Annotated in this window: 57 protein-coding genes (2 of these 57 cut by a window edge); 33 read left to right on the plus strand and 24 right to left on the minus strand. The window is 49.3% G+C overall.

What is annotated here, in order from left to right:
- From IPJ88_07335 to IPJ88_07355, 5 genes are all read left to right on the plus strand, one after another.
- Positions 1-63 carry the end of a hypothetical protein gene (locus IPJ88_07335; GenBank protein QQR91524.1) on the plus strand. The gene continues 294 nt to the left of window position 1, outside the view, so the window shows 63 of its 357 coding nt (coding positions 295-357); its start codon lies beyond the left edge, outside the window; its stop codon occupies positions 61-63.
- Between the two features lie 17 nt (positions 64-80).
- Entirely contained in the window at positions 81-479 is a 399-nt protein-coding gene (locus tag IPJ88_07340) for a hypothetical protein (GenBank protein QQR91525.1), read from the plus strand.
- Between the two features lie 29 nt (positions 480-508).
- The gene (locus IPJ88_07345) at positions 509-742 is read left to right on the plus strand and encodes a glutaredoxin family protein (protein ID QQR91526.1); all 234 of its coding nucleotides are present in this window, start codon (positions 509-511) and stop codon (positions 740-742) included.
- A 248-nt stretch (positions 743-990) separates the two neighbouring features.
- Entirely contained in the window at positions 991-1,611 is a 621-nt protein-coding gene (locus IPJ88_07350; protein ID QQR91527.1) for a hypothetical protein, read from the plus strand.
- 88 nt (positions 1,612-1,699) lie between these two features.
- Positions 1,700-2,662, plus strand: a complete 963-nt coding sequence (locus IPJ88_07355; protein QQR91528.1) for a matrixin family metalloprotease — start codon at positions 1,700-1,702, stop codon at positions 2,660-2,662.
- On the opposite strand, the gene der is transcribed toward IPJ88_07355, so the two are convergent.
- Entirely contained in the window at positions 2,641-4,002 is a 1,362-nt protein-coding gene (der, locus tag IPJ88_07360) for a ribosome biogenesis GTPase Der (protein QQR91529.1), read from the minus strand. The two genes, IPJ88_07355 and der, sit on opposite strands and share 22 nt — an antisense overlap.
- Before the next feature lie 3 nt (positions 4,003-4,005).
- Positions 4,006-4,935: a GTPase Era gene (gene era / locus IPJ88_07365; protein ID QQR91530.1), complete on the minus strand. Its 930-nt coding sequence runs from the start codon at positions 4,933-4,935 to the stop codon at positions 4,006-4,008.
- A 61-nt stretch (positions 4,936-4,996) separates the two neighbouring features.
- On the opposite strand from era, the gene IPJ88_07370 reads away from it, so the two are divergent.
- From IPJ88_07370 to IPJ88_07390, 5 genes are read left to right on the plus strand one after another with little or no spacing between them, the layout of a single operon-like run.
- A complete protein-coding gene (locus IPJ88_07370; GenBank protein ID QQR91531.1) occupies positions 4,997-5,263 on the plus strand; it encodes a hypothetical protein in 267 nt (88 codons plus the stop codon).
- On the plus strand, positions 5,256-6,188 hold the full coding sequence (locus IPJ88_07375; GenBank protein QQR91532.1) for a PEGA domain-containing protein: 933 nt from the start codon (positions 5,256-5,258) through the stop codon (positions 6,186-6,188). Before IPJ88_07370 ends, IPJ88_07375 begins: the two co-directional genes overlap by 8 nt.
- A 9-nt stretch (positions 6,189-6,197) precedes the next feature.
- Positions 6,198-6,845, plus strand: coding sequence for a fructose-6-phosphate aldolase (gene fsa / locus IPJ88_07380; GenBank protein ID QQR91533.1), 648 nt, complete (start codon positions 6,198-6,200; stop codon positions 6,843-6,845).
- A 17-nt stretch (positions 6,846-6,862) separates the two neighbouring features.
- On the plus strand, positions 6,863-7,825 hold the full coding sequence (locus IPJ88_07385; protein ID QQR91534.1) for a two-component sensor histidine kinase: 963 nt from the start codon (positions 6,863-6,865) through the stop codon (positions 7,823-7,825).
- Complete coding sequence (locus IPJ88_07390) at positions 7,822-8,511, plus strand: response regulator transcription factor (protein QQR91535.1); 690 nt, start codon at positions 7,822-7,824, stop codon at positions 8,509-8,511. Before IPJ88_07385 ends, IPJ88_07390 begins: the two co-directional genes overlap by 4 nt.
- Before the next feature lie 30 nt (positions 8,512-8,541).
- Here IPJ88_07390 and IPJ88_07395 read toward each other — a convergent pair whose 3' ends face one another.
- Positions 8,542-9,342, minus strand: coding sequence for an acyl-CoA desaturase (locus tag IPJ88_07395; protein ID QQR91536.1), 801 nt, complete (start codon positions 9,340-9,342; stop codon positions 8,542-8,544).
- A 141-nt stretch (positions 9,343-9,483) separates the two neighbouring features.
- Here IPJ88_07395 and IPJ88_07400 point away from each other — a divergent pair, with 141 nt between their 5' ends.
- Together IPJ88_07400 and IPJ88_07405 are read left to right on the plus strand one after the other, a co-directional pair.
- Positions 9,484-10,419, plus strand: coding sequence for an NAD(+)/NADH kinase (locus IPJ88_07400; protein QQR91537.1), 936 nt, complete (start codon positions 9,484-9,486; stop codon positions 10,417-10,419).
- Positions 10,420-11,145, plus strand: a complete 726-nt coding sequence (locus tag IPJ88_07405) for a hypothetical protein (protein ID QQR91538.1) — start codon at positions 10,420-10,422, stop codon at positions 11,143-11,145. It abuts the gene before it with no gap.
- Here the strand turns inward: IPJ88_07405 and IPJ88_07410 are convergent.
- Genes IPJ88_07410 through IPJ88_07420 form a run of 3 tightly spaced genes read right to left on the minus strand, consistent with a single transcriptional unit; the run spans position 11,135 to position 15,573 of the window.
- The gene (locus IPJ88_07410; GenBank protein QQR91539.1) at positions 11,135-12,301 is read right to left on the minus strand and encodes a pyridoxal phosphate-dependent aminotransferase; all 1,167 of its coding nucleotides are present in this window, start codon (positions 12,299-12,301) and stop codon (positions 11,135-11,137) included. The two genes, IPJ88_07405 and IPJ88_07410, sit on opposite strands and share 11 nt — an antisense overlap.
- 6 nt (positions 12,302-12,307) lie before the next feature.
- Positions 12,308-14,077, minus strand: a complete 1,770-nt coding sequence (locus IPJ88_07415; protein QQR91540.1) for an anion permease — start codon at positions 14,075-14,077, stop codon at positions 12,308-12,310.
- Complete coding sequence (locus IPJ88_07420) at positions 14,074-15,573, minus strand: acetyl-CoA carboxylase biotin carboxylase subunit (protein ID QQR91541.1); 1,500 nt, start codon at positions 15,571-15,573, stop codon at positions 14,074-14,076. The genes IPJ88_07415 and IPJ88_07420 overlap by 4 nt, the downstream gene beginning before the upstream one ends.
- A 471-nt stretch (positions 15,574-16,044) precedes the next feature.
- On the opposite strand from IPJ88_07420, the gene xseB reads away from it, so the two are divergent.
- From xseB to IPJ88_07435, 3 genes are read left to right on the plus strand one after another with little or no spacing between them, the layout of a single operon-like run.
- Entirely contained in the window at positions 16,045-16,314 is a 270-nt protein-coding gene (gene xseB, locus IPJ88_07425; GenBank protein ID QQR91542.1) for an exodeoxyribonuclease VII small subunit, read from the plus strand.
- Positions 16,311-17,075, plus strand: coding sequence for a hypothetical protein (locus IPJ88_07430; GenBank protein ID QQR91543.1), 765 nt, complete (start codon positions 16,311-16,313; stop codon positions 17,073-17,075). The genes xseB and IPJ88_07430 overlap by 4 nt, the downstream gene beginning before the upstream one ends.
- A complete protein-coding gene (locus IPJ88_07435; GenBank protein ID QQR91544.1) occupies positions 17,072-19,147 on the plus strand; it encodes a DUF2012 domain-containing protein in 2,076 nt (691 codons plus the stop codon). Before IPJ88_07430 ends, IPJ88_07435 begins: the two co-directional genes overlap by 4 nt.
- A gap of 529 nt (positions 19,148-19,676) precedes the next feature.
- Here IPJ88_07435 and IPJ88_07440 read toward each other — a convergent pair.
- From IPJ88_07440 to IPJ88_07465, 6 genes are all read right to left on the minus strand, one after another.
- Positions 19,677-20,444, minus strand: coding sequence for a hypothetical protein (locus tag IPJ88_07440; protein QQR91545.1), 768 nt, complete (start codon positions 20,442-20,444; stop codon positions 19,677-19,679).
- Positions 20,434-21,054: a matrixin family metalloprotease gene (locus IPJ88_07445; protein ID QQR91546.1), complete on the minus strand. Its 621-nt coding sequence runs from the start codon at positions 21,052-21,054 to the stop codon at positions 20,434-20,436. The genes IPJ88_07440 and IPJ88_07445 overlap by 11 nt, the downstream gene beginning before the upstream one ends.
- Entirely contained in the window at positions 21,020-21,379 is a 360-nt protein-coding gene (locus IPJ88_07450) for a hypothetical protein (protein QQR91547.1), read from the minus strand. The genes IPJ88_07445 and IPJ88_07450 overlap by 35 nt, the downstream gene beginning before the upstream one ends.
- 152 nt (positions 21,380-21,531) lie before the next feature.
- Complete coding sequence (locus IPJ88_07455) at positions 21,532-22,113, minus strand: hypothetical protein (GenBank protein ID QQR91548.1); 582 nt, start codon at positions 22,111-22,113, stop codon at positions 21,532-21,534.
- Positions 22,110-22,553 carry a DoxX family membrane protein gene (locus IPJ88_07460; protein QQR91549.1) on the minus strand — a complete coding sequence of 148 codons (444 nt, stop codon included), beginning with the start codon at positions 22,551-22,553 and terminating at the stop codon, positions 22,110-22,112. Before IPJ88_07460 ends, IPJ88_07455 begins: the two co-directional genes overlap by 4 nt.
- A gap of 57 nt (positions 22,554-22,610) precedes the next feature.
- Positions 22,611-23,102 carry a rhodanese-like domain-containing protein gene (locus IPJ88_07465; protein ID QQR91550.1) on the minus strand — a complete coding sequence of 164 codons (492 nt, stop codon included), beginning with the start codon at positions 23,100-23,102 and terminating at the stop codon, positions 22,611-22,613.
- Between the two features lie 497 nt (positions 23,103-23,599).
- On the opposite strand from IPJ88_07465, the gene IPJ88_07470 reads away from it, so the two are divergent.
- The 7 genes from IPJ88_07470 (at position 23,600) to IPJ88_07500 (ending at position 32,475) form a co-directional block, all read left to right on the plus strand.
- Positions 23,600-24,865, plus strand: coding sequence for an MATE family efflux transporter (locus tag IPJ88_07470; GenBank protein ID QQR91551.1), 1,266 nt, complete (start codon positions 23,600-23,602; stop codon positions 24,863-24,865).
- A 180-nt stretch (positions 24,866-25,045) separates the two neighbouring features.
- The gene (locus IPJ88_07475; protein QQR91552.1) at positions 25,046-26,821 is read left to right on the plus strand and encodes a hypothetical protein; all 1,776 of its coding nucleotides are present in this window, start codon (positions 25,046-25,048) and stop codon (positions 26,819-26,821) included.
- Positions 26,821-27,423, plus strand: a complete 603-nt coding sequence (locus IPJ88_07480) for a hypothetical protein (protein QQR91553.1) — start codon at positions 26,821-26,823, stop codon at positions 27,421-27,423. The genes IPJ88_07475 and IPJ88_07480 overlap by 1 nt, the downstream gene beginning before the upstream one ends.
- Positions 27,424-27,425: 2 nt before the next feature.
- Positions 27,426-27,740, plus strand: a complete 315-nt coding sequence (locus IPJ88_07485; protein QQR91554.1) for a hypothetical protein — start codon at positions 27,426-27,428, stop codon at positions 27,738-27,740.
- 32 nt (positions 27,741-27,772) lie between these two features.
- Positions 27,773-28,894, plus strand: a complete 1,122-nt coding sequence (locus IPJ88_07490) for a hypothetical protein (GenBank protein ID QQR91555.1) — start codon at positions 27,773-27,775, stop codon at positions 28,892-28,894.
- Between the two features lie 84 nt (positions 28,895-28,978).
- Positions 28,979-29,938, plus strand: coding sequence for a hypothetical protein (locus IPJ88_07495; protein ID QQR91556.1), 960 nt, complete (start codon positions 28,979-28,981; stop codon positions 29,936-29,938).
- A 314-nt stretch (positions 29,939-30,252) separates the two neighbouring features.
- Positions 30,253-32,475 (plus strand): serine/threonine protein kinase, encoded by a 2,223-nt coding sequence (locus IPJ88_07500; protein QQR91557.1) that lies wholly within the window; start codon positions 30,253-30,255, stop codon positions 32,473-32,475.
- 63 nt (positions 32,476-32,538) lie between these two features.
- On the opposite strand, the gene IPJ88_07505 is transcribed toward IPJ88_07500, so the two are convergent.
- Positions 32,539-33,534, minus strand: a complete 996-nt coding sequence (locus IPJ88_07505) for a TIGR04552 family protein (GenBank protein QQR91988.1) — start codon at positions 33,532-33,534, stop codon at positions 32,539-32,541.
- A gap of 352 nt (positions 33,535-33,886) precedes the next feature.
- Between IPJ88_07505 and lon the strand changes: the two genes are divergently transcribed.
- From lon to IPJ88_07520, 3 genes are read left to right on the plus strand one after another with little or no spacing between them, the layout of a single operon-like run.
- Complete coding sequence (gene lon / locus IPJ88_07510; protein ID QQR91558.1) at positions 33,887-36,214, plus strand: endopeptidase La; 2,328 nt, start codon at positions 33,887-33,889, stop codon at positions 36,212-36,214.
- Positions 36,211-38,286 carry a hypothetical protein gene (locus IPJ88_07515; GenBank protein QQR91559.1) on the plus strand — a complete coding sequence of 692 codons (2,076 nt, stop codon included), beginning with the start codon at positions 36,211-36,213 and terminating at the stop codon, positions 38,284-38,286. The genes lon and IPJ88_07515 overlap by 4 nt, the downstream gene beginning before the upstream one ends.
- Positions 38,268-38,495 (plus strand): hypothetical protein, encoded by a 228-nt coding sequence (locus tag IPJ88_07520; protein ID QQR91560.1) that lies wholly within the window; start codon positions 38,268-38,270, stop codon positions 38,493-38,495. The genes IPJ88_07515 and IPJ88_07520 overlap by 19 nt, the downstream gene beginning before the upstream one ends.
- Before the next feature lie 3 nt (positions 38,496-38,498).
- On the opposite strand, the gene IPJ88_07525 is transcribed toward IPJ88_07520, so the two are convergent.
- From IPJ88_07525 to IPJ88_07535, 3 genes are read right to left on the minus strand one after another with little or no spacing between them, the layout of a single operon-like run.
- Positions 38,499-39,041, minus strand: coding sequence for a biopolymer transporter ExbD (locus IPJ88_07525; GenBank protein QQR91561.1), 543 nt, complete (start codon positions 39,039-39,041; stop codon positions 38,499-38,501).
- Between the two features lie 19 nt (positions 39,042-39,060).
- On the minus strand, positions 39,061-39,621 hold the full coding sequence (locus IPJ88_07530; protein QQR91562.1) for a biopolymer transporter ExbD: 561 nt from the start codon (positions 39,619-39,621) through the stop codon (positions 39,061-39,063).
- Positions 39,622-39,636: 15 nt separating this feature from the next.
- A complete protein-coding gene (locus IPJ88_07535; GenBank protein QQR91563.1) occupies positions 39,637-40,269 on the minus strand; it encodes a MotA/TolQ/ExbB proton channel family protein in 633 nt (210 codons plus the stop codon).
- Positions 40,270-40,762: 493 nt separating this feature from the next.
- On the opposite strand from IPJ88_07535, the gene IPJ88_07540 reads away from it, so the two are divergent.
- The 4 genes from IPJ88_07540 (at position 40,763) to IPJ88_07555 (ending at position 43,473) form a co-directional block, all read left to right on the plus strand.
- Positions 40,763-41,404: a MotA/TolQ/ExbB proton channel family protein gene (locus tag IPJ88_07540; protein ID QQR91564.1), complete on the plus strand. Its 642-nt coding sequence runs from the start codon at positions 40,763-40,765 to the stop codon at positions 41,402-41,404.
- A gap of 41 nt (positions 41,405-41,445) precedes the next feature.
- Positions 41,446-41,901, plus strand: coding sequence for a biopolymer transporter ExbD (locus tag IPJ88_07545; protein ID QQR91565.1), 456 nt, complete (start codon positions 41,446-41,448; stop codon positions 41,899-41,901).
- A 34-nt stretch (positions 41,902-41,935) separates the two neighbouring features.
- Positions 41,936-42,490, plus strand: coding sequence for a biopolymer transporter ExbD (locus tag IPJ88_07550; protein ID QQR91566.1), 555 nt, complete (start codon positions 41,936-41,938; stop codon positions 42,488-42,490).
- Between the two features lie 137 nt (positions 42,491-42,627).
- Positions 42,628-43,473 carry a hypothetical protein gene (locus IPJ88_07555; GenBank protein ID QQR91567.1) on the plus strand — a complete coding sequence of 282 codons (846 nt, stop codon included), beginning with the start codon at positions 42,628-42,630 and terminating at the stop codon, positions 43,471-43,473.
- A 497-nt stretch (positions 43,474-43,970) separates the two neighbouring features.
- Here the strand turns inward: IPJ88_07555 and fadJ are convergent, their stop codons facing one another.
- From fadJ to IPJ88_07570, 3 genes are all read right to left on the minus strand, one after another.
- Positions 43,971-46,184 carry a fatty acid oxidation complex subunit alpha FadJ gene (fadJ, locus tag IPJ88_07560; protein ID QQR91568.1) on the minus strand — a complete coding sequence of 738 codons (2,214 nt, stop codon included), beginning with the start codon at positions 46,182-46,184 and terminating at the stop codon, positions 43,971-43,973.
- The gene (gene fadI / locus IPJ88_07565) at positions 46,181-47,476 is read right to left on the minus strand and encodes an acetyl-CoA C-acyltransferase FadI (GenBank protein QQR91569.1); all 1,296 of its coding nucleotides are present in this window, start codon (positions 47,474-47,476) and stop codon (positions 46,181-46,183) included. The genes fadJ and fadI overlap by 4 nt, the downstream gene beginning before the upstream one ends.
- A 104-nt stretch (positions 47,477-47,580) precedes the next feature.
- Positions 47,581-48,513 carry an ROK family protein gene (locus IPJ88_07570; GenBank protein QQR91570.1) on the minus strand — a complete coding sequence of 311 codons (933 nt, stop codon included), beginning with the start codon at positions 48,511-48,513 and terminating at the stop codon, positions 47,581-47,583.
- 220 nt (positions 48,514-48,733) lie between these two features.
- On the opposite strand from IPJ88_07570, the gene IPJ88_07575 reads away from it, so the two are divergent.
- The 4 genes from IPJ88_07575 to IPJ88_07590 are packed head-to-tail and all read left to right on the plus strand — an operon-like array spanning position 48,734 to position 52,919.
- The gene (locus tag IPJ88_07575) at positions 48,734-49,240 is read left to right on the plus strand and encodes a DUF2505 domain-containing protein (protein QQR91571.1); all 507 of its coding nucleotides are present in this window, start codon (positions 48,734-48,736) and stop codon (positions 49,238-49,240) included.
- Position 49,241: 1 nt separating this feature from the next.
- Positions 49,242-50,825: a hypothetical protein gene (locus tag IPJ88_07580; GenBank protein ID QQR91572.1), complete on the plus strand. Its 1,584-nt coding sequence runs from the start codon at positions 49,242-49,244 to the stop codon at positions 50,823-50,825.
- Between the two features lie 59 nt (positions 50,826-50,884).
- Positions 50,885-51,586 (plus strand): transglycosylase domain-containing protein, encoded by a 702-nt coding sequence (locus IPJ88_07585; protein ID QQR91573.1) that lies wholly within the window; start codon positions 50,885-50,887, stop codon positions 51,584-51,586.
- Positions 51,558-52,919, plus strand: a complete 1,362-nt coding sequence (locus tag IPJ88_07590; GenBank protein QQR91574.1) for a hypothetical protein — start codon at positions 51,558-51,560, stop codon at positions 52,917-52,919. The genes IPJ88_07585 and IPJ88_07590 overlap by 29 nt, the downstream gene beginning before the upstream one ends.
- A 22-nt stretch (positions 52,920-52,941) precedes the next feature.
- On the opposite strand, the gene IPJ88_07595 is transcribed toward IPJ88_07590, so the two are convergent.
- The 5 genes in view from IPJ88_07595 to cyoE are tightly spaced (at most 9 nt apart) and all read right to left on the minus strand, a layout consistent with a single transcriptional unit that may run on beyond the window.
- Positions 52,942-53,361 (minus strand): DUF420 domain-containing protein, encoded by a 420-nt coding sequence (locus IPJ88_07595; protein ID QQR91575.1) that lies wholly within the window; start codon positions 53,359-53,361, stop codon positions 52,942-52,944.
- A gap of 2 nt (positions 53,362-53,363) precedes the next feature.
- On the minus strand, positions 53,364-53,975 hold the full coding sequence (locus IPJ88_07600) for an SCO family protein (GenBank protein QQR91576.1): 612 nt from the start codon (positions 53,973-53,975) through the stop codon (positions 53,364-53,366).
- 1 nt (position 53,976) lies between these two features.
- Positions 53,977-54,756, minus strand: a complete 780-nt coding sequence (locus IPJ88_07605; protein QQR91577.1) for an ABC transporter permease — start codon at positions 54,754-54,756, stop codon at positions 53,977-53,979.
- A complete protein-coding gene (locus IPJ88_07610; protein QQR91578.1) occupies positions 54,753-55,691 on the minus strand; it encodes an ABC transporter ATP-binding protein in 939 nt (312 codons plus the stop codon). Before IPJ88_07610 ends, IPJ88_07605 begins: the two co-directional genes overlap by 4 nt.
- Before the next feature lie 9 nt (positions 55,692-55,700).
- Positions 55,701-56,421, minus strand: the 3' portion of a protein-coding gene (cyoE, locus tag IPJ88_07615) for a protoheme IX farnesyltransferase (GenBank protein QQR91579.1). The gene runs 164 nt beyond the window's last position; only the last 721 of its 885 coding nucleotides appear in the window; its start codon lies beyond the right edge, outside the window — the gene reads right to left on this strand; its stop codon occupies positions 55,701-55,703.

Genomic DNA, 56,421 nt, shown 5'->3' on the forward strand with positions numbered 1-56,421 from the left:
TTTCCAAAATGTGAACGTGCTGTGCGAAAACTTGCTCTGAGTTTTGCCAAAAAGGGCGGTTAGGTTTAGTTAATCAGCGTATGCGTTTTACTACTTCTCTTGTTCTCTTAGTGTTTTGTTCGATGGCGTTACTTGGCTGTAAACGAAGCAATGACACTTCGAAAGAACAGAAACACTCAGATAGCAAACAAGGTAGCGACGATGGCCAAGTGCTGGAGCCGCCCTTTGACGTGAAGGGTGAGGCCGAAGGCTTGCTCATGGTGTGGTTCGATCACGAAGGCCCCCACGTCGCTGAGAAGCGCTCGCAAATTCCGCAGACTGCACGCGCTCGCGTAAGAGTCGATTCCGATGCACTTTCGCCCAAAGAGCGCCTCGATCCTGAATGGGTCTATGTGGCGGACATGCGCAAAGCCAAGAAGGGTGGATCTTATCCATCTGGAAAGTCTCGCGTGAGAATTTTGAAAAATGGATTGATTTAGCTCAAGCGCACAAGCTCGCGGAGCACGATGTGATTTTATATCGAACGTCATGGTGCGGTGTATGCAAGCAAGCTGCTGCTTTCTTTAAAAAGCAAGGAATTGCTTTCGTCGAGAAAGATATCGAAAAAGAAGCGGGTGCGGCATCGGAAATGCGCAGCAAGTGTGAACGCGCCAAGCTTCAATGCAGTGGAGTTCCCGTGATTGATGTCGATGGCAGGTTGATTGAAGGGTTCAATCAATCGGCCATAAAAGAACTGCTCTAGTGTTCGTTTAAGAAAGTTGTGAGCCATTTCGCTGCAGTGAAGGGGCAAACTGCCGCGTCAGAAAACCTTGAAATACCAGTGGTATTCCAGCGCTTTTCGTTCCTTGCATTTTGCCCCTTCACTTTTCAATCTTGGCTCACAATTTTCCTAAACGAACACTAGTTCTTTTTTTGTTCAATTGCCCGAGCTCTATTAGAGTGGGCCGAGCCGTTTTTTGGCGATCTTTGTTGGGAATGAAAGGGATAACTATGAATAAGACAACTCAGAATCTCGTGCTGATTGCTGTGCTGAACGCTTTTCTATTCGCAGGGTGCAGTAGCGACGATTCGAACGATAGCAACGGTGGCGGAACAACTATTAACTCTTCGATCAGCAGCTCTAAGCAGATATCTGATCTTACAGACACCGAAGCGAGCACGCTTTGTCAAGAAGGCGAAGCCGCATCTAACAATGTCGAAAATGTGGGTATTTCAATAGGCTGCTACATGGAAACACTTTCTGATTCAGCTGTAACGAACACGACTGAATGCGAAACTTCTCTTGATAGCTGCGTCAATAATCCCAACAACATGTCAGACAGTACTGGGGCGTGTGATTTTGAAGATGCGGCTTTCCGAGAAAATTGTACGACAACGGTTGGTGAACTTGAAGACTGTATGAACGCACTCAGTGCTCTCGCTACGGATGTTCTTGGGGTTCTGAGCTGTGCTCCAGCGGGAGATGAAGCAGCGATTCAGACGATGATCGATGACCTCATGCAGGTTTTCGGTCTTTCGGATCCGCAAGAATTTGATAACTACGATCCTTTTGTGGAGACAACCGAGTGCGCTCCGGTCGTGGAAAAATGTCCGGGCATGATGGGCGACTAAGCTAGTTAAGTAGGAGTGAAAAAAAGACGGTTTCGACCGTCTTTTTTTTTTGACTCACGTTTCTTTCAGCTCATGTCACAATAGGGGTATGCACTTTGGCGTTAAGTTGCTTCCCGTTTTGTTTTTATTCTCTTTTTTCGTGAATGTCAGTGAGGCACTGGACGGTTCCATGTTCGACCCAGAGGGTGGCAGCGGTTTTGTGCGCAGAAAGAGCAAAGAGGGTAAGGCGCTTTATTGGCGTAATCGTCGTATCGCAATGGAGATAAACTATCTGAGCGCTCCAGCCGGGATTTCAGAAGAGCTCTTGCGAGAAATTGTGGGTGATGCTCAAAGCAAATGGGAAAAGCCCGGATGCACGGATATAGATTTTGAAGAACCGGCCACTGCGCCCAGTTCTGAGACCAACCTATCCGACGACTATTTCCGCCGGACTAAATGTGGCGATCGTTTTAATATTCCAACAAATGAAACGGATTGTATCAACCGAATCGTGTTTCGTACGAGTACGGATCCAAGTGATCTTTACTATTGGCCACAAGACAAAAATGAGGATCTATGGACCAGCAACGCCGAACGCGGTGCTTCAGAAGAAGAAGCCGACCCTCGTGATGTGTTGGCCTTGACCACGACTTTTTTTGTTCCCAAAACAGGGCAAATCATTGATGCAGACATGGACATCAATGCTTCCAATTTTGATTGGGTTTCCGATGACGGTGTGATGAGTGAGGATGACGTTGCTGAGCTCTCGAGTGTGGTTACCCACGAACTTGGCCATGTATTGGGCTTTGGGCATATGCCAGGTGAAACAAGCTCGATCATGTATTGGCAGCGCATTCCAGGAGTGAATGATCTCAATGAAGCAAATGATCGTGAAGCGGTATGTACCACATACCCTTTTAAGGACATTACGCCAGGCGTTGGCAAATACACGGTTGCTGGTATTGATGGTGGTTGCAGCATACACAACACGGATTCGTGTTCCGTTGCTGTTTTCGTAGTTGCTCTTTTGCTATGGACGCGACGTAAAGGCTATTTCTTCTTAGGTCGATAGTAGACGCGAATGGGTGTGCCTTCAAAGCCGAAGTGTTTTCGGATTTGGTTTTTGACATAGCGTTGATAACTAAAGTGAACGTCTTTGGGTCGGTTGGTGATGGCGACAAAGGCGGGCGGGCGTGTTTGCGCCTGAGTGACATAATACAAGCGTACGGCGCGACTACCTGTGGTGGGCGGCGGATGGTGCGCAAGAACCTTCTCGAAGAAACGGTTAAGTTCGGCTGTGCCAACGCGCTTGTTGTGCTCGAGGTAGGCGTGCCTAGCAGTATCCAATAGTTTGTTTGTGCCGCGGCCTTCTTTTGCGCTCAGCTCGACGATGGGCGCCCAGGCAAGAAAAGCAAGGGCATCGCGGATGTCACGGATCGCTTTTTTTCGCTCTTCGCGGCCCAACAAATCGACTTTATTTAGGCCAATCACAAGCGCACAACCGCGATCCTCAATCAAACTCGCGATTTTTGAATCTTGCTCAACCACGCCAAGGGTTGCGTCGATAAGCAGGACCGCAACGTCGCTTCGCTCTAAGGTGCGAATGGCTTGAAATACGCTAGCCGATTCGATGGTGTCTTTTTTGCTGCTTTTTTTGCGAAGACCTGCGGTGTCAATAAAGACATACTGCTGTCCGCGTTTTTCAATGAGCGTATCGATGGCATCGACTGTCGTTCCTGGTCTTGAATCAACAAGTTGTTGTTCATGTCCCAATAGACGGTTGAGCAATGACGATTTGCCAGCGTTGGGTTTACCCAGCAGAGAAACGTAGGGCACGTCTTCAAGTTTCGGAAAGGCTTCTGTTTCCCTCTTTGGAATAATCTTGCCAAGCGCTACTTCTAAATCGCTCATGCCATGGCCGTGCAAGGCGGACACTGGATAGATTTTATCGATTCCAAGGGAGTAAAGATCGGAAAACCCAAGTGCCTGCTTGGGCGAATCGATCTTGTTTGCAACGTAAAGCACGGGTTTGGTTTGCTCACGAAGTAGTTGGATGGCTTCGTAGTCAGCGGGGAGCGGTGGTGTAATCCCATCGAGCAGACATACGATGACAGAGGCTTCTTCAAGGGCGAGTCGGACTTGCTGGGCAATACCCATCTGCATCGGATCTTCGCTTTGTGGATCAAAACCTCCGGTGTCCACCACAATAACTTCATGGCCTGCAATGTGGCTACTGCCGTAGTGGCGATCGCGAGTCACGCCAGGCTGATCTTGAACAATCGCAAGGTTTGCACCAACCAGACGATTAAATAGGGAGCTCTTACCAACGTTAGGTCGACCTACGATGGCGATGAGCGGCCGGTGCATCGACAGACCTGCTGGTAATCTTGCTTTGTTATGATGCCGCTTCATGGATCAAGATTGCGCGAGCACAAGCTCCTGAATGTAGCGTGGGTTTTGTGTCCAATCCGGAATAACCTTCACCCACAGCTCCAAAAAGACTTGGCCACCAACCAGTTCTTCGATTTCTTTTCGGGCCTCGCTGCCGATTTTTTTAATCATGGAACCACGGGTTCCGATCAAGATTTTTTTGTGTGACTCGCGTTCAACCACAAGTGTCATCGCGATGTGTATGGGTTTTTGCGATTCCTCAAAGGTATCGACGACGATTGCAACACCGTAGGGAACTTCTTGATGGGTGTTGCGGATGGCAGCTTCTCGCACAAGTTCGGCTGCAAAAAAACGAGTGGGCCGGTCGGTTAAAAACTGCTCGTCGTAGTGGGGCCCTTCAGGTAGGTGTTTGCAAATGGCAGAAATTAGTACGTTGATTTGCTTCTTTCTAAGAGCGCTTATGGGAACGATTTCTGCAAAGGGATATAGCTTTGCATAAGCTTCGATGATCGGTAGCAGTGCATCTTTATTGGGAAGCTGATCGATTTTGTTTAGCGCTAGAAGGGTCGGGCCTTTTACATCGGCTAGGAGCTCGATGACGTTGCGATCGCGCTCGGCAAAATGCTCGGCGCCTTTTTGAGCGGCTGGTGCTTCAGTAATGAGCAAACGTACGTCACATTGATGCAGGGAAGATTTGGCGGCTTCTACCAGGGCGCGTCCCAGCGGACCGTGGGGTTTATGAAGACCCGGTGTGTCAACCAGCGCAATCTGAGCGGGTGGCTCTTTTTGCGTGTAGACGCCTAGGATCTGAGCGCGGGTGGTTTGAGGTTTACTGGCCGTAATAGCTAGCTTTTGGCCCAAAATTGCGTTCAAAAGGGTGGATTTTCCAACGTTAGGTCGCCCTAGTAGGGCACAGGTGCCTGCTGGATAAGATATGTCTGTTGCGCTTTTCATTTGAGACTTGGGTTCAAAGCTATTCACTAAGCCTTGGCAAATATGGTACGCCTGGCTCACTATGCAATGGCTATTTGCGCTTCTTTTTCCTTTTTTTCTAGTTAATTTCGCTTGTGAATCCGGCTCGGGTGAGCCTTGCCAGGTCAAAAGCGACTGTAAATCCGGGCTTCTGTGCTGCAAAGCGAGTGGCGCAAGTGTTTCAAGTCGGGGCTTGTGCCAGCAGGTTTGCGACCTTGGAGACGCCGGTTCGGACGCCTCAGACGCATCCTCAGGTGATGCTGATCTGAGCGACGTGATGAGCTCGGATAGCGGAGGTGGCGATGTTTAGAGCATTTTGTATGCTGATGGTGTGCTCGTTCTGTGTTTTGAGCGTAGCTCATGCGCAGAATCCGGATGCCAAGAGCGAGCTTGCCAAAAGAGCTTACACCAAAGGCGAGACACTTTTTAAAGCAGGTCACTACGAAGCTGCACAGGTTCAGTTTGAAGCAGCCTATGCTGCATCGCCCAATCCGGTGGTGCTACTTAGTGTAGCGAAAACCCAGGAGAAGCTAGAGAACTACAGTGGTGTGGTGCAGAGTTTGGAGCGCTATCTTAAAGAGCGAGCCGATGCGCCCGATGCCGAACAAGTCCAAAAGAGGATTAATAAGATTAAAAGCCGTCCGGCTCTTTATCGTATCAATTCTCAGCCCGATGGCGCTCGTATTTTTGTAGACGGCCAAGCTCAGTCTCACGTCACTCCCGCAGAGGTGCAGCTTACGCCTGGAGAGCATGAAATTGAATTGCGAGCCGATGGCTACGAAGCAAAGCACATGGCCGTATCAGCAAATTTTGCAGAACGTAGGCCAATTGCTGTTGCTTTGAAAAAGGAAGCAGCTCCTGTTGTGGAAACAAATGAAGTGAAAATGGATGAGGAGCCAGTGGATTTGATGCCAGCGGTTTGGGTCGCGGCAGGCGTTTCAGGTGCCGCCCTTATTGCAGGCACGGTGCTCGGCATTTTAGCACTCAAAGAGCAAAGTGATTTCAATGACAATCCAAGCACCTCAAGTGCTGATCGTGGCGAGAATTTTGCATTGTTTGCGGATCTGTCTTTTGGCCTTGCCGCGGCGGCAGGAATTACTGCATTTGTGCTTTTTTTGGATCACAACGAGCGACATTCGCGCAAAGAAAAAGCTGACAAACAAACTGCGAAGCTTGAGCTGCGTCCTGAACTCTCAACACAGCGTGCCGGACTTTCTGCTAAGTTTAACTTTTAAGGATGATGTATGAAGATTTTTATCGACACCGCTGATGTTAGCGAGATTCGCGAAGCAGCTGCGATGGGCGTCATTGACGGCGTCACAACCAATCCCAGTCTTGTTGCAAAATCAGGCCGCTCCATGAGTGCAGTTATCGAAGAGATATGCAGCATTATCGATGGTCCGATTAGCGCTGAAGTCTTGGCCGTTGATGCTGAGGGCATCTACAAAGAAGGCTTAGCTCTTTCAAAAGTTCATAAAAACATCGTCGTTAAAGTTCCGTTGATTGCCGAGGGTCTCAAAGCTGTAAAGAAGTTGAGCTCCGAAGGCATTCCTTGCAACGTGACGCTGTGCTTTAGTGCCAACCAAGCCTTGCTTGCCGCAAAAGCCGGAGCGGCTTACATCAGTCCTTTCATTGGTCGGTTGGATGATGTGAGTACGGATGGCATGGAGCTCATCGAGCAGATCGTGGGCATTTATCGCAACTACGATTTTCAAACCGAGGTGCTTGCAGCGAGTATTCGCCATCCCGTGCATGTCCTTCAATGCGCGATGATTGGCGCCGATGTCGCGACCTTGCCTTTTAAGGTGATAAGTCAGCTCGTGAAGCATCCGCTTACGGATAAGGGGCTTGAGACCTTTTTAGCGGATGCAAAGAAAATCCCCGCGGCTTAGAACACTGGGGTTTGTTTATGGCCCAAATTGGACTGGTAGCAGGATCGGAAGACCACAAGCGCGGATTTAGACGGATCGTCGCGTTGCTCGTTTGGCTCGTCATTGTGCCAACGGCGTTGTTGCTACTTTTGGGCGTCATGATGTTGGTCTTTTGGCAGGCCCAACTTAATGTGTTGTTTGGAATCATGGTGGTCACTCTAGTGGGCTGCCTTGTCACCGGAACCGTGCTGTCCTTAGTGTTTTTGCGCAAAGAGGCCAACCTTTCCAAACTGCAGCTTGATTTTGTATCCAAGGTGAGCCACGAGCTGCGCACACCGCTTACCGCCATTCGCATGTTCGTCGACATGCTTCAGGAGGACAAAGGCAGTGACCCAGAGAAAATGCAGAAGTGCCTTGATGTCCTTCAAAAAGAAACCGTGCGCCTTAGCGAGCGAATCGAGCGCTTGGTTGATTGGGGCCGTATGGAGGCCGGCAGACGCATCTATCATCCGAAGCGAGAAAAGATAGAACCCATCATAAACGATGCGCTCGCTGCCTTTGGCGGCATTACCTTGGGTCAAGGTCCACATCCGGAAGTTATGATGCAACCTGATCTTCCTGACATCTTGGTCGATCGATCGGCTCTTGTTGATGCCTTGGTGAACCTGCTATCCAATGCTTACAAGTACACAGGAGACGATAAACAAATCGCACTTCAGGTTATTACCGACACCCAGCACGTCCGTTTTTCGGTAAGCGATAACGGAGTGGGTATTCCAGGACGAGAGCATCATCGAATTTTTCAAAAATTTTATCGTGTGGACGAGAGGCTTTCCCGCACCGTAGAAGGCTCAGGCCTTGGGCTTGCGATTGTTAGGCACGTCGCAGATGCTCATCGTGGCTCTGTTGAAGTGGACAGTGAGCTAGGAGAGGGCAGCACATTTACGATGATTTTCCCAAGGCAGCAATGGGATGATGTCCCACAATCGGAGGATTCATGACAAAAGCCCGAGTGCTTGTGGTTGAAGACGATGAATCCATCGTGCTCGGCCTTCAGATGAACTTGGAGTCCGAAGGCTATATCGTTGAAAAAGCCACGGATGGAATGACCGGTCTAGACAAAGCAAGTTCTGAAGAATGGGACCTGGTTATTCTCGATATCATGCTGCCTAAGCTTAATGGCTATGAACTGCTCTCAAGGCTCAGAGAACGGAAGAAAGTCCCACCTGTTTTGATGTTGAGTGCACGATCCGGAGATATCGACAAAGTCATGGGCTTGGATCTTGGGGCCGAAGATTACATGACCAAGCCTTTTTCCATTGCTGAGCTATTGGCGCGTGTGCGGGTTATTCTTCGGCGCTCCAAAGTGGCAGTATCAGAAGCTACAATTTGTTTTGGCGACATTGTTATTGATGTCGATACACGTGAAGTGCGTAAGAGTGGTGAGTTGGTTGAGCTTACAGCCACGGAATTTGATGTGCTGATGCTGCTATGGAATGTTAAAGGCCGTATACTCTCGCGCCAACAAATTCTTGATCAGCTGCATGGCGGCAGTCACCACGGTACGCATCGAACTGTTGATAATTTCGTTGCGCAACTTCGCGCCAAACTCGAAGGCGATCCTTCCAAACCAAAGCACTTACTCACCATAAGAGGCGTGGGGTATCGACTTCAATTTGAAAAATAGATTAGAAGTCGCATTTACGAGATCGTTTTTCTATTCAGCGGGCGCTAGTGCAGGCGGTTGAGCTCCGCTCAGTTTGCGTTTTTTGTGCAGTGGGTATTGGATGACTTTGAGCCAGCCAAGCACAACGATCACGGGATAGGTTGGATCAAATTCAAACCAGCGTTGGGCGAATTTGGCAGAGCTTGCGTGTTTATGGTGATTGTTTTGATAAAGTTCGCCAAAAGTAAGTAGATCCCAAACCAGGGTGTTTTTGGATTTGTCTGCCGTATCAAAGTTGCGATAGCCGTACTTGTGTCCAGCCCAGTTAACGATGGCGCCGTGCACCGGTCCCATGAGGAAGTGAATAGGAAGAAGTAAGAAAAAGAGCCAGTGAGGGGCAAAGGCAATGTAAAAGAGGGTGTAGAATGTGCCCCATGCAAGGCGCGTTAGCCATAAATCGCCTAGTCTATCGACTGCGTTCCAGACAGGATAGTCACCTTCAAAACGAGCCTCGGGTTGAATACGATGGCGAACAAAGCCGGTGTAACGCTCTTTCGTAGCCCACATCATGGTGCTTAGGTTTTTGTAGATGTGTGGAGAGTGCGGGTCACGCTCCGTATCTGAAAAGGCGTGGTGCTCTCGATGTAAAATCGCATAGGCGCGAGGCACAAGGTAGGAGCTTCCTTGGGTTACAAAAGTGAATAGATGAAAAAAACGTTCCCAGAACTTATTCATCTTGAACATGCCGTGAGCGGCATAGCGGTGCAAAAAGAAAGTTTGGGAAAAAACACTGCTTGCCCAATGTAAGAGAAAAAAAGTTAGAATGATGGCTGCGCCTGTATGAAAACTCATGGTAGTTAAGCTAGCTTAGTGAGGTCTGTTGCTTATCCTACTCGTGTCACAGTTCTGTCATATACGCTCCGATTTGGATTGATAGCTTTGGCATTAATTGGGTTGAAAAACTGACAATTTTGGCATGAATTGTGAGAAAAAATGACAAAGTTGGCATCTCGGCACGGAAAAAAGCATCGAAATGAGAGTCGGCCTAAGGTGCTTGCCATCTACAAGAAGTCAGCTTTTCAGCTCTATGTGCAGGAACGTAAGCTGCCTGAAATGAAGCGTTTGCTTCAGAAGCGTGATCGCAGTGTGGAGCGGCTGCGTGAGTCGCACGATGCCCATGTTAAAGGGGTGAGTGAAGCGACTCGGATTCTACGATCGCTCGGTGCAAAAGTTGTGCTCCGTTACCGAGGGGATGCTGGAAATGCCGATGACTTTGACTTTGTGGTGACTCTAGGTGGTGATGGGACCTTGCTATGGGCTTCTCATTTTGTCCCGGCAGATATTCCCATTATGGGTATCAATACCGCTCCGAAAGATAGCGTGGGTCACTTTTGTGCTGGTCACGTCAAGGATTTGAAGGGCTTGTTTCAGCAAGCGCTGGATCAGGAACTTGCGATGATGCGCCTCTCTCGGATGCGAGTCGAAGTGGATGAAGTACTTGTGAGCAATCGCATTCTCAACGATGTGCTTTTTGCGCACGAATGTCCCGCAGCAACCTCGCGTTATCTCATTGAGCACAATGGCAAGGTCGAAGATCAGAAATCAAGCGGTATCTGGGTTGGACCTGCTGCAGGCTCAACAGCGGCGCGTCGTTCGGCGGGCGGCCATGTGATGAGAATCCAATCCAAACGTTTGGAATATGTTGTTCGGGAACCTTATTTTGAACCCACTCAGGATTACAAAATGACACGTGGCTACATTGAAGACGGAAGTGAACTTGAGATACAGAGCAAAATGAGGCCGGGTAAGCTTTATCTTGATGGCTCACGCTTGCAGTTTGCGGTGCCTTTTGGCTCGACCATACGAATGACCCGTTCCGATGAACCACTGCTTCTTTTTGGATATCGGCGCATGAAAAATAAAAGTTAGATGGATCTGGAACACCTGGCGAATCGTTTAGCGGCTTTTCCAGAGCTCGAGATGCGTATCAAAGAGCTCGCTGCGTACATGTCTGGCTTGGACGATGCTGCCTTTCTTCTAGCCTTGGAACAGATATTTGAGCGGGCCTTCGAGGAAGCTGTGTTTCGAGACTTACTTTTAGTTTGGTCTTTGGTGATGCAAGGTGAGGAGATTGATGCGCGGCATTTTTATTTGAAAGTTGCGGCAGTTGAACACGATATTTTGCTTTGTCAGTATCTGATGGAAACGAGAATCTATGAGTTCGGGCATTCGGATAAAAAAGTAGAGAAAAGTATTGATTACGGTGTGGGTCGGCCATTGAGTTTGGGAGAGCGAAAGACTTTAGCTCGCACTGTCGACCGGAAACTTATGGCCAGAGCTTTGCATGATCCCGATCCGAGCGTGATTGAGCTTTTACTCGGAAATCCAAAAGTCACTGAAAGCGACGTGGTGCGTCTTTGTGCCCGACGTCCCGCTTCGTATGAGGTGCTTCAACGTGTCTATTGTCATCCGCGATGGATTACCAAGGCAGCTATTAAACGGGCACTTGCTCTAAATCCTGCCTTGCCTTTGGGTTACTGCCTATTGCTTTTACCTCAGCTTCTCTCACAAGACAGACCGTTGGTCTTAGAGCAACGTGAGCTTCCAGACGAGCTGCTCAATTACCTGCAAAGGTTCACGAAACCTAGCAGTTAAACGCAGAGCGAAGTTGTCTAAGAGCTGTTTCGAGTTCTTCGGGTGGAAGGACGGTAAAGCATAGTCTTACCCAACTCTGATAGTCTTTTCCGCAAGCGCTGCCTGGTGTGAGCAGAACACCGTGCCTAAGACATCGCCGCAAAAAGGAGTGCATATCTTGCCCTTCGGAGAAGTAAGGCGAGACATCAAAAAAGGCAAAGGTTCCTGCCGGAATGCGCTCGATGCCCAAGATGCTACTGCAGAGATTGGCTGCATGGGCATAACGTGCTCGAGCGTCCTGCTGCCATGCATCACCTTTTTCGAGCGCTGCTGCGGCGGCGTATTGCATGGGTTTTGATGCGCAATAGCTATGAAAGGTTTGCACGCTTCGGATGGCGGCCATCGCTTGCTCCGGTCCGTGAATGTATCCAATGCGTGCGCCTGCTAAGCCATAGCTTTTTGAGATGGTGTGAGCGACGATACTTCGTTCATGAAGATCGGGGTGCAGCCAACAGGCTTGCTGAGCTTTATCAAAGAAGAGATCTTCATACGCTTCATCGCAAAGGATCCACCAATCGTTTTGTTTTGCCAGCTCGGCAATCACATCAAGCTCTGCGCGCGCAATGCTTTTGCCTGTTGGGTTGTTGGGGCTGTTAAGATAGATGGCGGCTGTTCTAGGACTTACAAGTTGCTGCAAGGCTTGTTTGAAATCAAAACCAGCGTAATCGCGCTCGGTGAAAAAAGGAAGCTCGATGACCTTGACCCCGGATTTTTGTAAAATGCCTCGGATCAACGGCCAGAAGGGCGACAAAACAATCACTTCATCGCCAGCTTCAAAAAGCGACTCGCAAATCACACTCAGACCTGCAGTTGCGCCATTGACGACTTGAATGTTGTCAATACTTGGGGCTTGGTTTGCGGCTTGCCGGCGTAGTTTACTTGCAATTTGTTCAAGCAAAACGGGCTCCCCGCGAACCGGAGAGTAGCAATGAAGACTCTGTATTTCCGCGCTCCGTTGACTTTCCGCCATGGCCTCTTTGATGGGCTCAAGGTAAGTATCTCCAACGTGCAGAGGGTAGACGGGCTTATCCAGCGTTTTTGCTTCGTGCATCAGCGCACTAAAGACTCCATCGCTTAGGGCGGCTGTACGTGTTGAAAGCTTAGGAAATCTAGGCATGCAGTATTAGACCCAAAATAGATAGCAAAGTGAGATTGTAATTACGGCTGTGATAATTTGAAGAGGGATACCAAAGCGAAGAAAATCGGTAAACCGGTAACCACCCGGGCCATAAACCATCAGGTTGGTTTGATAGGCAATGGGACTCACAAAGTTTCCTGCACTTGCGAAGATCACCACAAAAATAAATGGACGGACGCCGAGCCCAGCATGTTCGGCCAAGGCAGTCGCAATGGGAAAGACAAGTACTGCAGCAGCTTTGGTGGTGACGACAGCCCCGAGCAAGGCGACCGCAATGTAAATAGCTGTCAGTAAGCCCACCGGTCCAAGTGGTTCAGCGATGAGCATAATTCCGTTGCTCAGATACTCGGCCAAGCCGCTTTGCGAGACGGCTGCGCCCAAGCCAAACGCCGCAGCAATCGTGAGCACAACGGTCAAATCAATAGCGTTGCGTGCTTGCGTTGCACTAATGCATCCTGTGATGATCAGTGCTGCGCTGGCAATGAGCGCTGCGTGGATAAGAGGCATCCAGCCTGAAGCGTTTAGCAAGACCATAAGAGCGATAATGCACATCGCGATCCAGCCTTTTTCAAAATAAATCGGCTGACTGTCTTGTACTTCGCCCACGAGAGCGAATGCGTCATTGTTGCGATGGGTGTTTAGAAACGAAGGGTGAGCTTCGAGCAACAAAGTGTCTCCTGCTTTGAGCACAATATCGCCAACTTTCGCATGGATTCGTTCGCCTGCACGATGTACTGCGATAATGGCCGCGTTGAAGCTGGTGCGAAATTGAGACTCCCGAATGCTTTTCCCGATAAGAGGTGAGTGCGTTGAGATGACGGCTTCGAGCAAACGACGATTGGGTCGTGGCTCAGACAGTTTGTCGATTTGTGAGGTGGCAGGAATCAAGCCACGAATCTTTTGCAGATCGACGACGCTCTCTACAACACCTGCAAACAACAGTTCATCTCCGGCATGGAGCTGACGGTTTGGGGCCGGAGCTGGAATAACCTCACCATGGCGTTCGATTTCGACAAGAAACAGTCCGGGGAGTTTACGAAGACCGGCTGCCTCGATTGTTTTGTTAACCACGATGGAGTCGGATGCGACACGCATGGCCACAGTGTATTGGCGAGAGCTTTGAGCTGCACTGCCTTTGGAATCACGGTCGGGAAGCAAAAAGGGTGAAGCCAGAACAAGATATAAAGTGCCAGCAATCACCAGGGGAAGACCCACCCACAACTGATCAAACATGCCTATTTCAAGCGCCGGATCGTATGCACGGGCCATGGCAGCCACAACAAGATTCGTGCTGTGTCCGATCAGCGTGCAGGTGCCGCCTAAAATAGCCGCGTAGCTAAGGGGCATAAGGAGTCGTGAGCGCGGAACGCCGATTCGACGCGCCCAGTCGTTGACGACCGGTAGCATCATAGCAACAACGGGCGTGTTGTTTAAAAATGCTGAGATGCCAGCAACCGGAAGACTAAGACGCAGCAATGCATGCCTTTGCTTTGTCGGATAGCCTAATAAGGTGTGTGCGACACCATGCACGGCTCCAGTGTCGCGAATGGCAGCCCCAAGAACAAAAAGCAAAGCAACGGTAAGCGTGCCTTCGTTGGAGAAACCCGAAAATGCTTTGTCGGGTGAAACCACCCCTGTAACAAGTACAACACTAAGCCCACCGAGCATGACTGTGTCGGTGCCTGCAATGTTTTTTACAAGCGCGACGATGACAGCAAGTACGGTGAAAAGGGTGATCCAAGCTTCTAAGGTCATAAATTTCCGTGGTTCATGGCGCGGCGCCATGGCGAGATAGGTACTGCTTGAAGTTTTTGTGCTTCTTTGCCGGGATCCAACTGCCACTGCCGGTACGCGGCTGCTGCGGCGAGAGTGCTTTCTTCATTGGGATCGTGTGCCGCATTGTTAAGTTCGGTCAGGTGATTGGGTATAAAAGCTGTTGTGTACTTTCCTTCGACGAATTCTGGGTGATCCATGGTCTTCCTTAGAAAAGAAAGATTGTGCCGAATCCCAGTAATTTGTGTTTCATAAAGGGCGCGTTTCATGCGGGCGATGGCTTCACTTCGTGTGGCTGCCCAGCATGATAATTTAGCGATCATGGGGTCATAGCAATCGGGCACACTGCTTCCTTGATAGTAACCCGCGTCTAGGCGAACTCCGGGTCCGCTGGGAAAAGTTAGCAGTTCAAGCTTGCCCGGGGAGGGCATAAAATTGGATTCTGGATCTTCTGCGTAGATACGGCATTCGATGGCGTGCCCTGTGGCTGTGAGTTGATCCTGCGTGAGCTCAAGAGCTTCATGCGCAGCAACTTTGAGTTGCTGCTTAACCAAATCAACACCGGTAATGAGTTCGGTGACTGGATGTTCGACCTGAAGGCGTGTGTTCATTTCCAGAAAGAAAAAATCGTTCTCGTTTGGGTCGAGTAGAAATTCAAGGGTTCCTGCTCCAAGGTAGCCGAGATCCTGAACAGCGCTTCGTGCCGCCGATCGCATCCTTTCGATGACTTCCGGGTGAAGGTCATTGTAAGGACTAAGGCTTTCTTCAATGACTTTCTGATGGCGGCGTTGGATGGAGCAGTCTCGTTCAAAAAGATGAATCGCGTTTCCGTGCGCATCTCCCAATACCTGTATTTCGATATGTTTTGCCTGAAGGATTGCTTTTTCAAGGTAGACGCGATCGTCACCAAAGGAACGTTTCGCTTCACTACGCGCGCGGACAAGTTCCGATGCGAGATCTCTTTTGTGCTGCACAAGACGCATGCCTTTGCCGCCGCCACCGGAGGCCGCTTTGATCATGACGGGATAGCCGATGTTCTCTGCTGTTTTAATTAGGGCTTCATCCGACTCGACGTCACTTCCCGGAACGAGATTGAGGCCTGCTTGTTTCATCCGTGTCCGGGCATGTGTTTTCGAGCCCATGATATTGATGTGCTCAGCGCTCGGGCCGATAAAAACAATTCCTGCGTTGCTACATGCTTTTGCAAATTCTGCGTTTTCGCTGAGAAAGCCGTAGCCTGGGTGAATAGCATCTGCGTTTGCTTCTTTTGCTATTTTCACTATTTTTGTAATGTTTAAGTAGTCTAGGAAATTATTGTTGCCCCCAAAGGCATAGGCTTCGTCGGCCATGCGAAGATGTAAGCCGTCTCGATCGATATCGCTGAAGACTGCAACCGAAGGGATGGCCATTTCTCGTAAGGTGCGTGCAATTCGCACTGCAATTTCGCCGCGATTTGCAATTAAGACTTTTTTGAACATGCAGGCCTCTTTCGATGTCGTTTTTACGTAACCGTCAGTCCGTGGCGTCTGCAAGGACTTTTTCCGAGGTTTCCGTACCTTCGGCTTACGTCCTCGGGGCTCGTCCTCATATACTGGAGTATAATCGTCCTCGCCCCTGTGGGCGCGCTCGAATCTACGAAAACCTCGAAAAAAGACTTGTCTTCCAGCTTTGTCCCCGTGTTCGTACACTTTTGTTAACTGCTAACTTTTATCATCGACTGACCGGTTACGTTTTGTACTAGCAGGCCTTACAATTAGAAAGCAATTGATGTTTTCTACCTCATCAATGCGTTACTAAGTTAAAAAGTCAGCTTTTTAACCGTGCTTATGCGTCAGTGATTTGACCACAGGTAGTAGAATACGGCATCGTTAAAGGGACTGTTGCAGAATGGCGAACTGACGACGGCAGCTATTCTGTAGCATTCCCTAGCCCTTGAGTTGTAGAGGAAAATGGCAACAAAACGTATTCAAAAAGAAGCCCTTGTCGGGCCTAACGCGTCGTTTGAAGAGATTCTGAAGCGTTTAGAGTTGCTCGTTGAGAAACTTGAAGACGGTGACTTGCCTTTGGAAAGTGCGATCGGTTTGTTTGAGGAAGGCGTGCAACTTTCAAAACTGGGCTCAAAAAGGCTCGATGAAGCCGAGCTTAAGGTTGAGCAGTTGCTTTCCGATCCAGAGAACAACAAAAACAAAGGTCACAAGAAGGCGGTTAGCAAATTATGACCCAAGCCATCGTTATAAACACAGGTTTTTCCGATTCGGCAGATTTTATCGAGGGCTTTATGGCGCATGTGGATGAGGAGAACGTCGTTCTGCCTTCTGCAACTGCGGTTGAACAAGGAGACTGGGTCCAGTTTCATATTTGTCTTGTTGATCAAAGCCCTATCTTCGAAGGAATGGGTCGGTGCATTGGTGCCGTTGACAATGGTGACGATCGTCCAGCAGAGCAACGCTTTGATTTGGTCTTGGATTCTTTGCAGTTTGAAGGCGCTTCACAAGTTATTTATGAGCAAATCATCGATGCACGGCAGTCAACCTCACTTCCAAGTGAAGAGCCTGTGAGTCTTGATGATCAGGAGCAAGACGATTTTACGGCGTTGGATGATGCTATTGATGTCGAGGTGCAAAGCGATGCGCCGCCCGATTCAACGGGTGGATACCTCAGTCGTCCTCCGATGGCAGGATCATGGCATCCAGAGGAGCCGGTGCAGACGGTTTCAAGCCCACCTCCTTCTGGCTTGTTCGGTTACACTGAAGGTTTAGATTTTCCTCCGAAGCCTCCGCGTCCTGAGCCTGGCACCTATCGCGATGTTTTTGCTGCTCCTGCTCCACAGGCTTCCGAAGCACAAGCGCAAAGCACAGCCGATCCCGATCCCGAATTTGCGGCAAGCGATGATACGTTATTACAGGCGGAGGTGGACGTGGAAACCTCCATGTACGAGGAAAGTTTTGGTGATGAGGAGAGCGTTGAGGGACAGAAATGAAACCAACATCGTTTTTGGTGTGGACCCTTGGGGTGTGGTTTGTTGCATTGCCCACCTTTGCTCAAGAATTTAGAGCCTTTTCTGATAGCGAAGCGGCTGAGCACTCCGAGCAGGATGACCGCGAGCGCGCTTTCCGCTTGCACAACAGCTGGCTTGGCTCGGTCGGTGGCGTGCACGTACTTGATGCACGCTCTGGTCCCAAAGGGAGTTTTCGTGTGCAGCTTGGTGGTGACTTTTTTTTCACCAACAACTTTTTGTTATCAGGCGATCAGCATGACTACGTAGGTGGTGTGCTTTCCTTTAGCTGGACCCCTCTTAGTTTTCTCGAACTGTTCGGTGCCGTTCTTGGCTACAGTAATTCCAATCCCTTGGAAGACCCTTCTTTGTTTCAAGTTGTTGGCGACACTCATCTTGGTGTTAAGGCTTTCTATCATCTTAATCCATGGCTTAGTGTTGGCGGTGATGCGCGCGCGATTTTGCTTAACAGTGTAGGCGATGTTGGGCTTTCGCTTGAAAGTACCAGCATGCAACTGGGAGCCAATCTATCTGCAGATTTTCGTGGACTAAGAACACCTATTCCCTTGATTTCGCGCTTAAACCTTCGCTATTTTTGGGACAATTCAAGCGAGCTTATTAGTGACGTTGAACGCGCGCGCTACAATGCTCTGCCGGATCCGGCTGCTAGTCCTACAAACGAGTATCGGCATTTGATTTCTCGTGTTGAACGTTTTGCATTGAACATCAATCGCGTTGATCGACTCGATATATCGCTTGGTGCCGAAGCCCCTTTGAAAATCGCGGAAGATTTTTATATCAATCCCATTGCTGAATGGCAGCTCGGTATCCCGATCAACCGTCAAAACTACAATTGCTTGTTTGTGGCGCGGACTGCCGACAGCAATGAACCCATCGGGGAAGAAGACGGCTGTCTTCAGAAAAGCGGTTTCAAGGCCTTTCCGATGGTCCTGACTTTAGGCATGCGTCTGTTGCCACCAGTTCGTGGTTTGGCTGCGATGGCTGCGGTTGATATTGGACTGCAAGGTGCTTCCGAATTTGTTCGCGAGCTTGTTCCTGTAGCTCCGTATAAAGTGCTTCTATCGCTTTCCTATGCTTATGACACTGTCCAACCTGCATCAAAGGCCGTTGAGCAGCAGGCTGAGGTCATCAAACGACCCATGCCAACTGGGAATATTCACGGGCAAGTGCTTGAAGCTGGGACAGGAAGGGCGATCGCAAACGCGACCATTCGCTTTTTGGACAAAGGCCTCAATCCCCTCCTGAGTGAGGCCGACGGTACATTCTTGTCTTATGATTTTGATGGCGGCGAACAGATTAGCATACAGGTTGGAGCGGAAGGCTACAGCAATGGCACTTGTGCTACTACGATTCCCGTTCAAGGTGGCATGAGTGATTTGCTTTGTGAGCTAGTGGCGGAGCAGATCAAGCCAGAGCTTTCAGGGCAAATCAAAGATGAAAAGCAAGTGCCAATTAGTAGAGCAAAAATAGATCTAACTGGCCCTGTGACTCAATCGGCGCAAAGCACCGATTCTGGAGCCTTTAGTTTTGCAGATCTTGAACCGGGTGAATATCTACTTCGAGTTGAGGCTCCTGGATATCTGATTAAGCAGGAGCGCATCACCGTCAAAGCGGAAGAGATGCCTTCGATCGAGCTTGTATTGGTCGCTGAGCCAAAACGCTCCTTGGTACAGATGACTGGCAAGCAGCTCAAGTTGCTACGCCAGGTTCATTTTGATTCGGGGAGCACAAACATTGCTCTCGATAGCACGGCACTTATGGAGCAGCTGGCTGATATGCTTTTGCGACATCCCGAGATCAAGCGTGTTGAGATTCAAGGTCACACCGACAACGTTGGTGGGGCCGAGCTGAACAAGCGTCTTTCTCAGGAACGCGCTGATGCCGTTAGGCAATGGCTTATAGCTGAAGGCGGTATTGATCCTTCGCGGCTTGAAGCTAAAGGTTACGGTATGGAGCGGCCCTTGCTTCCAAATATCACCCGTCAAAACCGAGCCCGAAACCGACGCGTCCAGTTCAACATCCTCGAACGCGAATAAAATAGAAATAGCTTGATAGCTGGTGCAAGGATGGCCGGGGCTACGCCAGAGCCCTCAAGACCAGCAACTGCGGATGCCTTTCGCCCGATTTTCTCCCCTTTGATCTTTTGTGCGCCACATGCAGACGCTCTGGCGTAGCTCCGGTCATCCTTGCACACAAGACTACTGGCTCCGCTCCAGGCGTCCAGTCTGAAGGCTGGAGATTTCGGCTTACTTCATAGCACCACATGCAGGCGCTGTGACACAGCACCGACCTACCTCGCACAGAAGACTGCTTGCTTTGCTTTCGATACTCAGCGGTGTAGCTGTTCTTTGAATGGCTAATTGATAGGCGCTCGCTTAGCTAAGAGAGGGACAGCAGTGATAAGCCTCCCACGAGGGGTTTTGCTCCGGAGCGTCTGCACGTGGCGCTTATAGCTTCATTGCGGGAAAAATTGAAGGCATAGTCCTTCCGCAGTTTGTGGTCTTGAAGGCTCCGGAGCAAAACCCCTCGTGGGAGGCCTCAAGCTGTGTAATTGACTAGAGCTTTCTATTCGGTTGCGAGGGTGAGGGTTGCTGTGGCGGTGTTTAATTGGTAGCTGCGCTTGCCATCTAGAACGATGCTTGCGTTGCCATCACTTTGGAAAGTGATCACGGCCATAACGTTAAACTCGGCCTCAACATCACTAAACGCGTTAGAACGCGTGCGCTCTGCCCGAATATCGAATGTAGCCGTGCCATCAACAAACAAGCCACTACTACGCTCGTAGCTCACGTTCTCGTAGGTTGCGAGATAATCGAAAATAAAGGTACGGGTAGTCTGCAAAAAGAGACCCGTAAAGCTGCTTTCAAGATAAAAACTTCCTTCTCCGTTAAATAACACCGTATCGCCCTGCAAATTAGAGAGTGTCCAATTGCCATCACGTGATACGGTGGCATCGTAACGTTCGGTGTTGATGTTTCCATCCCAATTGACGCTAATTTCCGCGAAGTCAGTGATTTCAGCATCGCAGATGTCGAGAAGATTGCCTTGAAAGTCTGTGCAATGCACTTCGTAGCTGTAATTTAAACTTCCACGTGTACCCGCGGAGCTGCCTTGAAGATTAGCAGTGCTTAGCCCTTCGGGGGTTTCACCATCGCTAAGAAGCACCGCATCTTGCATCGACTCGGTGTCGCTGCCCTGATCTCCAGCAACAATAGCTGCTACGCCAGCTGCAATATCATCGTAGTCATCCGAGGTTGGCTCCTCGCTCGTCTTACAGCTTGCGTAGAACAGTCCCATTGAAAGCGCTGCAATTATCGATAGTCTAAGTTTCATAAGCATCTCCTTTTTTGTAGTGTGAGTGCGGAATTGCTGCTTTGCAACTCTTGGCTAGCCGTTTTTTACGGGTGAACAAAAGAGCCAGGAACATACCCCACAGAATAAAATAGTTTTGCGGGAAAGTAGAGGTGGAGCAAGCGCATCCCTCCGAGCTGCCTCCGCAGTTGAGGTTTTGGCCTCCGTAGGGCGTAAAATCACAGCTTCCGACAAGTGTTTCTGCTGGATATATGGCTTGGAGGCCAGCAATATCGTCTTCTTTTAGCACGCGTTTGCACACTTCGCCTGCGGGTGATTTTGCCCACATCGTCGCTAAGCTTTCATCGTCCGGATCACTTGGGTCCAGAGCGGGATGATCCAATCCAAAGAAATGGCCTGCCTCGTGGGTGAGTACGTTTTTTAAATCGACAACTTGTCGGCCCTGTGAGTCTTTTTCGCCAACGCAGCCTCCTTGTGTGCAACTAAGTTGGCAGTCGATGTACGGACCACGTAGCTCGTTAATCTCAATGTCCGCATCCAAAATCACTCCCGTTTGATCGTTGTGCCATGCAGTGGTGACCGCAAAGGCTGACGGATCATAGGGAATAAATGCCGTCAATTGAATAGCCACGCTCAGGCCAGTCGTTTGCAAAAACAATGGTATTCATATTGCCACCACTGCTGTTAAACTCTGCGAGGTCACAGTTTGAAGCTTGATCAAGCAATTTGACCTCAATACCGGCACCCACGCTAGCTGCCTCCCAAACAGCAAAGGAATCGTTGACGATGCGCATGACCTCTGCCGCGCTCAACTGAATATCGTCTCGCGGTAAGTCGCTCAGGCCCGAGACTTCAATGGCGACTTCGGAGCATCTTCGCTGCCAACGCAAAGGTTGTCCTTGGTTGCTGCATTCGGTTGGAATAACGCTTGCGCTCACGTTTCCCACCGTAGTCATCTGACACCATGCGGCGGCATTCTGGGCGGTACAAAGAAGCCATCCTACTAGAGCTAAAGTTCCAATCTGTCTTATCGGGTTTCTAAGCACGGTAAGGCGTACTCTGCCACAGTTTGTGGGCAAGCTGGGCGGAAAAACGGAAGCAACGCTTTTCAACGGTTTGAAGAGATATAGCTCTGCACTCGTCCCATGAATTGGTCTAAGGCTACGGGTTTAACGAGCGCTCGTTTGCTGTGAGTGAATTTTCCGCGGCCATTATTTTTAAGCGTGTTTACGGATGCTGAAGGAAGTACCGAGCGTTTGCCGTGTTTGTCTTTGCGAATACGCATCGCGCCTTGCGACATGCCGACGGTACTGAGCAATATACCGGGCGCGTCTTGGCGTGCCGTACTTCGTGCAAAAAGCAGATACTCTTCTCCAAGTATAAAACTCGTTGTGCCAGCCACATGCATACCGATGCCATCGATAACGCCACCGGGTTGAATGACGGTCACGATTTCGCGCGGTTTGCAACTGCCTTTGTGGCTTTCGTGAATCTGCAAAGTGGTTTCGGTCAAGGGTCGTCCATTATCGCTCCGCAAAAAGCGTTGGCTAACAACCCTCGCAATGACGATTTCGTTTGAGCTCCCGACCAGTTCTTGTAAATCAAGAGAAATTACGGTTGTGGCGGAGGCCTCGATGGGCGCTATGCCCGCAAGCAGAAGAACAAGTGCTAAGTGATATTTAAAGCTCATGTTTGAAGTTTGGGGCGCCTTCGCAACTCGGTCAAGCGCCGCCAAGCACTGTTTGGATACTTTAAAACCAGAATGGCACAGGCCATAAGCGTGAAATTGCGCAAAAAATTCAGCCAGCTGATGGTCGAAGCGGGCTCATTCCCGAAACAGCCACAACTTAGATCGATGCCGCGAAAGACGGCTTGCGCCATCGCTACCTGAAACAACGCAAGGAGCATCAGACACAGAAGCGCAGCGCCACGAAGATAAAAACCCAAGAACAAAGCAAGCGCGAGCACGGCTTCTGCACTTGGCAGTAAGCGCGCGGCGATGGCAATGCTGGCTTGGGGTGCGAGTGGGTAATTCGAGATGCTTTCAGCAAAGCCTTGAGGATCGAGCAATTTGGGCCATGCCGCAGCTATAAACACGATAGCAAGGACTAAGCGAGCGCTAAGGCCCATGACAAAAGCGGCTTCTTTTTCTTTAAAAATGACAAATTTGGCAATTTCAAACCCCGTTTACTGACAATCTTGGCATGCTCCGGCCTCTGCCGGATAAGCGGCTTGCATCCATGCTGGCATGCCTCCTTCTAATACACGCACACGCATAAAGCCTTCACTCCACAGCAGTGCGGCAAGCCGGGTTGACGCAGCACAGCTCCCTTGCGTGTCGCAGTAGACAATCATGTCTTGGTTAGGGTCAAGCTTGGTTAATCGATTGCGATTCAGGGTACCGTTTTCAATAGGTAGATGAAAAGCGCCGGCAATGTGGCCGGCTTGGAAGGCTTCTTTGCTTCGTGCGTCGATGAAGCGGACCTCGCTTCGATCAAAAGCTGTTTTTGCTTCGGCGAGGCTTGCCCATTGAATCTTTGGCTCCGAAGGTACAGGTCCGGTGCACACGGCATCTTCTTGTCCAGAAGCAGCCTCTGGAAAGCCCCAAATTACGCCGACAGCAACACCACACGCGCAAGCGATGAGGCTAAGTTTAAACGCTTCAATCCAAGTCGTCATACAGGGCATGATAGCCTAGAAGCCATCTCATAAATACCTCAAGTCGCCTTTCGATTGACAAAACGCCATCCGAGCCCACGCTCCTCAGTTAGCAAAATGTATACGAACACGGGGACAAAGCTAGGAGACAATTCTTTTTTCGAGGTTTTCGTAGATTCTCCGCAGGTCTAGGGCCCCCGCAGTTCGCATTTTGTTCAAAGGCCGCTTGCGGCGCTGTGAACGCGCCCAATCGGACGTAACTCCGCCCTAGACACTCTCAGGGGCGAGGACGTAAGCCGAAGCTACGGAAAGCTCGGAAAAAGTCCTTGCAGGCATCATGGACTGACTGGTTTGCTTGCATCTTCTGTCGCTCTTGTGTGATCGTGCCTCGTTGTTTTCCGATCGAGGTAGTTATACCTCTGTCATTGGCGGGAGTTTTTTTGCATTTTTCTTCTCTGCTGGTTCCTCCACAACGTCGTGAGCGCATCGTCCGGTTGGCGTTTCCTATTATAGGCGGGATGCTTTCTCAGAATGCGTTAAACCTGGTCGATACAGCCATGGTGGGACGTTTGGGCCCAAGCGCCTTAGCCGCAGTGGGTCTCGGAGGCATCTCTAATTTTGTGCTCTCGGCCATTATTCTTGGTCTTGGCACGGGTGTACAGGCAACCGCTGCACGCCGGCTCGGCGAGCAGCGCGACAGTGAAACAGCAATTGCGCTCAACGGTGGATTGCTGCTTGCGCTTTCTCTTGCACTGCCCTGGTCTTTGTTTTTGTACTGGCGTGCGCCCGACATCTTTGCTTTTCTTATTTCCGATCACAAGGTTTTAGACCAAGGTGTTCCTTATTTGCGCATGCGCATGATTGCCATGCTGGCGATGGGTATGAACGCTTCGTTTCGTGGCTATTGGAATGCAACCAATCGCTCGGGGCTGTATATGCGCACGCTGATAGTGATGCACCTCACCAATGTTTTTCTAAATTGGATCTTTATTTTTGGTAAGTTTGGCATGCCGGCTATGGGCGTTACGGGTGCCGGTCTCAGTTCCGCCATCGCGACCTATCTTGGGACTTTGCTCTATTTCTTTTTGGGGTGGAGTTGTGCTCGGGAAAACGGTTTTCTGTCCGGGCTCCCAACCCGACGCGAGCTAAAAAAGCTTTTTTTGCTTTCTTTGCCAGCGTGTTTGCAACAGTTTTTCTTTGCAGCAGGGATGACTGCCTTTATGTGGATGGTGGGCCGGATGAGCACCGATGCGGTCGCGATAACTCATGTGGTTGTTAATCTCATGTTGGTTGGGGTGCTACCTTCGTTGGGATTTGGTATGGCCTCGGCATCCTTGGTCGGACAGGCCATGGGGCGTGCGGATAACGCGGATGCAAAACGATGGGCCTGGGATGTTGCCAAAATAGGTTGCGTTGTCGTGGCGTGTATTGCCCTTCCAGCGTTGATTGCGCCAAAGTTAATTCTTTCCGTTTTCCTTAAAGATCCGCGATTGCTGGCTTTGGCCGTATGGCCACTGCGGATTGTCGCTGTGAGCTTGGCGTTTGATACCTTCGGTACGGTTTTTATGCATTCGATGCTGGGCGCAGGCGATACCTCGACGGTGATGAAAGTCTCGTTTTCCTTGCAATGGATTCTTTTTCTTCCGCTGGTGTATTTGGTAGGCCCCGTATTGGGTTGGGGTCTTGTTGCGGTTTGGGGCGCGCAAGGGGCGTATCGCGTGCTTCAGTCCGGCGTTTTTCTATCACTATGGCAGCGTGGTGGCTGGCAAGTTGCAAAGGTGTAAGCATTCATCGCACCTGCTTCGATCCACGGAATACTAGACAATAGAGTCGTTTCCGCGCTCTAATTGACGCTGTCTTGTGTGGAGAAGAGGCCTTTGAGGATACGAAGCTTTACTTTAGGGTGTATTTTTGTGTTGAGTGTTTTTTCGGCGCTTGCGCTGGCGAAACCAAATTTAAAAACCATGCCCGTCGAAGCGATTCGCCCTGGCATGAAAGGCTATGGCCTGACTGTATTTAAGGGAACACGCCCGGAGCGCTTCGATGTTGATGTCATTGGAGTGCTCCACAACTTTCAGCCCGATCAAGACTTGGTATTGGTTCGGACCACCCATCCTTTGCTTGAGCATGCAAATACGGTGGCAGGTATGAGCGGGTCACCGGTTTATATCAACGACAAGCTTATCGGAGCGTATGCCTACGGATGGCTCTACGGTAAAGATCCTGTTGCTGGCGTAACACCTATCAAAAACATGTTGGTGGAGCTTCACCGGCCTTTAGGAACCGGAAATCTTGTGTTTGGTCATCCCATCAAGGGGAAGGGAAAAGCAAAAACACATGCAAGGCTAAACAAGCCATTTTTAGGTGCCGAGAAACGTGATGCATCTTTTGCGTTAAATCTGATTCCGAAACAGGCGGATCCAAGGTTGCATGATTCCGAGCAACCCAGCCTCACGCCAGCAGCGACGCCGCTTATGGTGGGCGGCTTGGAAGCAAGCTTGCTTCCTTGGCTAAGCGACCACCTTAAACCTTTCGGACTTTTTCCAATTCAAGGTGGCGGAGGCGGAGCGCAGAAGCCGTCGAGCAAAAAGGCCACCCGTGTAAACCAAGCAAAATATGTCGATGGCGGGGCCATCAATGTGCAGCTCGTATCGGGTGATATTAACATGTCGGGCACTGGCACTGTGACCTACGTGCAAGGACGGCGACTGATTGCTTTTGGGCATCCGATGCTAGAAGCTGGTGAGGTCGGATTGCCTACCGCGACCGCTCGAGTGCTTCACATTTTTGCAAGCCAGATGCGTTCGTTTAAAATTTCAGAAGGCTTGGATCCTCTCGGAACAATGGTGCATGATCGGCAATCGGCCATCGTCATCGATACAGAAATCGAGCCAGAAACCATACCGCTTTCGGTTAAAATTGAAGGCGTCAAAAGTGCGCCGCGAACCACGTGGAACATGAAGGTGGCAAGTCATCGCAACCTGACACCGATGCTTGCCATGACCGCTGCTGCGAATGCAGTTCAAGCCACAGCCAGTGACGTAGCTGACGCGACCTTTACGGTGACAAGCGTTGTGGACATTGAAGGACACGGTCCTCAGAAGGTAGTCGATGTTGGTTATAGCTCCGGTGGATTAAGTTCCATGAGCTTTTTCGGTCAGTTGCGTATGTTTTCTTTCCTTGAGGCTGCCTACGCCAATCCTTTTGAAAAGACAAAAATCAACTCCATCACGATGCAAGTCCAGGTGAAATTCGATCGCGATGTAACGCATTTGATTTCAGCTTCGGTGGGAAGCGACGAAGTCAATCCTGGTTCTCGCGTTCCGGTCTATCTCACTCTTCAGAAATATGGCGAGGAAGAGAAAAATCAAGTGCTTTATGTGGATATTCCTAGCTCCATGGCGGGTCAAAGTGTTGAACTTATCTTTGAGCCAGGAAACAAAGTGGATGTTGAGCAACCTCAGGTTCGCAATCTAGAAGACATTTTAGAAATTATTCGTTCCAGATTTTCTGCCAACATGTTGGTGGCTTCATTAAAAGTACAAGAGCAGGGGTTGCGACTAAGAGGACACGTGGTGCGTGGCTTGCCTGACTCGGCGCTTAGTGCTCTTCAGCCTCAAAATTCAAGTCTTAAGCCTTCTGCTTTTGTTACGCAGTTTAGAAAAGCAACAAAAATCGGTGGCGTGGTGGTTGGTTCGGCAAGTCTCAAAATTAATGTACGTGAGGTCGCAGAAAAGTAATGTTAACTCTATTAAAAAAACATGCGCGTGTAACGTTAATGCTCTTCGTGATTATATGTGCGGTCACTGCAGCGAGTTCTTTGCATGCGATCTCAACTCGTCAATTTTCTATTGATACAGACGTTGAGTTTATCCAAGGTGAACTCGATCAAACAGTAGCTTTTTCTGATGGAACAGTCCGTGGGGGCGCTAAGCTTTCTCGCATCGGTCTCAGCGATGTTCCTGTTGCTTTTAGTGCCTTGCGTAGCAGTTCAGGCTCGCTTTTTATTGGAACGGGTAACGAAGGTAAATTACAAATTAGAAGGCAAAAAGTAAGTGAGTTTGCCGATACAAAGAGCTGGTTGTCGCATCGCTTGCTGAAGGGCCTGGTGGCGATATTTATGCGGGAACCCTGCCTAACGGAAAGATTTTTCGCATCAGTAGCCAGGGGCAAATCAAAGGCACTGTCATTCCTAAAGGAGCACAACATATTTGGGCTCTGCTTTTTGATAAAAAGAAAAACACGCTTTACGCGGGGACTGGCCCCCAGGGTAAAGTGTTTGCCATATCTGCTTCGGGCAACGCGCAGGACTATTTTAACACCGACGCTCTTCACATCTTGAGCTTGGCTCAAGACGATCACGGCCTATACGCAGGCAGCAGCGATGGAGCTTTGCTCTATCGAATCACTGCGCGAAACAAAGCCGAGGTGCTTTACGATTTTCCAGGGGATGAGGTTACGGCACTTTCTGTAAATGCAGGGCACATCGCGGTCGCTGCCAATCACTTCAAAGGGAAAAAAATTATCCCGAAAGCGCCAGCAGTTAGTGCAAAGAAACCTGCAAATGCCACACCGGAGAAAAAGAAGGTTGTCTCCAAACCGGGAGAAGGGCAAATCTGGCTTGTGGCGGAGGATGGCTCCGCGCTGAGCAATTATTAAGTCAAGAAAAAACCCATTTCGGTTTTGTGCAGTTGGATGAAAATGCAACCGTCTATGCTGGTGATGGCAGTGATGGTCGTATCTATCAAATAAGTAGCGCAACAGAAAACGCAGTTTGGATTGACATTGATGAACGACAGGTTGCTGCGTTTGATCTGCTTGGCGCAAAACCCTATGTGCTGAGTTCCGATATGGCCTCGGTGTATGAAGTAAGCGCCTCTCCCAGTCGTGATGGAGTATGGACCAGTAAGGTTCTGGATGCTGATTTCATTTCAAGGTGGGGACAGCTGACGTGGCGAGCAAAAGGAAAGCTTCAATTTCAAACACGCTCTGGAAATACTGAAAAACCGGACGCGACTTGGAGTGACTGGTCCTCCTCGCTTCGTTCACCTGGCCCGGTTCGTAGTGCTGCTGCGCGCTTTGTACAAGTACGAGCGCTCTTTAAAGATGATCCAAATGCTATTCTTAGAGCTGTTGAGCTTTACTACCTTCCTGAAAACCAACGGTCTGTGGTGACTGACATCGAAGTTGCTGAAGCAAGTAATAGTAAGAAGAAGAGCGAAAAGGGCAAAGCGCCGTTGTTGTCGCCGAAGAGTTCTGCCTTGAGTCCGCTTGTGCAGATTAAATGGAAAGTTGACAACCCCGACGACGACGAGCTGAGATACCGCCTTAGCTTTCGATCCGAGAATAACGGCATTTGGCGTGACTTGCACGATCGAAGCGAGATCTTAAGAAAAACAGAATTTGTTTGGGATACCCAGTCTATCCCCGATGGTTTTTATCAAGTTCGCATTGAAGCGAGCGATGAGCTTGCAAATCCGGAAAAACTTATGCGCAAGAGTTATGCCGATTCTGATCCCATATTGATCGACAACCATGCTCCTCGTATTCTCGAGCTCAAAGTGATTTCCGGAACAAAGTTCAGCGGCAAGGCAGTCGACACTGTTGGCCCCATTGCGGCGCTATCGTATGCGATCGACGGAAGGACCTGGATACCCTTTTTCCCTGTGGACGATTTCCTCGATACCAAGGAGGAGCGTTTTTCTGTGTCATTGCCCAAGTTGGAGGCTGGCTCGCATATCGTAGCCGTACGCGTCGAGGATGCTGCTGGGAATGTGGCAACAGCAGAGAGTTATTTTTCAGTAGGCAAATGACGCAGCGCAGCACATAAGCTCCTTGCCTGCGCAATATCTGCATGGTAGGCGAAGAGTTCTCGCTAGTGATCGGAGGACTCCTTTATGCAAAAGATTTTTAACTTGTTTCCCTTTCTTGTTTTCGTGCTTCTTTTTTCGGCATGTAGCAGTAGTACAAGTGGCGATGGCGACAATGGGGATGATCCGAACGATCCGAATGCAGATACGAGCCAGAGTTTGTTCTTTGTGCTAGATGAAATTATTTTCCCTACTGGTGGCGAAGTGTTTGGTTTCGACCTCGATGGAGAAGGGGCTTCTGTTGCGAGCTGCAACAAAGAAGATCTAGCTGGCAATGTCGACAATCAGCTTGGCAGTGTTCTGCAAGGCTTGCCCGTCGTCGATGACGACACGCTTACCCTTGCCGACACACTCAACGACAGCGTGGTCGATTTTATTGCCGACGGCACCTTGCTGGCAGCAGGCGAAATCAGTGGCATCGATGATTTTCAAAATGACTCTTACGTACGCCTGGATATCTATGCTCTTCGTGTTCCAGAGGGAAAAACAGCACCAGACGTTGATGCAAACGGTGTATTGCTCGCTGATCAGACGTTTGACATTGATCCCTCGTCCCTAAACGCAGGCGCTCCAGTGATGCGTTTTGATAACTTAGCTATTATTGATGGGCAAATTGATTCTGGACCTGCCGAGAGCGCAGAAAGCGCTGTGATACTTTTGCGAGCACCATTGGGGGCCCATCTCTATGAACTTCGGTTGACCTGGGCTCGTATCGCTTTTGATCTTACGGAGACGCGAATCACAAATGGCATGATTGGTGGAGTCGCTGATGTCTCGACGTTTGGCTCTCAGCTTGAGTGTTCCGGTGCCGTTCAAGTCGCTTCCATTGACGATACGCTTGGTCTTGTTGCGGATTTTTCCAACAGTGGCGATGCGACCAACAAGAATTGTCAGGGTGTGTCCATGGGAGTGAGCTTTAAAGGTATTCCCGTCGTGAAGGGTGGTGTTGGTTTACCTGCCGACGTCGGGGCATGTGCGGCTAACTAAGGAAAGTTCCTACGCTCGCTATCCCTAAAGGCAGATGTGAATGCTGAATGGGCAGGTGTGGACAAAATAGAGAGTGTTTTCAATCGGTCGTGATGTAATTGTTCTGCTGGAAGACAGTGTTGGCGTTCACATCGGATTATGTACTGAAAGTACTGATACCTTGGTGCATAATTTCGCGACTGTTTTCTTCCTAATTTCATGTTGCTTTGGTGTTTTATGAAATTGCATTCAGACGATTTAGCAGGCATCATTAGAGTTGTAGCAATTGTTTTCGAGCAGGTATTTTTCTGCTCGATTAAAGGGGTGTAGCAGATATGGTTCAGCCCGCAGGAGGAGCACAGCCGGGCCTCGAGGACTTTGAGCAACCTGTTCGGTTTGGAAAGTACGTGTTGCTCGACCGTATCAGCATCGGCGGGATGGCTGAGGTGTTTAAGGCAAAACTCAGCGGTGCGGCGGGTTTTGAAAAGATTATCGCTGTAAAACGCATCCTTCCGGCTCTGCTAAAAGATAAAGAATTTATCGAAATGTTCGTTGATGAGGCCAAGATTGCTGGCCAGCTTACGCAAGAAAACATTTGCCCAATCTTCGAGCTCGGTAAAGTAGGCGAGTCGTATTACATTGCGATGGAGCATATCTGGGGCAAGGATCTCCTTCAGATCATTAACCGTTTCAGACGTATGCGTCGTTATATGCCGCCCGTGATGGCGGCTTGGATTGCTTCAAAATTGTGTGAAGCTTTGGATTATGCGCATCGCAAAACCGACACGAACGGCAATCCATTAAATATTATCCACCGCGATATTTCCCCTCAAAACGTGATCGTCGGATACGAGGGGCAGGTTAAACTTATCGACTTTGGCATTGCCAAAGCTGCTTCACGAACAACACGTACGCGTGCGGGTGTTCTCAAAGGTAAGTTTGGTTATATGAGTCCAGAGCAAGTCAAAGGACATGAACTGGATCCACGTTCTGATATTTTTACGGTAGGTACCTGTCTGTGGGAAATGACTGTTGGAGCGCGGTTGTTTCTTGGTGAGAGTGATTTTTCCACCCTGGAAAAAGTCCGGCGCTCGAAAGTGTCTAAGCCCTCAGATCGCGTCTCAAACCTTCCCGAGGAATATGAAAACATCATCATGCGGGCGCTTGAGCGTGATCCAAATAAACGTTTTCAGTCTGCTGCAGAGATGCTCGAAGCGCTTCAAGCTTTTTTGATTAAGCAGCGACCTCCGTTTGGGACTTCGACCTTATCCAACTGGATGAAAACTGCCTTCGCCCAAGAAGTAAAGAACGAGCACGAGAAGCTTGAAAAGCTCATTCGTGTTGAGCCTCTAAAGCAAAGCCAAGGGCTTCGACCGGCCTCACAGCTTGCTGAGGCCGTGGCCCAGAGTCCCGAAGTTGCCCTGCCGAAAGCTGGTTCGGGCAGGGTCTCAACCCCTGGCACCGTGAAGCTTGATAGTAGCGAGATCGAAGTTGGCGAAATCGATGCAGTCTCCATTGCAACGGAGTCAACCCTGCTTAGGGATGAAACCGCCAGTGAAGACCTCCCGGAGATTGCTAGTCAACCTACTTTTGTTTTTTTTAGTGCTGAGGATGATGTTCAGGGATCTGCCGGTCAGTCCTCCTCTGGGCTGAAAATTAAAGAACAACGGCAAAGCGAAGAAGAAAATCGTGTTGCGCGGGGACTTGGCCATGCACGGGAAGTTGCTGGAGTCACGTCAGAGAATGCTTCTTGGGCCGAGCAGCCTCTCGGGTCCCGGATGCCTGAGCCCAGTGCTTCGTGGAAAATTCCTACCCTTGATCCTCAGGCGCAGCGCCCGAGTTTTCTTCCTGCATCGCCATCGTCTCGTTCTTCTGCGAGCTCTGGTTTCGTTTGGTTCTTACTGGGAGCGCTTGCTTTTGTGGGGCTAGCCGGCGGTGTTTGGTGGTTTACGCATAGTCGTTTTGGCTCTTTGCATCTAGATACCCGGCCGGAAGTGACCGCCGAGGTCTTGGTGGACGGTATTGCCCGAGGCAATAGTCCATTGAAGATTGAAGAGCAAGAAGCCGGTGCTCACGATATCAAGTTGTTGGCTCCTGGCTTTAAGCCAGCAGAACGGCGCGTCGAGATAGTACCCAGCAAAGCAACCACACTCACGGTTGTTTTACTGCGTGAAAAGCCCAGAGCCGTTGCAGTCAAACAGGAAGAGCAAGACATTCGGAAAGCACCCGTCGCTCCTGAGGAGGATACTGTTAGATCTGAAGACGACGAAATTAGCCCTAGCTCTGAAGAAGAACAGCTAAATGAAATGGATACAACCGACGATTCCGAAAGCGAACTAGTTCCGGCAAAAGGAACGGGCATCGTCACAGTACGTTCGTCCCGTCGATCTAACATCTTCGTAGACGGTAAAGACACAGGAAAAGAAACTCCTCAACGTAAACTTGAACTCACACCGGGTCTTCATACGATAGGACTGAAAACGTCTGATGGAGTCATGCATAACTATAAGGTGACGGTTCGCGAGGGCAAGCGCCTTATATTGCACAAGCAACCGTAAGAGTACTGCCAGAAAACAACAGTAGTGCTGTGATTCGAAGGTTTTGAGCCAATGGGGCTGTTCTTATTTCTCCGGGTCTAATTCGAGGCCCATTTTTAGGCGCCGCATGACTGCTTTTTTCTGTCGTACTTTGTAAGCAGCATGGCTTGCTTCGCCCAACTCGTTGGACTGATCTGTATTGCGATCGATGACTTGAAACTCTGTTTGCGAGAAGATAACAGGGCCGAGCGTTTTAGCCGCTGGTGGTGCTTGACCCAAGAGTTCTTTGTTCAGGCGTATGGGCATGTCGACTACAAAATGCATGACACGGTAGCTTTCAGCACTGAAGCGGTTGTCTAGTTTTGCCATACGGTCTTCGAGATCTGCTGAAAGCTGAAGATCGTTTATCATTCCTTCTAAATGGGGCTGCTTTTCGCAATATTCTCGAAAATTAATAAGCGTGTTCGTCGACTGCCCTGGGATGACATAGTTAAAGGGAAAAAGCTTCGACATTAAGTAGTTGAGTGTGGGAAAGATATCGTCCACGGAACGAGTTACTATGCGAAAACGAAGCTTGTCGTAGACTTGTGCAGCGACGGTTTCTTGTTTTGATAGCAATTTGGTATATAGCGAATCTTTGTTCTTTCGCCCACCGATGAACTCGGTGATAGGAAAACCGTGGGCAAGCATACCGCCAATGACGCGATAGACTTTTTCTTCGACCAGTTGAAACACTTCCTGATCGGAAATAGGCAACATGAATAGAAGTTCGCGTGCTTGGAGATGGTGGATGATGTGCATTGCTTTGAGAATGGTGCAAGCACACAATTGGCGATGTCCTTTGCTCGAAGCAAGCGCGAGCAAATCAGGCACAGATGCGGTGGAAACGGGTTTCGGTATCGGAAAATCGAAGTTGCGTCTTAGGTAGCTGATGGCTTCGTTTTTAATGACCTCCATGCGGATCTGATCGTTTGGGTTGTCGGTTTCGAATTCTTGTGCGCTGAGAAACTCACCGATTTCTTCGCTTGATTCAAAATTGAGCCGGTGCCAGTCGATGACGGAGCCGCCGCGTAGAATCATCCTGATGGCTTCAAGATCGCCAAGGCGAAATTCATCAAGAGATCGTAGCGTCGATGGACTTATACTCACTTGCCTGTCTTATGGTGCTGTGACTTCTGTGTAGATTGGGAATGGCGTGTTGGGCCAGCTAGGGACACAGTCCCCAGAAAAATGCCAACACTCATGGCGATAACAACTAGATTTCCCCAAAGCAGACCGTGACAACCTGCCGAAGCCAAAATCAAGGTGGCAAGTATTGAATAAAGTGCTTTTCGAAGATGTAGGATATTAGAGTACATTGAGCTGCCTCCGCCAGTTGTTACTACGAAAAGGCAAGCTTTGCCAAGGCATGTTAGGATAGGGCCAAATCGATATGCCATTTGTTTCTGATTCATCTGTTTTAAGTCATCTACCCATTTTGGCCCTTCGGGATACCGTTGTTTTCCCCGCAGCGGTTATTCCAGTGCACGTTGCCAGACCCTCATCTATTCGCTTGGTCTCAGAGCTACTGCGAAGTGAAAAACAGGTCATTGGTGTTGTCACTCAGCTTTCCGCAGCGAATGAGGCGCCTGATTATGATGATCTGTATTCCGTAGGCACGCTTGTTCGGGCTCTCAAGATCATCAAGCTGAACGAGGGCAACTACAGCGTCGTGCTACAAGGCGTGGCTCGTTTTCGCTTGGTAGAAAAAGTAGAGCATCCAGACTTTCTTTGTGCACATGTTGAGCGAGTTGAGGAACACGGCTTGCGAGACGAAGAAATTAACGCGTTGACTGTTAACTTGAGAGAGGCTGCGCGCGAGATCTTCGATGAACAAGGCTATGTGGATTCTGAAGCGACGCACGCAATCGACGTAGTGCAGGATCCAGGCTCCCTTGCCGATCTGGTCGCATCCCATCTAAATTTCGCTACTGAAACCAAACAACAAGTTCTCGCGGCGATTGATCTTCGTGAACGTCTTCGTGTGGCAATGTCGGCGGTACTTCGCTACCAAGAAGTTTCAAAAGTTAAAAAAGAGATCTCTAGTATCGTGCAAAATGAGATGTCAAAGTCGCAACGCGAATTTTTACTGAGGCAACAATTGCGAACCATTCGCAAAGAGCTTGGTGAAAGCGATGAAATAGAAGATGAGCTGGATGCTTTTAGTGAAAATCTAGCGCGGAAAGATATGCCTAAAGAGGCTGCGGAGATGGCCCGAAAACAAATTTCTCGTATGCGTTCGATGGCATCTCAGTCTTCGGAATATCAAGTTGCCCGCAGTTATGTTGAGTGGTTGTTGGATTTGCCCTGGTCCGAACGCGTTCCAGAGCGTTTTGATGTTCCTGAGGTGCGTTGTGTCTTGGATGAGGATCACTACGGTCTTGAGAAAGTAAAGCGACGCATTCTGGAATACATCGCAGTACGAAAATTGCGAGCTGATGCGCGCGGACCTTTACTTTGTTTTGCAGGGCCGCCTGGCGTAGGAAAGACTTCTTTGGGGAGGTCCATTTCAAGGGCTACCGGCCGACCTTTTGTTCGAGTATCTCTGGGTGGTGTTCAGGACGAAGCAGAGATTCGTGGCCATCGACGAACCTATGTTGGAGCCTTGCCTGGTCGCATTATCACTGCCTTGAAGAACTCCGGTGCATCCAACCCCGTTATGTTACTTGATGAGGTTGATAAGATGGCCTCCGATGGTCGTGGCTCGCCTGCGCATGCTTTGCTCGAAGTGCTCGATCCTGAGCAAAACAGTGCTTTTACTGATCACTATATTGAGGTGCCTGTCGATTTATCGAATGTACTGTTTATTGCGACAGCAAATCGCAAAGACACCATTCCCGGCCCACTTTTGGATCGCTTTGAGGTCGTCGATCTACCTGGCTATACAAGGGATGAAAAGCTTGCCATTGCGCGTGATTTTTTGCTTCCCAAGCAACTCTCCGAGCATGGCATCACGCCAGAACGCTTCGAGTTGCTTGAAGAAGGCTTAGATTATTTGGTTGATCACTACACGCGCGAGGCAGGGGTACGCGGACTAGAGCGCCAATTGGCGAGTATGTGTCGGGACTTGGCTTTAAATCTTGCTTCGGGTGAAGACTTGCAGGTCAAGGCTGATTCTAAACATGTTCGCAAGGTTCTCGGTCCACCTCGTTTCGAGCCGCCTACCGCTGAACATGCGTTGGCTCCGGGTGTTGCAACAGCGCTGTCATGGACTCCTGCCGGTGGCGATCTTTTGCTGGTGGAAGCCTCGCGTATGCCTGGGCAGGGTGCGGTGCATCTCACCGGGCAGATGGGCGGGGTTATGAAGGAGTCCGTAGCCACTGCCTTTACCTACATTCGCGCGCGGGCTCAGGCCTTGGGACTGCCTGAGGACTTTCTCAGTAAAATCGATGTGCATGTTCATCTTCCTCAAGGCGCGTTGCCTAAAGATGGTGCCAGTGCTGGCGTTGCAATCTATGCATCCTTGCTTTCGATGTTGACTGAAAAAGAGCTAAGCGCGGCGGTGGCTATGGTAGGCGAGATCACGCTTCGTGGATCGGTGCTCCGAGTCGAGCGTGTTAAAGAAAAGTGCCTTGCAGCACATCGTGCGGGATTGAAGCGCATTCTACTCCCTCGACACAATGCACCCGATCTGGAAGAAATTCCTGAGCACGTTCGCAATGCACTCGATATTCGATTGATTTCAAAAATCGAAGAAGTTATGCCTCTGTTGCAGCTTTGAACGCACTTCTTAAAAGTTATCGTATTGCACTGCTTTTCTCTGGCTTGCTTGGTCTTGCTCTGTGTACGCTTCCGCTTGTTGGACTCATTGGTCAGGAAAGCTCAATCATTCTTGGCCTGATCATGCCCAGCTTGGCCGCTTGGTGTGCGGTTCGTTACACTGTGTATGAACAAACTTCGGCAGATTTTCGTTTTGATTTTGAGTTTTTGTGGCGGAGTCTAAGACGAACACTTTTTCTTTTGCTTGTACCGACCACCCTGTTGCTAGTAAACGCTTTGCGTTTGAGATGGTGCAATCCTTTCGAAAAACTTGGCTATTTTGCTTACGGTCCTTTGTTTGGCGTTATCTTAGCGACGATCGTGGGGGCATCTGTACCGCTGATCGTAAGACATCGCGCTGCTGCGACGGGTCTCGCTCTCGGGCTTCCTCTTTTGGAGATCGTTCTAAGTGTCTACACGCTTTGGAGCAGTCCTGGGATCTTTGCCTACGGACATTTTTTCGGTTTTTTCCCAGGCACACTCTACGACGTGGGAGCGGGCTTTCCCGACAAGTATGGCGAGTTTAGAGCCTTTTCCATGACAGTTATGGCATGTTTTGGCCTTTTTATTGCCACTTTTGTCATGTGGAGGGATTGCGTGTTGGGAGCGCGCGCCCTTCGCGATCGCTTTAGTTTGCTTTGTGCGACTGTCTTGAGTGCGGCATTGGTCGCGTTTGTATGGCAGCAAAGCGATCGTTTTGCCTTTGTTTCCTCGACTTCGTCCATTCAAATGGCGCTCGGAAGTTCAGCCGAGGGACAGTATTGCCATGTTCTTGCTCCTGCAGATTGGTCGAAGCACGAGCGTTTACTCTTTGTTCGGGAATGCGATAGCCACGCTGCATCCATAGCCCAGAGTCTTGGCATAAAGATAAAGGATAAAATAACCGTTTATGTTTTTAAGGATGTTGAACAAAAACGAAAGCTGATGGGTGCTCAGCAAACGATGATTGCTAAGCCTTGGCGAAGGGAAGTTTTTGTGCAGCAGGGCTTGTTTCCGCATTCCGCGCTGCGGCATGAACTGGTTCATGCTGTGGCCGCGCAGATTGGTCGTGGGCCTTTTGCAGTTGCTGGGCATTGGGGCGGATGGCTTCCCGAACCTGCTTTGATAGAAGGACTTGCCGTGGCCTTCGGATCGCCGCCAGGCGAGCTGTCGATTCACCAGTGGGTTAAAGCCATGATGGAAGTCGGATTGGCGCCACGGCTCTCGGAGCTTTTTGGTCTGTCTTTTCTTCGTCAAGCATCGCGGCGCGCGTACATGATGGCCGGATCTGTGATTCGTTTTCTATATGAGCGCTACGGAAGTAAAAAGCTTCGATTGCTGTATCGTAGTGCAGATGTGAAGCAGGCTTATGGAAGGACATGGGTCAGCATTGAAAAAGAATGGAAATCTTTTCTAGCCAAGCAATCACTTCCTGCGCAGGGTTTAGCCTTTGCAACAGCTACATTTTCTCCCCAAAGTATTTTTGATCAGAGTTGTCCCCATCGAAGTGCTCGGTTGAACCAGGAGTTGTCCATGAGCATGGGTGCTCAGGACTATTCGGCCATGCTTAGGAATTGTGCAGCACTGCAATCCATGGGGCATGAAGAGGGCCATGTGCTTAGCGTGAAAGTTTATGCCTTGGCTTGGCAGGGCCGTTTTACACAGGCGAAACAGCTTCTAGACGACATTGAAAAGCGTGATGGCAAGCATTCCTTGTTCTTGGCTTCGGCGCTTGAGCATTATGCGGATGCTTTGTGGAGTAGGCAGCGTTTTTCAGAAGCGCAGAGGCTTTACCAAAATCTCCGCGCATTGCCGCTTCCGAGTGAGCGACTGCGCGCGCTGGAACTGAAGTCTTTGGCGATCGCTTTAGCGGGACAGGAGCGCGAACTGCTCTACATGATATTGACGCAGCCCTCGCCCCAGCAATCCAAAGGAATGCGAATTGTTGCACTTGCTTCCAAACTCCAAGAACTACGTGAAGATGGACTTGCGCAGTATCTAAGCGCTAGGCAGTGTTTTTTACGGCAGATTATGCCGTGGCTCTCCCGCTACTAAAACAAGCGCTTAAAAGAGGACTGCCTACCGAACTTCTTCATGACGAGACAGAGCGGGTATACGCGCTTTGTCTGTTTGCCACGCAGCACTATGTTGAGGCAGCGCAACTTTTTGATCGTCGCGTGGAGCGTTTACCGAGCCTTGCTGAGCAAGCCGAAGCTATGCAATGGCTGAAGCGTAGTCGCTGGCTTGATCAACGATACGAATAGAGGCTATTCGCCGCCTTCTTTAAGCACGACAAAACGCATCTTGCTGAACTGGGACTGACCACAGGTGTAAATGATTTCCGAGAGCGTACGGAAAGGTGTACGCTTATCCGCGATGATTCGGACGTCTCCCTCGAATTGTCGGTCATTGCGGTATTGTGCAATCAGCTTGAGCTCTTCACGTCGGCTTTCAAGCGCTTTGAACAGGGCGGTGACGAGAAATCCGTTGCCGCCGCCTTGTTTTTGGCTGGCATCAACCAAGCCATCTTTTAGGGGCATGAGGTTTTTATCCTCAAAGACAATTGCATTGCTCGCGATGGTAATGGAGGTGCTTTCTTCAGCTTCTTTTTGGGAGCTCGAGTAAGGTATTTGTAGCTGGTCGCTTTGAACGATGTCCGCAGAAGTGACCGCAAATTGCATGATCAAGAACACCAACAAGATCGTCATCATATCCATCATGGGATAGATGTTTAGAAAATTTTCCTCTGGCGCTTCGTACTTGCGGAGTTTGCGTCGAACGATGCGACGAATATCTGACATGTTGGCCACAGATGCCTCCCTCTATTCTTTAGCGAACTCCCGCTGAAAGTAGCACATCGGGGAACAACTCTTTGTCGCCTTGTGCACGGACAGCGTCCATCGCGTTAACGAGATGGATGTACTCAATCATGGGGTTTGCCGTGACAATGACCTGCGTTTCATCCGAAAAATCAGGCACGGATTTGACTTGTGCCACACACTTGGTGAGCGCCGCCCAGTCATACTCTTTGCCGTGTTTGGGTACGGTGATGGTGCCCGTTACGGTTGTGGTCTGGCAGCCGGGGGCTAGTTTTCCGCCTGAGCCAGCTACCATGACCCCATTGTCGGTTATAGTGACGCTGAGATTGAGCGAGCTTCCCGTCCCCGAATTTTTGCCACTGCTTCGTCCTAAGGAAGGCAGTTGAGCATCAATTTGCGCGATCGCAATCACGGAGACGGTGGTCATTAGCAGGAACATGATCAAGTTGACCACGATATCCAAGAAGGGGACGATATTGAGTTCGCCGGCCGTTTCGGATGGATCCAAATCCTGCACTTTGGTGTGCTTACGGATGTAATTTCGCTGCTGTGGTGTGAGTTCGCTCGCCATGGCGTAAGTGATTTCTTATTCGGCTGTACGGCCTTTGATGGTCAGCATGTTCTCGAGCTTCATGGTGGCGTTTTCAAGGTCATGCTTATGACGCTTGGCTAAGCCGTGCAAAAAGAGATGGAAAATCATGCAAAGCACCGCGATACCCAGACCGAGCGCGGTGTTGTACATGGCTTCAGCAATACCGCCAGACAAAATGCGCGCGCGATCCGCTGCGTTAGCGTCTGCGACTGCCGAGAAAGCCACGATCATGCCCTTGATGGTTCCAAGCAAGCCGATAAGGGTGGCGATGTTAGCAAAAGACCACAGTGAGCCAATGCGTTTTTCAAGGGCAGGAACCACTTCCGCCATGCGTTCCTCCAGCGAAGCCACGACGGCATCTTCGCCGCGATTGACTTGCGTGAGGCCAGCTTTGACGACTTGTAGCAAAGGATAGGGTGCTGCATCGGTGAGCTTGATAGCGCGATCGATGTTGCCTGCTTGCACCAACTTGCGAATTTGCGCCATGAACTCCGTTGAGTTCACGCGGTACTTCGTGGTGATGTAATAAGCGCGGTCAGCGATGATCCCTATGACCAAAGCCAAAATTGCGACGTTGATGAACGAGAACGGTGCGCCGTCCAATAGGAAATGCCAGATCTTCTCCATCTGTATGGGTTCCTTTTCACTGCCTCCGGCCTTGGAACCGGGGGCTAAGGGCTATTTGCTGCTTCCAAGGGTCTACTTCAAAACTTTACGAAAGGTACCGTAGGGGTTTTGTAATTGTCAATGTAAACGCTATTTTGAGGCAACCAGATCAAGCCTCCTTCTTTTTTATCAAAAGGAGGACTTTCCATCGAAGCTTCGCTTTTTGCTACGGAAGCCGCGGTATCTTGCCGTAAAAGCTCGTGGTCCCAGCAGAAATTGACTCAGACTGGGCATGATTGCCCTGGTTTTTCACTAAACCACTCGGAGCTGACGGGCTTTCATCAACTCGATCTCTCGCAGGATTTTAGCTTCTTAGACGAGTTGTGTGTAAAATCTTCTCAAAGCAGGGTAGCTTTTGTTAGTATGAGGAATAAGGATATGCGCTGGAGCATATCCCGTCCGTAACTTACTCTTAGGTTCGGGCGAAACACGGTTGCTGGAGGAAGAATAACCCATGGCAAGTTTGGCACAGAGCTTTCACGAAGGCGGCGCCTTCATGTATCCTATTCTGGTTTGGCTAGCGATTTCGATCGGCTTTATCGTAGAGCGATCGATTTATCTCTATAAGTCATCCATCAACAAAGACGTATTCCTTGCTACGATGCAGAAATGCATTTTGGCAGGTGACGTAGGTCGCGCAATTAAATTGTGCTCGGCCGCAAATGCACCGTTAGCCCGCATTGTTAAAGCAGGTCTTATGAAAGTGAATCGCCCGGATGCTGAAGTTCAAGCGGCGATGGATGAAGAAGCACTTCGAGAAATGCCACAAGTCGAAAAGCGCACACCGTTTTTGGCCTTGTTTGCAAACCTTGCGATGCTTAGCGGCTTGCTTGGTACGGTTATCGGTTTGATCACGGCGTTTAAAGGCGTGGCCGGTGCGGATGCAACTTCAAAAGCTACTATCTTGGCTAAAGGTATTTCAGAAGCCATGAACTGTACGGCTTTTGGACTTATGTCAGCGATTGTTGCGCTTGTTGGCTTTGCTATTCTAAACGGCAAAACACAGCGCATTATTGACGACATCAACGGTGCAACGGTTCAGGTGCTCAACCTAGTAGTAAGCAACCGTTCCAAAGTTGATCTTTCGGGCGTCTAATCTAAGACCTTAGAGAAGCTGCTAAGGTAGCAAGGAGAAACATGGCTAGTATCAGCACAGGTGGTGGTGGGCACGGCGGAAAAAAGGCAGTTGATCACGAGATTCCGTTAATCCCCTTTATCGATTTGCTTTTGTGCTGCGTTATGTTTCTTCTTGTGACAGCGGTTTGGAACCAGCTTGCACGAATTAACGCCAATCAGCAGCAGCCAGGACAAGCAAGTCCAGATGCTCCGCCGCCAGAAGAAAAGGTTCAGCTTTTCGTCAAGGTGCAAAACGGTGGCCTGGTGCTGGCGAGCTCGATGGGCGATGAGGTGCAGATTCCAAAAGTCGGTGACTCTTATGACCTTGAAGGTTTGCGTGATAAGTTAACTGAACGAAAAAAGCTTGAGCCAAACCGTAAAGACATCATTGTAGCGCCTGAGGATGGCGTGATGTACGCAGACATCGTTTCCGTGATGGATTTGGTAGTTGGTCACGGTTACCCCGAAATGTCGTAGCGAGACGGATCGACCCTCTAGGAGTATTTAGAAAATGCCTATTCAAAAGCCAGGTCGTGTTCTTCTTCATAATATTCCGCTCAAGTTTGTTCATGATCGGGTTGCTGGTGGTGGACGCAAAGCAGTTGATAGTTCGATTGCGCTTGTGCCATTCATCGACTTTCTGATTGTGCTCGTTGTTTTCTTACTTATTTCTTTTAGTGCAACGGGTGAACTGCTAGCGCAGCAACCGAATTTGCAGATGCCTAGCGGCACAAACGTCATTGACTTGGAGATCGCCCCAATCATTGCCATTAATCCGCAGGTGGTCACGCTTGATGCCGGTGATGGCGCACGACGCATAGCCGATACGAGCACTCTTGCGGCAAGCCCTGAAGCAGAACGAATCGAGCCATTGATTGAGGATTTGCAAACAGCCAAGCGAAACTGGTCGATTTTGCATCCATCCGATGAGTTTCCTGGCACGGTGATTTTACAAGCCGATAAAAGCATTGATTTTCGCGTGATCAAAAAGATTATGTATTCGACAGCGCAAGCTGGCTATGCAAACGTGAGCTTTGCAGTGAACCGCGTGAGTAAATCGAAATAGCGTTAGCTTTCTAGGGCGCTCTAATGCGACCGGCATGTGCTTCATGTATTATCGCTGTATGTTGCCCGAACAGAGCTAGCGGACGGTGAGTTTTTCCCTACTTCACAAGCTCCATAGCCGGGTATAAAGTCACATACATGAACGATATAGCTGATTTGAAGCCAGCAAGACCTGATGCAGGATTGGATGTGCAGGCCTACAAAGCCAAGATTCGATGGCGATTGGTGCTTCCGATCACAGGTCTAGTCCTTGTTTTTGCCTTGGGCTACTGGTGGCGAGAGCGACGGGCTACGGATGCGTTTCGAGAAAAAATCTATCAAGCTCATGCGTCTTTGGCTGTCGTTTCAAAACCCTATAGGCAGTTGCGATCGGAAATTGAGGCGCAGCTGTTAAAACTATCTAAAGACGCTCCCAAAGAACGAGTGGATGAGCGTTTGAATTTATCCGCTCTTCACCAGGGCAAGGGTTTATATATTCGAGTGCCACTTGAAGCGATAAGAGACGCCCGCGCGATTGAAGAGGCCATTGTCGGCCAGGAACGGGATTCGATTCCAAGCTGCTTGGGTCTTGATCCGTCAATGGGCAAGTATTTTTATCAAAAAGGCAGTTTCCTTTTACCCAATTGGCTCAAGCGTATCGAAGGAAGCTACAACAAAATTACCCTTCGAACGGCCGAAGAGGAGCTTAAACGGCGTAGCAAGCAGGATTTAGACAAAGTCGCCGAGATGCTCAAAAGCGACTGGCTTTTACTCGTGATCCAACACGGTGACAATCGTCGCGATGCAGCTGTTGATGTGAGACTATGGGATTTGCGCGCTAAACAAGTGCTGTTGCAGGCTAGGGTTCAAGCCAATGGTATGTTAATTCCCGCACGTAATGCTGTTGGGAGCATCGAGCGCAGTGGAGTAAACAAAGTAATCATCGGCAAAGGCGCAGCCAACGACTGTTCCATCGCCACCCAGCTCAAAGAGCTTACATCCTAAGCTCTTTATTTTCCATGCAAGGTTGGTGGCGAGGAGTAGGGGTGTTGTTCCAGGTCCTTCAAGACTACCTACTGCGGAAGGTATAAAACACGATTCCGTCCATTTTGTACTTGCATGCGCCACATGCAGACGCCCCGGAACAACACCCCCTACTCCTCGCCGTCTCTGAACACCATAGTTTCGGCATGAGAGGCATTTGTTCTGGGAGACTTCGTGGAGTCATTGAGCTTTGTGTTCAAATTATCGTTGAGCAATTTCCTCTGTAGACTGAGTCAAAGTGGACAAGCAGAGAAAGCCAAGGGATGGAAAAGCTTTGCTTTGGTCTGCTCGGAAGGCCAGGGGGTCTCTGATCCGTAGCGTCTGCATGTGGCGCATTAAGATATATGGGGAAGAGTGCTTCTAAAAGCCTTTCGCAGTTAGTGGTCTTGAAGGCTACGGATCAGAGACCCCTGGCCTTTCGGGCCATGGCAGTACTTCGGCCAGTTTGTGGTAGGTGTCTATGCGGCGGAGCGTTGGGTGGTGGGTTTGGGGCATTGGATGGCATTGGAGCCATAAAACTTCTGTTCCCTGGAGGCCATGCTCTTAAGTATATCGGCTGGCCTAAAACGGATACCGTGTTTCTTCTCGTAAAACTCTAAGCGTTCCACGATGTGTTTGACGCCTACTGTGTCCACGTAGTGGAAGGGGCCACCTAAGAAAGGAGGGAAACCAAGTCCGAAAATTGCGCCAATGTCACCATCGCGGGCTGAGCGTAAGATCCCTTGCTCGAAGCATAACGCAGCCTCATTAACCATTTGTAGATTGCACCGCTCGGCAATCTCATTTTTCGAGAGCGAGGTGTGTGATTGAATACCCAAAACACCATAGACACTGGGATCGACTTGTTTGGACCCCTTCTTTTTATCCGCGGTGTAAAGGTAAAAGCCTTTTTTGTTTTTTCGTCCAAGACGTCCATCGGCACGCAGTTGCGAGCTTCCAGGCGGAGGTGCCAGGCGCTGTCCAAAACCATGATGGACGATTTTTCCAACTTTTTCGGCCACGTCGATTCCGACCTCATCGAACAGGGTGATCGGCCCGACTGGAAAGCCAAAATCAACCAAAGCACGGTCGATGTCTTCGATACGAACGCCTTCAAAAAGAAGGAAAGCTGCTTCGTTCATGTAGGGAGATAGAATCCGTGAGGTGTAAAAGCCAACGCCGTCATTTACAACGATGACGGTTTTCCCCTGCTTTTTACCAAGCTCAACGCAAGTTGCTGTGACCCACGCGGCCGTTTTCGGCGTGACAATAATCTCGAGCAGCGGCATTTTGTGTACAGGAGAAAAATAGTGCATCCCAATAACGGTTTCCGGATGCTTGCTGGCTTCTGCGATGTCCGTGATAGGTAGCGATGACGTGTTTGAAGCAAAGATAAGATTTGTTTTTCCTACGCTCTCGACTTCTTTTAATACTTGATGTTTGATGTTGATGTCTTCAAACACGGCTTCGATAGCGACGTCAACATCCTTAAACCCTGTGTATTCTGTCGTTCCGGTGACGAGTGCCATGGTTTGGTCGCGCTCACGTGGACTCAAGCGACGGCGTCTAACGCGCGTGTCGAGAATATCTCGAATGTTCGCTAAGCCTTTTCCGATACCACTGCTGTCACGATCTTTTAGGCGCACTTGTTTTTTTGCTAACGCGCAAGTGATGTAGGCAATGCCTGAACCCATTAGACCCGCGCCAAGCATGCCAACCTTATTTACTTTAATAGCTTGCACTACTTCGTCGGTTCCACGGTCTTTTTTTAAGGCGGTTTGCGAGAAGAAAATATGCATAAGTGACTGAGCAACGGGGCTTACTGCCAGTTCCCCGAAGTGGCGTGCTTCTTCTTTGAGACCCTTGCTTATGCCCTTGGAAAGACCTATGTCGATGACTTCGATGATTTTAGTCGGCGCTGGATAGTTACCCCGCGTTTTTTTAGCCACTTGTTTTGAGGCTTGGGAAAAGACGAGCTTCCGTCCGATGGGATTACGGGCGAGCAGTTGCTCTTTGAAACGTAGACTTGCCGGTCGATGTGCCCAAAAATCGCGTTTTAGATGCGAAGGAGAGTTTGCCAGTTTGAGGGCAAGTTTTGCTGCAGTCTCAATGCAAATAGCTGCGGAGACGACATCATCTACCATGCCAAGCTTTTGAGCCTTCTGCGCAGGGATCTGTTTGCCGGTTAGCATCATATCCAGGGCGGCCTCAAGGCCGATCAGTCTAGGTAAGCGTTGAGTGCCGCCAGCACCGGGCAATAACCCTAACTGAACTTCTGGGAGTCCGAGTTTTGTCTTGGGATGATCGCTGGCAATGCGGCCGTGACAGGCGAGAGCCAGTTCGAGGCCGCCTCCAAGGCAGCTGCCGTGTATCGCTGCGATAATGGGCACTCCAAAATCAGCAATGCGGTTCATTGCGCTTTGGGCATCTTCGGAAAGCTTTTGCGCTTCTTGCGCATTGCTCACCGCATTCAACATTTCGATATCGGCGCCAGCGATGAAACTGTCTTTTTTCCTGGATGCAAAGACAATACCTTTAACAGTGTTATCTTTTTCAAGCTGATCGAAGAGTTGATGAAACTCTGTGCTGAAGTTAGCGCGAAGAGTATTAACGCTTTCTCCCGGAACGTCTATCCAGAGCACGGCGATTCCATCGCTACGTTGCTCTACGCTTAATGCTTTACTATCGCTCATGCTGCCTCCAATACGATTGCCGCGCCAAGACCACCGGCCGCACAGGCTGTGCACAATGCAAACTGACCTTGGCGTCGTTTGAGCTCACGAAGGGTTTGCGTGATTTGTCGCGTACCGGTAGCTGCAAAAGGATGCCCTATGGAAAGAGATCCACCTAAAACGTTAAATTTATCCCAATCAATCTGGCCAATTGCTTCGCTTCGATTGAGGTTTTCTTCGGCAAAGCGTTTGGATTCAAAAGCTTGGGTGTTCGAAAGAATTTGCGCGGAAAAAGCCTCATGCATGTCAATCAAGTCCATGTCAGACAGGCGTAGTCCTGCGCGATCGAGGGCAATTGGCGTTGCAAAACTTGGCCCCATGAGCAATTGCCAATTGGGATCGATGCCAGCAAATGCGTAGCTTTTTACATAACCAAGCACTTCGTAGCCAAGAGCTTTGGCCTTGTCTTCACGCATTAAAATAATAGCGCTTGCCCCGTCGGTCAGAGGGGAGCTGTTGCCCGCGGTAACGCTGCCATGCTTGCGATCAAAAACAGGTCGAAGTTTTCGATAGTTTTCTACACTCGAGTCTTTGCGAACCAGATTGTCTTCTTTGATGCTGTGCTCGTAACCTGGGGGCAGGTAAACTTCCATGACTTCGTCATCGAATTTTCCTTCCTGCCAAGCTTTAGCAGCGAGGCTGTGACTACGATGAGCAAACTCATCTTGGTCACTTCGCAAAATACCATTGTCCTTTGCCATTTGCTCTGCGCTTTGTCCCATAGTGAGACCTGTTGATGGCTCTTTTAGGGCTGGAGGGACGGGCATAAGATCTTTTAGACCCAGTCCAGAAAAGGATTTAATTCGATCGGGAAGGCTACGTGCTTTGCTTGCTTTGAGCAGAGCTTGAGCGAGGCGCTTGGATACCGTGATAGGAATATCGCTTGCGCTATCGGCGCCCCCGGCAATGCCACAGTCGATGGCTCCGGCCATGATGGACTCTGTCACATTGACGGTGGATTGATAGCTTGTCGCACAGGCCCGTGAGACGCTGTACGCTTCAACCGTGGGCGGCATAGCTGTTCCCAAAACAATCTCGCGTGCGATGTTTGGTGCGCTAATTGAGGGCAGCACTTGGCCATACACCACTTGATCAATCTCTTTGGTATCTAGAGCGCTTCGCTGCAAAAGTTCGGTGACGACAATCTTGCCAAGATCGAGGGCACTTAGCTTTTTGAAAGCAGAGCTTTGTTTAGCAAAAGGGGTGCGTAGCCCTGCGACAATAGCAACCCGAGTATGTGTTGGAGCATTCATGCCAAGCCTCTCTATTCCTTTTTATCGTTGTAAGAGTAAATTACTCCGGCAAAAACCGCTAGGAAGGCACCATCGAATAATCCGATGTACTTTTTGTCGAATGGCTAAATTGTTGACGGAAGCCTGTGTGACTTGGCGAGGGCAAAGGCGCCGATTAGGCCGGCTTGTTGTTCAAAATGAGGGTAAACAAGGTAGTTGTCGATGTCGTCGTTCAATTTCTTGTGCGGTATGTAGCCTGCAACGAGTTTTTTTAGGGACGAGCGAACGCGTTCAAGCACGCCGGGGTTTTTAAGCATGCCGCCGCCCAGGACAATCCGTTCGGGGCTAAGCATATAGGTGCATGCTGCAAGGCCATGAGCAAGATAGTTGGCTTCCAATTCCCACAGGGGATCATCCTTTGCGAGTGCATCAACCCCACCTTTTGTACGTGCACTAAAGGCACTGCCTGAGGCCACACCCTCTAGACACCAGGTGTGGAATGGGCATCGGCAGTGAAAATCATCTTTTTCGCCATTCGCCATTTCCAGTACCGGTACCGGCATATGACCGAACTCAGGATGCATCAAACCGTGAAGTGGCTTTCCGCCAACAATTACACCGGCCCCAATGCCGGTCCCTATCGTCACATAGACAGTGGGATCGCATTGCTGTGATGCGCCCCAGAGGTATTCGGCAAGGGCCGCTCCGTTGACGTCGGTATCAACAACCACGGGTATATCCAACACCTTCTCAAGGATGCTTTTTACTGGAATGTAGTCCCAACCCTTTTTAGGCGTTCGCAGAGTAGTGCCTATCGCGTGCTTGCTGTTTCCCTTGAGTTCGATCGGCCCGAACATGCCAAGGCCGATAGCGTCTAGCGGTGGGGCACTTTTAAAAAACTCGCATACCTTTGCTAAAGTCTCCTCGGGGGACGTTGTTGAAATTCGTTCAATCTTTTGTAATTGGTCGTGTGCGCTGCCGAATCCACATAGAAATTTCGTGCCGCCACCTTCGATGACCCCTAAAAGACTGTCTGCTTTATGGGCTATTTCATTCATGTCCTTCCACTTAAAGCATCTTTGCTAGCAGTAGCTCAAATAGAAAGTCGAAATAGCAGATACCTGCCTTTTTTGGCTTGTGACGGCCGAGAAACTTGAAATATCGCCGTATATAGCTGCTTTTTCGCTTCTGCATTCGATGTTCTGGGTGATTTCTCGATCACTTCAACCAGCTAGGTCTCTGCTAGAAAAAAAACATGAAATGACCTAGATTTCTCGAATGAATTTTACAGTTTCACACCGTTTTCCGATTGATGTTGATGGTTTTTGGAAGAATATTTTTTTTGATGATGCGTTCAATCAGCGTTTGTACGTGGAAGGTCTTAACTTTCGAGCATGCGAAGTTATTGAAAAGACAGAAGACGCAGATGGTCGAATCATTCGCAAAATGCGTTATGAACCTCGTGCCGAGATGCCGGCAGCAGCAAAAAAGATTTTTGGCGATGCAGTTGCCTACACCGAAGAAGGTGAATTTGATCCTAAAATGAAGCGTTGGCGTTTTCGAGTCATTCCTGGCGTAAGTACGGACAAGGTCTCGATTTCGGGAGAATTATGGGTTGAGCCTGCCGGAGAAAATCAGGTGGACCGTGTGTGCCGAAATGATATTCAAGTTAACATCTTTGGAGTGGGCTCCATGTTGGAGAAAATGCTGGAAAAGCAGTCTCGAGAAGGTCTCGAAAAAGCTGCGCTTTTTACCCAGCAGTTTCTGAAACAAGCCCATAGTTAAAGTGAAGCAAAGCTTGCAAAAGCATTGGGATGTGTTGCTTGCCAGCAGACGTGTACGTGTTGCTGGAGTGCTGGCGCTTAGCGTAGCTTTTCTCTATCTTCTTGTGGGGCTTTCGGCGGGTTATTTTGTCAAAAACAAAATTGCTTCTGAAGTCAAAGAACGTTTCGGGTTAGATGTTCAGAGCGCCACGGCTCGTCTCGGATTCTCTGGTGTTGAGCTTTTTGGGTTTAGTGCTTTTGACAGAGAACACCATGCACTTTTGTTTCGTGCAAAAAAGTTAAAAATATCTGTTAATCCTTTTCTAGTTCCTTTTCGAGGAAGCAAAGCAGTACGAGGTATTAAGTTAAAAGACGCTGTGGTGGAAGTTGACCTTGCTTCTTCGGGGGTTGAGCGTCTGTTTTCTCGGAAGGGGGAAAAAACTAAAAAGAAGAAAGCAAGACAGCAAAGTGAGGGTCTGTTTTTTCTTGTAGATGGCCTTGAACTAATTTTGCACGACAAACAGGGATTGCTGTTTAGAGCTCAAGTAGCCGACCTTGAGAAGAAAAATACAAAAATGACGGGGGTTTTGCCACTCATCGTAATGGGAGAAGGAGAAGAGAAAGAGACCATCGAACTAAAAAATGTTTCTTTTTCGTTTTCGCGTAACGACGGGCACTATCAACTTCAAAACCTGTTGGTTGATAGTATCGAATTTTCATGGCGTCCTGCAGAGCAACAACTCCGCACGCGTTTGCGTGAAGCGCAGAAAGCGATTGGACGGGATCAAAGAGAAAGTACCCAGAAGCGCAATGGATCCCCGGAAGCTGAGTTCGGAGCACTGGATTGGTTTAAAAAGGACGTAAAGGCAAAGGTTAAGTCGTTGACGGTCTATTCGCAGAAAGGCCGGCTACTAAACAGTGGAAGTGTTAGTCTGACGGGCAAGGGCAAGGGTCGTTTTCGTTTCTTTGGAAAGGGCGATGTCATTGATGAAGGTGCGCTTTCTTGGGACCTTAGCTTGCAGCCTAAGGCGATGCGTGGTGAGGGTGAAGTCAAGTTGCTGCAAGTGCCATTGACCTTGCTTGCGCCGTTGTTGCCTGATCTTCCTTGGTACAAAGGGGACGATTCTGCGATCGATGCGGATTTAACACTTCGTGCAAAAGGAAGTGATCGTATTTTGATCAGCGGTACCATGCATGGAAAAGAGCTAGGTCTTTTTTCTCCACGAATTGGTGATGACCCAGTGGTCGTTCCGGATGTTTACGTTGAAGGAGAAGGCAGTTGGTGGCCTCTTGAAAAGCGCCTTGATATCGAAAAGGCTGAGCTTCGAATACAAGAAGCGGTAGCTACGTTATCTGGGACTTTGCTACGTGATTCAGATTATTTTGTTGTCGATTTGGCTTCCACAGTGCCGGTGCTGCCATGCAATTCAGTGCTTGGAGCAGTTCCCAGCGGTTTACTTGAAGGTTTTTCTGGCTTTTCTTGGACAGGTACGTGGGGAGCCGATTTATTAGTTACGGTTGATTCGCGCGATTTTTCACAAACGAAGTTTAAGCTCAAAGCGATTGATCGTTGCCGTTTTAGTACAGTCCCCCTGTTGCCGATTTAAGGTTATTTCAAGGACCTTTTTTACATCGGGTGTTCGAGACCGATGGCAGCGAGTTTGAGATGGAAACCGGACCTGGGACTCCAAACTGGGTACCCATCGAACAGATCAGCGCCTTTATGCTTCAAGCTGTTTTGGCTCAGGAAGATGCAGGTTTTTTCCGTCATCACGGTTTTGCGGTCGCGGAGATCGAAAAAGCACTGGCTGCTAATCTCGAAGCAGGTCGTTTTGTTAAAGGTGCGAGCACTATTAGCATGCAGTTGGTAAAGAACTTGATTCTGCATCGCAAGAAAACTCTCGCCCGTAAATTTCAAGAAGTAATTTTGACCTGGTGGGTCGAAGAAGCGCTTGATAAAAAAGATATTCTTGAACTTTATCTTAATGTGATTGAGTTTGGGCCGGACATTTACGGTATAAAAGCTGCTGCACGGCATTATTTTGGACGTTATCCTGCGGAACTTTCCCCGGCGGAATCGGTCTTCCTTTCAACCATCCTTCCCAATCCGAAGGGGTACTATCCACAGTATGAACGCGAGTCACTTAGTCCACGCTGGAGGACTCGGATGCAACGTAGGCTGGAGCATATGTATGCAAGAGGTCGCATTGATCAGGCAGCGTTGTCCTATGGTCTTAAAGAACTGGAGAATTTTCACTTCTTTAAAGGAAATGGCATGGCAGGTGCTCGTGTAATCGAAGGGAATCCTACGCCTTTGCCGTATCAGAATGGGGAGGACTATGAAACATATAAAGGCGTCTCGGAGTAAATCGTTTGTTCTCGTTTCTATGGCGCTCGTCGTATGTACGATGCTTCCAAGTTCAGTTTTTGCTGGAAACAGCGATGCGGTCCTTTTGGGCGATACGGCAGCCATGACCGGCGGAGCTGTGACAGCGGGTATCGGAGACGGAACAGCACTTTGGTACAATCCAGCGGGTATAGCAGAGGCTAAACAACACCAAGTCGATGTCAGCGGAAGTGTCTATACGCTCAGGAATTACAGTATTGGTAGCGTGCTTCAGACGGTCCAGGGGCAAAACAAGGGTGCGAGTATAGCCGAGGTGATTTCCGTTCCAAGTGCACTGACTTATGTGAGAAAGATTTCTGAAAATGTTAATCTTGCCTTTGGTTTGTTTGTTCCTTCAGCGAACGATTTCAGCTTGCGCGCTGTCTTGCAGCAAGATCAAAGCGGAGCATCAGGGCAGGGGTTGATAAGTGTGGGGCTTACGAGTGCAGCTTACTTTGGTGGCGCTGGCTTGGGTTGGAAGCTCAGCGATAAGCTTAGGATTGGTGCAGGTCTGTATATGTCGTACCGCAGTGAGAACGGTTCGGTGCATTTCGGGCTTGGCGTAAAAAATGATGCCATTGATTTGGCTATTTCAACGTCATCGCTCTTGTCCAATCAATATATGGGTCTTGAAGCAGGTGTGGGCGTGCAATGGGATTTTGCGCGGCGCTGGACTCTCGGATTGTCGGTCCGTAGTCCCGGCATGCTGTTTTTGCAATCGTTGCGAGATACGCGACTCACCGCTGGCGGTGTAATCGTAGGAAGTGATGCTGTGACGCAATTCGAACCAGAGGAAACGAATTCGTTTGAGTTTGCCTCGGGGATTGTTTCCCCAACACGCATTCGTATGGGACTGGCCTATCAAATCGATGGCGGTTGGCTGTCCGTTGACGGAGATATACAACATGGACTTAAGAACGATGAGCTAAGCATTAATAATCGTTTTGTCTGGAACCTTCGTGCTGGAGGAAAGTTAGCGCTATCGGAACATTTTTCCTTTGGCTTGGGTGTGTTTACCGATCGAAGTTCAGATCCAGAAGTGAGGGAATTTGCTGATTCGAAAATTGATTTCTATGGACTGGCCACGGCAATTCAGTATCGAAACAAATATGCCCTTGCCGAAGAAGAAGATAGTTCTGACATGACATTTTCTACCACGATTGGTTTGCGTTATGCCTACGGTTCCGGTGACTTTGGAAGCTTTGTCTTTGATCCAAGCACCTTTGGAACCGGTGCTGATGATCCACTTTCAGAGAAATCGAATTTTACCGTGCACGAACTGGGTATACATCTTGGTTCTGCTTTTTATTTCTAAAAAACTAAAACTGTACGCTTGTTTATAGCTGATAAAGCATAAGGTAGATAATCACGCCTGTGACTGAGACGTAACTCCACAAAGGGAAGGTGATTCGAGCTATTTGGCGGTGCTTGGTAAAGTCTTTTTTAATGGCAAGATAAAGGGTACGTAGGACCAATGGCAGCGTCACAATCGCGCATAAAATATGTGAGATTAGAAGTGCAAAATACACAGTTCGGATGGCGCCCTGGCCCTTGAAAGGCGTATCGCCATAGACGCCGTATCGGGTCAGGTACGACGCAAGAAATAATGATGAAAGAGTAAAGGCAGCTACCATGCACAGTCGATGCAGTGGAACTCTTTTTGTCTTAATAGCGAAAAATCCTAAAAAAAGAAAGAGCGCGGAGCTAGCATTTAGGCAAGCATTCAAAAGCGCAAGTTGAGAAGAATCAGGTAGCATATCTAGTTCTCCAAAAGTAACCGAAGAGCTTTTTCAAGTTGGGTAAATCCCTCGTTGTCATTCGCAAAAAAGCCACGGATGCGTGAGTTTTTATCGACTAATACCAAATGAGTTCCGTGAAGAATGTCATATTGACTGCTGTTGGCATTGATTTGTTTGCGAGTGCCAATACTTTGTTTGAATGCAGAGACTGCAACTTGACGTATCGCAGAGCTATCTCCGGTTAGGAATGTCCAATTAGGACTGGCGTAGTGATTGGTCTTGGCGTAGGCCGAAAGTGTTTTCGGATCGTCCGTTTCTGGATCAACGGTGATCGAAACAATTTGATAGTTCATTTGAATGTCCTGAGTCTTGTGATGAAAGTTCGATAACTTTGTCATAAGCAAAGGACAGACTGATGGGCAACTTGTAAAGAAGAAGTGCGTGACCCAAGCTTTGCCTCGTAGTTGTGTGGGAGAGAAGCTACGGTTAAGCTCATCGCGTAGCTCAAAGTTGGGAACGTTAGCTAAAATGGGTAGAGCTTCTTCTGCTTTTTTTTGATGGCCGCAGCCGCCGACCAGCAGATTTACTGCGCATAGGATAGATAGAGAAACCAAGGCCGTTGCCCTTGGCATGTTAACGTTTTACCCGACAAGCCCAATGGGCAATGAAAAAAGCCAAAACAGTGGCGATAATCAACACTGCCAATTCAAGAGAGGGGTTTGAAACAAGTGCGGTAAATCCCTCTGGCATTTGACCCCCATATAAAGCTCGACGCATGTGATCTGAGATAAATGTCATGGGGTTCAAGAAGGCAATCTTACTTTGAATCAAAAATGCCGGCACAGGAAACATCGCGCCAGATAAAACCCAAAGCGGTATAAGCAACACACTCATAATGACGTGATAGCCCTGGGTGGAGTCCAGAAGCCATGCTACTGCAAAACCGATGAAGCTAAGTAATAAAGAACCCCATACCAAGGTCGAAAACAGCATTGGCCAGTCGATGGTCGATAGTTTTAACCCTGCTAAAGGCGCTAGGCCTAGAAAAAGAATCGACTGCACGATGGCAACGCTGCTTGCGCCGAAGCTTTTTCCAAGCACGATGGCGCCGCGTGATCCAGGTGCGACAAGTATGGAATGCAGCAGTCCTTCATGCCTATCTTCGATAAGAGACATTGTGGCGAAAATCGAACTGAACAAAAGCATCATCACAAGAACCCCAGGAAAAAAGAATTCCATGTAGTTCATTTGGTTGTTGCCTGGTGCAGAAAAGACGCTTCCCATTCCTACGCCGAAAAGACCCCAGAGCAGTAGTGGTTGCAGGAGAGCTCCCACGATGCGGCTTTTTTCTTTTACAAAGCGCAATAATTCACGTTGCCAAAGAACTTGAACGGTACAGAGATTTGCGTTCATGATGCGTGTTGTCCGTTAAACGAGCGGCCTGTATATTGAATAAACACATCGGCCAAGGTTGGCCGATGCATGGATACTGAGAGCACTTTACCCTCATCAAGATTTTCAATGAGTCGAGGAATCAACTTGTGTCCTTCAGCGTGTGTAATTTGAACACGATCGGCAAGAACCAGTGCTTTGAGATTAAGTTTTTGTTGTATTTCTAGGGCAACTTCGGAAGGAGCCTTGCATTCAAGTTGGATGACGTCGCCTTTTAAAGCGCCCTTTAGCTTTGCGGGAGATCCTTGAGCGATGATCTTGCCTTGGTCGAGAAGCAAGATGCGATCGCAACGCTCTGCTTCTTCTGGGCGGTGTGTGGTGAGCAAGATACTTAGTTCTCGCCGCTCTTTTTCTTGTACGAGGTAAGACCAGCTTTGTTGATAGGCAAGCTCATCGAAGCCCGTCGTGGGTTCATCGAGGATAAGCAGTTCGGGTTGGTGAAGTAAGGCACGTCCAAATTCGACTTTCCGCTTCATGCCTCCAGAAAAAGTTTTGATTTGCTGATCTTTTTGTTCACTGAGGCTTGAGAAAGCCAGCCACTCTTCGATTCGTTGTGTGGCTAGCTTTTTAGGAACACCATAAAGTTTGGCTGAGAGTCGTAAGTTTTGGACGGCGCTTAGTTTGGGATCGATACTTCCCGCTTGAAGCAATACGCCAATTTGTTGTCTGAAGTGAGGATCCCCAAGGCGGATTACTCTATTCTTCCATTGAAACTGCTGACAGTCTGCGTTGCAAAGTCCCAACATGGCTGCAATGGCGCTTGATTTACCTGAGCCGTTCGGGCCGAGCAGTCCAACAATTTCAGCTTTTCCTACTTGGATATCAATACCGTCTAAAACACGCTTGGAGCCGTAGCTCAGCGAAAGCTGGTCGAGTTTAAGCAAGGTTTCATGCATCAAATAGGCTCAAATTGCGTCGAAGACCATGGCGGGGAAAAGCAAGGTTACGTAGAGCAAAGACAAAAGAAAGAACTTCTTTGCCCATCGACGTTCTTTATATTCTTGAAGCCCCCACAAGGCCCAAGCCAAAAACACGGTTCCACTTAGCGTAGCAACGGTAAGATAGATCGATCCGACGAGGCCAATCGCGTAGAGCACCATCGATGCAATGAAGAGTAGCATCGTGTAAAAAGCAGCATGTCGTTTTGCACTTTTGAGTCCCTTAGCCCAAGGAAAGACACGAATCCCAGCGAGAACATATTCGTCTTTTCTAAAAATACTGATGGCAATGAAATGAGGCAATTGCCACAGAAATAAAATGGCAAACAACGTAAACCCCGCCAAATCAATGCGGCCGGTTGCTGCGGTCCAGCCCATCAATGGAGGAGCTGCTCCTGGTATGGCCCCGATGAGTAAAGCATATGGGGTTTTTAGTTTTAGAGGTGTGTAAACGCCGACATAGAGAAAAAGAGCACTTGCTCCAACTAAAGCTGTCAGGGAGTTTACGGCGAAATTAAGGACCAGCACTGATGCTACTCCAAGTACGAGGCCCATAACTAGTGCGACCCATGTCTCTAAGCGACCTGCAGGCAAAGGGCGATTGGCGGTACGTGGCATGTGGGAGTCGACTTCAACCTCCAACCAACAATTGAGTGTATTTGCCGCTGCAACAATCATCAGCGTTCCC

The organism is Myxococcales bacterium (genome assembly GCA_016699535.1).
Classification (GTDB): domain Bacteria; phylum Myxococcota_A; class Polyangia; order Polyangiales.

Coding starts and splice junctions, on each gene's coding strand:
- IPJ88_07440 (QQR91545.1), bottom strand. CDS start 20,444: ATGAAACTTAGACTATCGATAATTGCAGCGCTTTCAATGGGACTGTTC.
- IPJ88_07475 (QQR91552.1), top strand. CDS start 25,046: ATGCCCGTCGAAGCGATTCGCCCTGGCATGAAAGGCTATGGCCTGACT.
- IPJ88_07530 (QQR91562.1), bottom strand. CDS start 39,621: ATGGCGAGCGAACTCACACCACAGCAGCGAAATTACATCCGTAAGCAC.
- IPJ88_07465 (QQR91550.1), bottom strand. CDS start 23,102: ATGACGACTTGGATTGAAGCGTTTAAACTTAGCCTCATCGCTTGCGCG.
- IPJ88_07550 (QQR91566.1), top strand. CDS start 41,936: ATGCCTATTCAAAAGCCAGGTCGTGTTCTTCTTCATAATATTCCGCTC.
- IPJ88_07460 (QQR91549.1), bottom strand. CDS start 22,553: ATGGGCCTTAGCGCTCGCTTAGTCCTTGCTATCGTGTTTATAGCTGCG.
- der (QQR91529.1), bottom strand. CDS start 4,002: ATGAAGCGGCATCATAACAAAGCAAGATTACCAGCAGGTCTGTCGATG.
- IPJ88_07390 (QQR91535.1), top strand. CDS start 7,822: ATGACAAAAGCCCGAGTGCTTGTGGTTGAAGACGATGAATCCATCGTG.
- fsa (QQR91533.1), top strand. CDS start 6,198: ATGAAGATTTTTATCGACACCGCTGATGTTAGCGAGATTCGCGAAGCA.
- IPJ88_07575 (QQR91571.1), top strand. CDS start 48,734: ATGAATTTTACAGTTTCACACCGTTTTCCGATTGATGTTGATGGTTTT.
- lon (QQR91558.1), top strand. CDS start 33,887: ATGCCATTTGTTTCTGATTCATCTGTTTTAAGTCATCTACCCATTTTG.
- IPJ88_07370 (QQR91531.1), top strand. CDS start 4,997: ATGCAATGGCTATTTGCGCTTCTTTTTCCTTTTTTTCTAGTTAATTTC.
- IPJ88_07600 (QQR91576.1), bottom strand. CDS start 53,975: ATGCCAAGGGCAACGGCCTTGGTTTCTCTATCTATCCTATGCGCAGTA.
- IPJ88_07500 (QQR91557.1), top strand. CDS start 30,253: ATGGTTCAGCCCGCAGGAGGAGCACAGCCGGGCCTCGAGGACTTTGAG.
- IPJ88_07435 (QQR91544.1), top strand. CDS start 17,072: ATGAAACCAACATCGTTTTTGGTGTGGACCCTTGGGGTGTGGTTTGTT.
- IPJ88_07480 (QQR91553.1), top strand. CDS start 26,821: ATGTTAACTCTATTAAAAAAACATGCGCGTGTAACGTTAATGCTCTTC.
- IPJ88_07395 (QQR91536.1), bottom strand. CDS start 9,342: ATGAGTTTTCATACAGGCGCAGCCATCATTCTAACTTTTTTTCTCTTA.
- IPJ88_07505 (QQR91988.1), bottom strand. CDS start 33,534: ATGATTCTACGCGGCGGCTCCGTCATCGACTGGCACCGGCTCAATTTT.
- IPJ88_07420 (QQR91541.1), bottom strand. CDS start 15,573: ATGTTCAAAAAAGTCTTAATTGCAAATCGCGGCGAAATTGCAGTGCGA.
- IPJ88_07415 (QQR91540.1), bottom strand. CDS start 14,077: ATGACCTTAGAAGCTTGGATCACCCTTTTCACCGTACTTGCTGTCATC.
- IPJ88_07400 (QQR91537.1), top strand. CDS start 9,484: ATGACAAAGTTGGCATCTCGGCACGGAAAAAAGCATCGAAATGAGAGT.
- IPJ88_07585 (QQR91573.1), top strand. CDS start 50,885: ATGGAAACCGGACCTGGGACTCCAAACTGGGTACCCATCGAACAGATC.
- IPJ88_07555 (QQR91567.1), top strand. CDS start 42,628: ATGAACGATATAGCTGATTTGAAGCCAGCAAGACCTGATGCAGGATTG.
- IPJ88_07590 (QQR91574.1), top strand. CDS start 51,558: ATGAAACATATAAAGGCGTCTCGGAGTAAATCGTTTGTTCTCGTTTCT.
- era (QQR91530.1), bottom strand. CDS start 4,935: ATGAAAAGCGCAACAGACATATCTTATCCAGCAGGCACCTGTGCCCTA.
- xseB (QQR91542.1), top strand. CDS start 16,045: ATGGCAACAAAACGTATTCAAAAAGAAGCCCTTGTCGGGCCTAACGCG.
- IPJ88_07540 (QQR91564.1), top strand. CDS start 40,763: ATGGCAAGTTTGGCACAGAGCTTTCACGAAGGCGGCGCCTTCATGTAT.
- IPJ88_07405 (QQR91538.1), top strand. CDS start 10,420: ATGGATCTGGAACACCTGGCGAATCGTTTAGCGGCTTTTCCAGAGCTC.
- IPJ88_07470 (QQR91551.1), top strand. CDS start 23,600: ATGCTTTCTCAGAATGCGTTAAACCTGGTCGATACAGCCATGGTGGGA.
- IPJ88_07385 (QQR91534.1), top strand. CDS start 6,863: ATGGCCCAAATTGGACTGGTAGCAGGATCGGAAGACCACAAGCGCGGA.
- IPJ88_07610 (QQR91578.1), bottom strand. CDS start 55,691: ATGCATGAAACCTTGCTTAAACTCGACCAGCTTTCGCTGAGCTACGGC.
- IPJ88_07595 (QQR91575.1), bottom strand. CDS start 53,361: ATGCTACCTGATTCTTCTCAACTTGCGCTTTTGAATGCTTGCCTAAAT.
- IPJ88_07605 (QQR91577.1), bottom strand. CDS start 54,756: ATGAACGCAAATCTCTGTACCGTTCAAGTTCTTTGGCAACGTGAATTA.
- fadI (QQR91569.1), bottom strand. CDS start 47,476: ATGAATGCTCCAACACATACTCGGGTTGCTATTGTCGCAGGGCTACGC.
- IPJ88_07355 (QQR91528.1), top strand. CDS start 1,700: ATGCACTTTGGCGTTAAGTTGCTTCCCGTTTTGTTTTTATTCTCTTTT.
- IPJ88_07455 (QQR91548.1), bottom strand. CDS start 22,113: ATGAGCTTTAAATATCACTTAGCACTTGTTCTTCTGCTTGCGGGCATA.
- IPJ88_07350 (QQR91527.1), top strand. CDS start 991: ATGAATAAGACAACTCAGAATCTCGTGCTGATTGCTGTGCTGAACGCT.
- IPJ88_07430 (QQR91543.1), top strand. CDS start 16,311: ATGACCCAAGCCATCGTTATAAACACAGGTTTTTCCGATTCGGCAGAT.
- IPJ88_07570 (QQR91570.1), bottom strand. CDS start 48,513: ATGAATGAAATAGCCCATAAAGCAGACAGTCTTTTAGGGGTCATCGAA.
- IPJ88_07340 (QQR91525.1), top strand. CDS start 81: ATGCGTTTTACTACTTCTCTTGTTCTCTTAGTGTTTTGTTCGATGGCG.
- IPJ88_07545 (QQR91565.1), top strand. CDS start 41,446: ATGGCTAGTATCAGCACAGGTGGTGGTGGGCACGGCGGAAAAAAGGCA.
- IPJ88_07450 (QQR91547.1), bottom strand. CDS start 21,379: ATGACTACGGTGGGAAACGTGAGCGCAAGCGTTATTCCAACCGAATGC.
- IPJ88_07375 (QQR91532.1), top strand. CDS start 5,256: ATGTTTAGAGCATTTTGTATGCTGATGGTGTGCTCGTTCTGTGTTTTG.
- fadJ (QQR91568.1), bottom strand. CDS start 46,184: ATGAGCGATAGTAAAGCATTAAGCGTAGAGCAACGTAGCGATGGAATC.
- IPJ88_07535 (QQR91563.1), bottom strand. CDS start 40,269: ATGGAGAAGATCTGGCATTTCCTATTGGACGGCGCACCGTTCTCGTTC.
- IPJ88_07410 (QQR91539.1), bottom strand. CDS start 12,301: ATGCCTAGATTTCCTAAGCTTTCAACACGTACAGCCGCCCTAAGCGAT.
- IPJ88_07495 (QQR91556.1), top strand. CDS start 28,979: ATGCAAAAGATTTTTAACTTGTTTCCCTTTCTTGTTTTCGTGCTTCTT.